The following is a 56,611-nucleotide window of genomic DNA, read 5'->3' on the forward strand; positions in this document are numbered from 1 at the left end:
ATTCCCGTGCGCCGGCCACAACACAATCTGCCGCCATCGATCCGCTGTTTGCGAGCAGCCAGATTACCAACGAGGCTGGCGAGGCGGACTATCCCTATTACTGGACCGGCACGACCCATGCCTCGTGGAACGACCGTCGGGCCGGGATGAGCGCCGTCTATATCTCGTTTGGAACGGCCCCGGGCTATGTCCGCAACGCTTGGATCGACATTCACGGCGCAGGTGCGCAACGCAGCGATCCAAAGATTGGGGACCCTGACGACTATCCAGAAGGGTTCGGGCCCCAGGGCGATGCGATCCGCATTTTGAACTACGTCCGGCTTGTACGCGACGCAGGTTGATTTCGGCAGGCGCGCGACCTTCTCTTTCGCGCGCCTCATTCGCTATCACCCCGACGATGAATCCCAATGTCGACAGGAATCCAAATCCAGCACTGAAAACACGCCTCGCCTCATTGACCATTTTCCAGCTTGTTTTTGAAGGGCAGCAGCCAATCGCAGATGGCGGGATAGTCATCAATTTTCACGCGGTTCGCCCACACAGGGACATCAATATTGTTAAATACCCGTCACCCTAGCTAAGCGCCACCAAGCACCCCCAGCGCCTATTTGCGCGCCTACATGGAATCTTCCCGTCAAGGCACGCCCCATTTTTCTAAGAAAATTCCAGACCATCCGTAACCATAACGCTGCCCAAGCTTTAGCCTGGGCGGCCCATCGGGTTGGAATGCCGGAGGCATCCAGCGAATTTAGGAAAACCACAGGGGCCCCGCTCAAGCGGGGATGCGTAGCATCGAGGGGATACCCTCGCTCCATCGTTGACAACAAATCATCGCAGCTAGCATGGGCTCACCCCCCTTAGCCCCGCTCGTGCTGCCACTGATTGACATGAATGACCCGTCGAAATATTTGATTTCGGCGGCATACGTATACACACCCTTGTTCCTGTATACATTTAGTGACAGGCCCAAAACTGAAACATTTACCGCGCAAACTGATCAATTTACCTGTCAAGATACTTTTTCCGCCGTCAATTTATTTGTGGGCGTTCCGGCCTTGTGAGGAGAACAAAGCACGTTCATTTGAATACATGTACTGACAGCCTTAAAATTGAAACATTTCGAAATACCAGCTTTCGTTTGTCAGGGAATCCACCTCTGGAGTACCATTGATCCAAGTTAGATTGCATGGGCGCTAGTGCACATTCAGCCGAATGGATGCGCAAGCGAACTTGGACAAAGGACCCCGTAAGGTAAACCCAGATGGCACAGACGACGATTGAAGCAAAAGCACTACGTTTATTGACCGCATTTGAGCGTGCGGGAAAATCAGTTGGGCGTGTCACTATCGACGGGAAGAGAATCGAATTGGTGTTGGTTGATGCCCCTACGGCAGATGAATTTGAGAGGTTAAATATGCGCCATGACAAAACGTGAACTCCCCAAGCACGTATACCGCCAACGCAACGGGTTGTACTTTCAACGCCGGGGGTGGAAATCCCAAAAATTCTTAGCCGAATTCGGCACGCCAGATTTCTGGACCGAATACGCAGCTATTCTTTCCGGCGACCTACCCACCTCAAAAGTCACCGCGCGTTCATTTAAGGCGCTTGTAAAAAGCTACCACCGATCCAGCAGATACACCCAGCTCAAGCCGCGCACTGCGTTGGATTATGACAAATATCTGCGGTTTTTCGAAGAGGTCATGGGCGATGCCAATCCGACCAACATGAAGCGCAAAGACGTTATTCGTCTTCGCGATTCAAATGCCGACAAGCCTTACTTCGCCAACTATTCTCTACGGGTGCTCCGCGTCCTACTGGAGCACTGTGTAGATTTAGGATGGTGCGAAACCAATCCGGCGCGCGGCGTATCTGAAATCAAGACTGTCAAGAAAGCACGCGCACCTTGGCCCCAAGAGCTTCTAGATCAGTATCGCGCTACCTGCCCTCTTGGGACGCGCGAGCGACTGGCTATGGAGCTCTGCGTCGGCACGGGGCAGCGCATTGGCGATGTCATTGAAATGCGCTGGTCAGATATTCAAGACGGCGGGTTCGCTGTGCGCCAGAACAAAACTGGCAAACAGCTCTGGATACCGATCCTCCCCGAACTGCAAGCCGCACTGGATGCGGCAAGTCGGCATTCGATCTTTATCCTCACCAATGAACGCGGAACCAATCGTTGGTCCTATCGCGGCGTTGCGCAAGCGGTGAAGAACGTCCGGCAACAGATAAATGCGCTCGGTTTTGATATTCACAGCTGGCGATACAATGCAGCGTGCGAATTAGTCGAAGCAGGATGCGGAGACGATCTTGTCGCAGCCGTAACAGGCCAAAGCGCTGCCATGGTTCAACACTACACAAAGCAAGTTCGCCAACGCGTCAGAGCGATTCAGGCGCAGCAAATGCGAACAGAACAAAAACAGAATGTTTAGACGTTTGTTTAGACTTCAATACGCCGAAAATCTTAAATCGGGCTAAGTCATTGAAATTAAATGGAGGCGAGTACCGGAATCGAACCGGTGTACACGGATTTGCAATCCGCTGCATAACCACTCTACCAACTCGCCTACCTGAGGCGGTTCACTAAGGATCGCGGGTGGCGGCGTCAAGCGGATAACGGGGTTTGTGTTGAAATCCTGTATTTTTCTGGTGAGGCCGCTCTCGCTACCTTGGCCGTTTCCTTTCAGCCTTTGCACCGATAGTCTGCAAGTCAGGCTTAGATTGATTTGGAATGATACATGTCGCGCTCGCTATTATTTGTTACAGGAACCCGCGCTGATTTTGGCAAGCTCGAACCGCTAGCGATTGCCGCGCGTGACGCTGGTTTCGCAGTATCGTTTTTTGTGACGGGCATGCACATGCTCGACCGCTACGGGCTGACCAAGGTTGAGGTGCACCGCACCCCCGGCGTGCAGGTGCATGAATTTTTGAACCAACGCGCGGGCGACCCCCAAGATATGATCCTTGCCAAAACCGTCATCGGCTTTTCGGATTTCGTCAAAGAACACGCGCCTGATCTGGTTGTGATCCATGGTGACAGGGTTGAGGCCTTGGCCTGCGCCTTGGTTTGCGCCACCAACTACGTGCGCTGCGCCCATATCGAAGGCGGCGAAGTGTCTGGCACCATTGATGAAATCTACCGTCACTGCAATAGCAAGCTTGCGAGCAGCCATTTTGTTTCCTCAGATGATGCGGCCCGTCGCGTGATGTCACTCGGCGAAGCTGCGGCGGATATTCACGCCATCGGATCGCCAGAGTTGGATTTTCATGCAGCTCCCTCTGGCGTCACAATCGCCGAGGTCAAATCGCGCTATGGCCTGCCCTTTGATGATTTCGGAATCTGTGTGTTCCACCCGGTCACGTCCGAGGCCGCCACCATGGGTGCGCAGGCGGATGCGCTGTTTGGCGCGCTGGACGCATCTGGAAAGAATTTCGTTGTGATCGCCCCCAACAACGACCCCGGCTCTGCCGCGATTTTTGCTGCGATTGATCGGCTTCCTGCGGACCGGTTTCGAGTTCTACCTTCTATGCGCTTTGCACATTTTTCGGAGCTGATGAAAAACGCCAGTGCGATGGTTGGCAATTCGTCAGCCGGGGTGCGCGAGGCGCCATTTATCGGTATCCCCTCGCTTGATATCGGCACCCGTCAGACCAATCGCGCAAAATCGCCGTCGGTGTTTTTTGCCGATGCCGCCGAGACCGATAAGATCGCTGATTTTCTGACAACCGCCTGGGGTACATCCTACCAGCGCCATGATGCATTTGGGGGTGGCAGTGCCGCTGATCGCTTTGCAGCGGTGCTAAACGATGACGCCTTTTGGACCAGCGACCTGCAAAAGACATTCCATGAGTAAGATGCGGCGCGGCGGGCTATTGCGGGCATATCTTGCGGCCAGCTATTTGCTTGCTCCGCTGAGCACGCGCGTTTTACGCAAACGTCTGGCACGCGGCAAAGAACACGCCAGCCGCTGGGTTGAAAAGCAGGCACGTGGCTTGGCGCCCCGCCCCGATGGGACCTTGATTTGGTTGCACGCTGTCGGCTTGGGCGAGGTCCTATCCTTGCGCGGCTTGATTGCGCAGATGGCCGCACAGGAACCAGAGGCGCATTTTTTGGTCACCTCTAGCACCCGTGCATCAGCAGAAGTGTTTGCCCGCAATCTGCCCCCGCGTACGATCCATCAGTTTTTGCCGCTCGACGCGCCCCGATACCGCCGAACGTTTTTGGATCATTTTCGACCCGATCTGTGCATCTGGGCGGAACAGGATATTTGGCCAGGCTTTGTCAGCGACATGCAAAGGCGGGACATTCCACAAGCAATAATTGCGGCCCGGATGGGCGCGGCATCTTATCAATCGCACCGCAAAGCGAGGGGACTTTACAGGGATTTGTATCGCGTCATGGGGCTGATCACGGCGCAAGACGACATCACCGCCGCACATTTGCGCCGCCTTGGCGCTAAGGTCCGCGTGACCGGGTCGCTGAAACCCAGCGCCCCTGCCCTGATCTGCGATGCAGGCGCGCTTGAAACATTGCGCGCAACACTTGCCGGACGGTTGATTTGGGCCGTCGCCCCGTCTCACCCCACCGATGAAGCCATGGCGATGGCAGCACATGAAATCGTGCGCAAATCGCACCCAAATGCGCTGCTGATTGTCGCGCCACGTTTTCCAGACCGGCGCGATGCTTTCCCTGCGCATATCCCACGGAAATCATTGAAACAATCGCCCCGCCAAAATGATGCAATCTGGCTTTGCGACACTTTTGGTGATCTCGGCCTTATCTACCGTCTAACCGCTTCAGTCATGATCGGCGGCACACATGACGCAACCCAGGGCCACAGCCCGTGGGAAGCGCTGATACTGCATACCGCAGTTTGCCATGGATCGCAGGTCGCCAATTTCGCACCGGATTACGCGCAACTGGCTGAGGCAAGAGCCGCGACACAGGTTGCAAATGCCGCGCAGCTGGCTGATTTTGTTCTGAGCGACGAATTGACTGCGCAAACACAGCGTGCCGATACCTGCGTGCAAGCCGCAAATCTGCAGACCGCGCAACTGGCCATTGATTTGCTGAACCTGCAAGGGGCGTCTCATGTCTGAATTCCCGTCACCCAAACTGCGCATTGCGCTCATCCTATACGAAATACTTTGGTGGTTGGTACTGCCGTTCGCATTGCTGTACCTGCGCAGGCGCGGCGCCAAAGACCCCGACTATGCGCGCCATATCAGTGAACGGTTCGGTCGCTATCAACAGGGCGCCAAACATCCGGTCTGGGTGCATGCCGTATCATTGGGCGAAATGCGATCAGCGACCCCGTTGATCCGGGCGTTGCTTGCGCGTGGCGAAGTGGTTTTGACGACCCATTTCACCCCCGCCGGGCGGCGCGAAGCCTTGCGCGAATTTGGCCCTGAGATCGCATCGGGTCAAGTCCAAACCGTCTGGGTCCCGTTCGAGCTTGGCTTTACTTACCGCCGTTTCATCCGCCATTTTGCCCCCAAGTATGGGCTCGTGATGGAGATCGAATTATGGCCGCGTATGATCATGGCCTGCCGCAATCTGGGCGTGCCGCTCTTCATGTGCAATGCGCAATATCCGCAAAAAAGCTTTGATAAAGACACCAAAGGGCTTGGGCTGCGCGCCGCGCTGTTGGCGGGGTTCGCGGGTGGATTTGTGAAGTCTGACGATCAGCGATCCCGCTTTGCTGCAGCGGGCATGACCAACATTCACATCACCGGTGAATTGCGGTTTGATCAACCTATCCCGCAAGCGCACCTTAACGCGGGGAATGCCGCGCGTGCCGCGCTTACCAAAGGGCGGCCCAGCTTTACGCTGACATCGGTGGTTGAAGGCGAAGATGCGATTTACATCGACATGATCCAGCAGACCCCCGGTGTGTTTTTCACATATGTCCCGCGCGCGCCCGAACGGTTTGATGAAGTCGCGCAGATGTTGGATGATGCGGGAATTCGCTTTGCGCGCCGATCCGATATATTGGATGCCGATCTGAACCTGAAAGCCGGCACCTCTGAAATTGACGTGCTTTTGGGCGATAGCATGGGCGAGATGTATTTTTATCTTTCTCTCGCAGATCGCGCCATCGTCGGCGGTGGTTTTGTGACCAAAGGCGCGCATAATATTATTGAGCCGCTCGCGCTGAAAAAGCCTGTCATCGTCGGCCCGCATATCTGGACCATCGCCTATCCCGCGCAAGAGGCGATTGCCGCAGGGGTCTGCGATAACGTTCAGACAGCCGACGATTTGCACAAAGCCGTGCAGCACCCTGTTCCCGTCAGCGACGCGCAAATAACCCGGTTCTATGAAGATCATGCGGGCGGTGTCGACCGCACGATTGCCGCAATCGGGCGCGCGCTTTAGCTGCCAATGTCTTTGGGGCCTACTGCCGTGGCCTTAATGATCGCGAAAATCTGCATCCCCACCGCCAGTTCCATGCGTCCTGCACTGCGTCTGGTGACCCGTGCCAACAGTTGATCATCGCCCGCACGCAACCCTACGGCCGTCCCCGGCCCCCGACCGGACACAATATCGGTGATGGTCACAGGCAAGACATTTAACGCACTGATCCCCTTGGGTGCTTCACGCGATAAGATCACGTCTTGGGCTGGTATGCGCAGGCGCAGCGCCTGCCCCAATGCACCCAAATGGCCCGGCATCAGCAACCGCCCTCCAGAAAATTTCAATTCAGTTAAATCATCATCAAGCAGCCGCCCCGCCACGCGTGTCTCAATCACCGCCCCCGCCGCGCGGGTCCCCAAAAGTGGCACCAAATCAGGGCGCGAAAGCACCTGCCCGACCGGCCCTGCGACAGCCACGCGCCCTGCATCCAGCACGACAACCGTCGTGGCCAAGCGCGCGACCTCTGACACGTCGTGACTGACGTAGATGATCGGCACGCGTGTTTCATCACGCAACCGGGCAATATAGGGTAAAATTTCTGCTTTGCGCGCTGCATCAAGTGCCGCAAGCGGTTCATCCATAAGTAAGATTTGCGGATCACACATCAACGCCCGCCCAAGTGCGACCCGCTGGCGCTCCCCACCGGACAGCCCTGCCGGACGCCGATCCAACAACGCACCAAGCCCCAGCATATCAATGATCCGCGCCGCATCGTGATCGCCGCCATAGGACAAATTGCGTTGCACAGACATGTGCGGAAACAAGCGCGCGTCTTGGAACACGTATCCGACGCGCCGCTTGGCCACCGGGATGTTGATCCGCGCAGCATGATCAAAAAGCACCTGACCATGCACTGCAATGCGCCCCGCGTCTGGGCGCGTCAGCCCTGCAATCGCATTAACCAATGTCGTCTTACCTGACCCCGATTTGCCAAATACCGCGGTCACGCCATCAGGGGCTTCGAACATCACATCGAGATCGAAATCCTCCATCCGCTTTTGCACCGCAATCTCTAGCATCAGCGCCCTACCTTCCGGGCCATCCGCTGTGCCAGCCATTCTGACAGCAGCAAAGCCCCCATCGCGAGAATGATCGACACAGTCACCAAGCTTACCACCGCAGGACCACTATTTGGCACCTGCAATAGACCGTAGATCGCCGATGGGATGGTTTGCGTTTGACCGGGGATCGCCGCGACAAACGTGATGGTCGCACCGAATTCGCCCAGCGCTTTGGCAAAACCAAGCACCACGCCAGCAAGAATACTGGGAAGCGCAAGCGGCAGCGTTACCGTGCCAAAGACCCGCCAGCGCGACGCGCCCAAGGTCGCCGCGGCGTCTTCTAATCCCGGATCAATGGCTTCAAGCCCCAGTCGGATCGCCCGTACCATCAGCGGAAACGCCATAATCGCCGCGGCCAGCGCCGCCCCGGTCCACCGAAATGCAAGGCTGAGGCCCAAAACCTGTTCCAGCGCCCGACCAACAGGCCCTTGGGAACCGAAGACCACAAGCAAGAGATACCCGGTCACAACAGGGGGCATGACCAATGGCAGATGCACCGCAACGTTCAACAATTGCCTCCCGAAAAACTGTTTGCGCGCCAATAGATAGGCCACACTAATCGCGAACGGCAGCGCGCAGATGACAGCGACCAAAGCGACCCGCAACGACAGAAATATCGCCGCCCATTCATTGGGTCCCAAAGCGCCCATTAGTGGGGCACCGGGGGCAGAAAACCGGCCTCTGAAAAGACCATTTGCCCTTGCGCTGCGGCAATCATGTTCAAGAATGCGGCACCACTGTCACCGCCTTGCGCCGTCAGCGCGCCCGTATATCGAATGGGTGCATGGCTATTGGTGGGAAATGTGGCGATGATTTGGACCGCATCTGACACCCGCGCATCTGTAGCATAGACGATGCCGATAGGGGCCTGCCCCCGCGCGACCAAGGCCAGTGCAGCGCGCACGTTATCCACCTCTGCCAAGTGGTCCGCAAACGTGTCCCATAACCCCAGATGGATCAGCGCCTCTTTGGCATAGATACCTGCGGGCACCGCACTGGTAAGGCCTGTTGCGATGCGCCCTTGTCCCAATACATCCGCGATTGCAGATCCGGTCAGTGCAATATCATCGCCCCCTGACGGACTGATCATCACCAAAGAATTACTTGCAAAATCAGCCACCGTTTGGGGTTGCACAAAACCGCCGTCGCGCAAGTAATTCATCCAATCTATATGCGCGAGCAAAATCACATCAGCGGGTGCACCTTGGGTCACCTGCCGTGCGAGCGTGCCGCTGGCCGCATAGGACACGGTGACATCGGGAAACTCAGCCGCGATACGGTCCACCGGTTCTTTGAGACTAGCGGATGCAAAAACCACGACCTGCGCTGACGCAGTCGTCGAAAGCAAAAACCATACCAGAAATACCCGTATCATCATACGCCCAGTTATCAACGCGTTCGCAAGGCGGCGCAAGCGTCAGACCCAATGACGCGCGCGTTGTGTCAGGCTTTGGACCCCACTGCGCGCGTCTTCGCTGATCGGCCCATCGCGCGGGGCGTCACGCAAGGTCGTTATCCAATGAGGCTCTGGGAGGCGCGCCTTTTGCGGGGTCTCCCACCTAAGCGCGCGCAAAACATCCTGACCGGCCTTGGGCAAGTCGTCAGGGATTTCTGCGCCTTGCAACGTCGCCCAAACGCCTGTCCACAAGCGACCCACCGACCACGGATTATACCCGCCCCCGCCCAGCACCAAATAACGCGGTGCAAGATCCCGCAGTGCCGCAACAATTGCCCAATGCGCATTATTTGACAGACACAGCCGTGATTGCGGGTCTTCGGTGACGGCGTCGGCACCACATTGCAACACAACTGCGTCAGGGCGAAAATCCGCAACCACCGGCAAGATCAGCGCATCCCGGATCAGCGCCATATCACCATCATGCAACCCTGCTGACACAGGTAGGTTATAGACTTGCCCGACACCGCAATCCGTCAGCGCCCCGGTGCGTGGCCATCGGTTCGCCTCGTGCACGGAAATCAACAATGTGTCGGGATCATCGGCGAAGGCATGTTCAACCCCGTCCGCATGATGCGCATCAATATCGACATAGGCGATGCGCTGCGCACCTGCGCGCCGCAAAGATTGGATCGCCAGCACCGGATCATTGAGATAGCAAAACCCACTCGCGCGGTCGGGCATTCCGTGATGGGTGCCGCCTGCCGGGGAATAGATGACGCCACCCCTTGCCAAAAGCTCTCCCGCCAGCAGCGACGCACCCGCACTGGTCGCGGGGCGGCGGTACATCTCTGCGAAAATTGGGTTAGACGGGGTGCCAAGCCCATGCATTTTTCGCACCCCCTCCGACGCTGCTTGGGCGGTTTCAGCAGCCTGTAGCGCGGCAATATAGCGAGGCGTGTGAAATCCGATCAACGCCGCAGGTTTGGCGCGTGGGCTGGTGATATACTGCGCGCTTGGCAACCAGCCGAGCGCACGTGACAAATCCATAACGGTTGAAACACGCGGTACTCGCAGCGGATGCGACGGCCCATAGCTTGAATGCCGATATATCTCGGATCCAATAAAGCGCGGGAAAGCGCTTGCCTGTGCATCTGCAGCATGGGTATCGTCGGCCATACACAAGGGGTTACCCCCATTTTTAGACCGGAACCATGACAAAAATCGCATTTCAGCAACTGCCTATCCGTCTGCACGCAGGGAACAAAACCGATGTTCGGGTCCAATTCGCAGCGCTCTGCTGGCGCATGCGCAAAGGCAAGGTAGAAATTTGCATTGTGACAACCCGCACGACGGGCCGTTGGATTTTGCCCAGAGGTTGGCCCATGCACAAACATACCCCGGCCCAATCCGCGGCCACCGAAGCCTATGAAGAAGCCGGAATCAGGGGCGATGCGATTGATCGCTGTCTTGGCGCCTATAGCTATGTCAAACCGCTCAAATCTGGCGACGCCCCGATCATCGTCATGGTCTACCCCGTGCGCGTGCGCAAAAAACTGCGCAAATGGCCAGAGCAAGGCCAACGCAAACGCAAATGGCTGAGCCCGAAGAAAGCAGCGAAAAAACTGCAAGAACCGGAGCTCAAGCAAATCGTCGCGACCTTCAAGCCAAAGGCGCTCCTGCACTAACCGCTACTTGCAAGCGGCTGGAATTCGCCTATTTACAGCGCATGATCCGTTTTCATCTCAAATGTGACCAAGGCCATGCTTTTGAAAGCTGGTTTCAGTCCGGCGAAGCCTTTGACAAGCTAAGCCGCACGGGGCTGATCACCTGCGAAACATGTGGATCAACTGCGGTGAGCAAATCAATCATGGCCCCTGCCGTCAGCACGTCAGCCGAGATCACAGCCCCCAAAGCCGCCGAAAACCCGATCGAAAAACTGCGCGACGAGGTCGAAAGCAAATCTGATTATGTGGGTGACAAATTCGTCAAAGAAGCCCGCGACATGCATGATGGCATCACACCAGAGCGTCCAATTTACGGTGAGGCAAAACTGGATGAGGCCAAGAAACTGGTCGATGATGGCATTCCAGTAATGCCTTTGCCGTTTATTCCGCGCAAAAAGGCCAATTAACGCGGGCCAATCATGTCGGTTGCGCATTGCCCTTGGGCGCGCGCGCCTTTAAGACACCTGCGGAATTGCTACAGGGGTGTGACACCCTAAGGGATACGACCATGCCAACGTTAGTTATGAAATTTGGCGGCACATCAGTTGCCAATCTGGACCGGATCGCGCGCGCGGCTAAACGCGTCGCCGTGGAAGTCGCCAACGGTTACGACGTCATCGTCATCGTTTCGGCGATGTCAGGCAAGACCAATGAATTGGTCGGCTGGGTGAATGAAACGTCACCGCTTTATGACGCGCGCGAATATGATGCGATCGTTTCGTCCGGTGAAAACGTCACCGCCGGGTTGATGGCTTTGCGCTTGCAAGAAATGGAAATCCCTGCGCGCAGTTGGCAAGGCTGGCAGGTTCCTGTCAAAACCACCTCTGCACATTCGAATGCGCGTATCGAAGAAATTCCCACCGACAATATCAACGCCAAGTTTGGCGAAGGTATGAAAGTGGCCGTCGTGGCAGGTTTCCAAGGGGTCAGCCCCGAAGGCCGGATTGCCACATTGGGGCGCGGCGGGTCGGATACAACGGCTGTTGCTTTTGCTGCCGCATTTGGCGCGGAACGCTGTGACATTTATACCGATGTTGATGGGGTCTATACCACCGACCCGCGCATCACTGATAAGGCCCGCAAGCTCGACAAAATTTCGTTTGAAGAAATGCTGGAATTAGCATCGCTTGGCGCAAAGGTTTTGCAAACCCGCTCTGTAGAATTGGCGATGCGCTACAAGGTGCGCCTGCGCGTGCTATCATCTTTTGAAGAACCATCAGACGCGGCTGGAACGCTTGTCTGCGATGAGGAAGAAATCATGGAATCCAATGTTGTGGCCGGTGTGGCCTATTCGCGCGATGAAGCAAAAATGACCCTAATCTCTGTCGCGGACCGCCCCGGCATTGCCGCAGCGATCTTTGGACCATTGTCCGAGGCCGGTGTGAATGTCGATATGATCGTGCAAAACATCTCTGAGGAAGGGCGTACTGATATGACTTTCTCTTGCCCGGTAGATCAGGTCGCGCGCGCTGAAAAGGCGATGCAGGACGCCAAAGATAACGGTGACATCAACTACCACGATCTGGTCGCGGACGAAGGTGTCGCAAAAGTCTCTGTGGTTGGAATCGGGATGCGGAGCCATACGGGTGTTGCAGCTAAAATGTTTGCCGTGTTATCCGCCGAAGGTGTAAATATTAAGGTCATTACAACCTCAGAGATAAAAATTTCCGTGCTGGTTGACCGAAAATACATGGAACTTGCCGTGCAAGCCTTGCATGATGCATTCGAATTGGAAAAGGCAGGCTGATCAATTTTGATCGGTCCGTCATTTTGGGGGACCAATGCCAGAACGGATTGAAACTGAAAGCCGCAAGCTGCTTGGCCGCCTGCGCGAAGCCTTAGCGGAAGATAGCGAAGGCCAAGAGCGGCTTGATGAGGTCGTAGACCTGATCGCCACCTCAATGATGACCGAGGTGTGTTCAATCTATCTGTTCCGTGATGCCGAGACCTTAGAACTTTGCGCGACCAAAGGTTTGCAACCCGAAGCCGTCCACCAAACCCGGATGCGCTTGGGCGAAGGTCTGGTCGGGCGAACCGCCAAAAGCCGTGACGTGATCAATACCGCGGATGCCCCCGCCGCCAAAGGGTTCCGCTATATGCCGGAAACCGGCGAAGAACGGTATTCGTCATTTTGTGGTGTGCCCATCCAACGCCTTGGTGACGCGATGGGCGTGCTTGTTGTGCAGTCAAAAGCCGCGCGCGAATTCACCGCAGACGAAGTTTACGCCCTAGAAATTGTCGCCATGGTACTGGCCGAAATGACCGAGCTTGGCGCATTTGTCGGCGAGGGTGCAGCCCTGTCTGCCCGGCACCAGCAGCATGTGTTGCTGCGAGGCTCTGTTGCCCAAGAAGGCGCGAGCGAGGGGCTCGTATTCCTGCACGAACCACGCGTGGTGGTGACTAACCCAATCTCAGACGACCCGGACGTCGAACTTGCGCGTCTGCGCGATGGCGTCGAAAACCTGCGTATTTCAGTCGATACCATGCTGTCTGGCGCCCGCTCCAATGACGCCGATCAGGTTGAGGTTCTTGAGGCTTACCGCATGTTCGCGAATTCCACGAGCTGGATGCGCCGGATGGAAGCAGATGTGACCAACGGCCTCTCGGCGGAAGCCGCCGTTGAAAAAGAACAATCGCTTGCCCGGACCCGCATGAATCAAGCGGGCGATCCGTATTTGCGTGAACGATTGCACGATCTAGACGATCTTTCGAATCGTTTACTTCGGATCCTTACCGGCCAAGGTGCCGCCGCACGTGCCGATATGCCCGAAAACCCGATCCTTGTGGCCCGTAATATTGGGCCCGGCGAATTGCTGGAATACGGCAAGGTTCTTAAGGGGATCGTGCTAGAAGAAGGCTCTGTCGGGAGCCACGCCGCGATTGTCGCGCGCGCATGGGCGATTCCGCTGGTGATCAACGCCAAAGGCGTCACGACTGAGGCCCTGAACGGCGACCCGATCCTTGTAGACGGCGACCAAGGGATCGCGCATTTGCGCCCTGATGAAACCGTGCACAGCGCATTTCGCGATAAGCTTGCGATGCAAACCCGTGCGCAAGAACGCTACGCCTCTATCCGCGACCTGCCCGCGACCACAAAGTGCGGTACCACGATATCGCTGCAAATGAATGCCGGTTTGATCGCGGATCTGCCATCTCTCGAAGGATCAGGCGCCGAAGGCGTGGGGCTGTTCCGGACTGAATTGCAGTTTTTGGTGCGTAATAAAATGCCGCGTCGTGCCGAATTATCTGCGCTCTATTCACGCGTTGTGAAATCGGCAAATGGCAAACGTGTCGCGTTTCGCACGCTTGATATCGGGTCAGACAAAGTCCTGCCCTATATGAAGCCCAACGATGAACCCAACCCTGCGATGGGTTGGCGTGCGATCCGGGTTGGATTGGATAAACCCGGCGTGCTGCGAATGCAGTTGCAGGCGCTGATACGTGCTGCGGATGGCGGGCCATTATCCGTCATGTTCCCTTTTATCGCCCAGCATGACGAATTCCGCACCGCCAAATCCGAGATGGACAAAGCGATGGCGCGCGAAAAGAAGCTTGGGCATAAATTGCCATCGGGCCTTGAAGTCGGCGCAATGCTTGAAACCCCATCGCTTGCCTATGCGCCCGATGCGTTTTTCCAAGAGGTCGATTTCATCTCTATTGGTGGCAACGACCTAAAACAGTTTTTCTTTGCGGCTGACCGCGAAAATGAACGCGTGCGCAAACGGTATGATACGCTCAACGTGAGCTTTCTAGCATTCTTGCGCCAAGTTATTGACCGCTGCGACGCATCAGGCACGCCCGTGTCGTTTTGTGGCGAAGATGCTGGTCGCCCCGTCGAAGCTTTGTGTTTTGCAGCACTTGGCTTGCGCAGCTTGTCGATGCGCCCGGCCTCAGTTGGGCCCGTCAAACATTTGTTGCGCCGTGTCGATCTCAACGAAGTGCGCGCAATTATGGACGAATCCATTGCACGCGGTGATCAATCCGTACGCCGGGCCGTGGCCGATTGGTTGGTCTATCAGGTCTGATCTGCAAGCGCTGCGTGAAACGCCTCTGTCACCTCTGCCTCACCGTGATCACGCGCAAGTTTACGCAGCCCAAAATGCACATGGGCAAGCGCCACGTAATAGTCAACGAACGCGTAATTTGTTCCTGCCCCGGCTGCGGCCCCTAAAATTGGCACGGTTTGCGTGGCCAGCTTCTGCGTCATCACGGCCGCAAATTTTGGCGCGACCTTGCTGATAAGCCCATGCACTGCAGCCCCTGACAGCCCCAAACGCGCACCGATAAATGCGGTATCAACCCCGTCGTCTTCGCTGCCCGGACCACCAGCCCCAAAGACCGCCAGACATGCCATGCGGGTTTCAACCGATTGCGGGTTTTCGCCATAGTCTTCGGCGACATGTAAAACGGCGCGAAAGATAACGGTCGTCGCAACCGGTAATTCGGCCAATGCCGTCGGCAGCCCCCCAACCCCGCCCAGCGCCCCAGAAACCGTGCCCAACGCCTTGTGGGCGCGATCAGATCCGATGGATTTTCCTAGCCCACCGCGCGACTTCGCGGCCAGATCAAAACTCCGCTCAAGCGCTTTGCGCGCGATATCGTCGATCTGTCCACGGATAGATTCGGGTAATAATTTCAAGCCGTCGTCGACCTGCCCACCGACAAAGGTGATTGCGGTCATTAAGACGCCGCGCGCCCGTTTTTGCTTGCGTGCCAAGGCCAGCACTTCGGCGCTGGCCGCCGCATCCAAGGGAAGCAACGTTTCGGCGGGCAAAGGCGCAAGCAACGGGTCATCAGATGTGGTCATAGGCCTAAGATGGGGGTTCGGGGGGCTATTTACAATCCGAGGCCTTGGTCACAGCGCCTGCAATACCATTCCAATCCCCCAGCCCAAGCACACGATCGGGGTTCGTGGGCGGCGGCATTTCAACGCCCGTCAGCTTTTCAAATCCAAAGCGCCCGTAGTAAGGCGCATCGCCGACGAGCATCATGCGCTCCCAGCCATGTTGCTTAGCCAGTGCAAGGCACTCACGCATCAGTAGCGCAGCAACGCCTTCACCTTGACGGGTTGGGTGTACCGCAATCGGCCCCAAAAGCACTGCCATTTGCCCGCCAACACAAACAGGCCAGTTGCGCACGGCCCCAGCTAAAATCCCATCAACATCGCGCGCCGTGATACAAAGTTCCGCAATGGGCGACACCCCGTCGCGCAAACGATAAGACGACAAGGCAGATCGCCCCGGCGCAAAGCACAGATCGTAAAGTGCTTCGACCTCCCACCAGTCGTGGGCCGTTTCCTCGGCCATTGTTAGTGCGGCTTGTTGCATCGTTCTTTCGTCTGGCCAAGTTGGTCCGCGCAAGTTACCCCTAAGCAAACCTAAGGAAAAGGTAACACGATGTTTTATGCGCCAGAAAATGGGCACGGCCTGCCACATAACCCGTTTAACGCCGTGGTATCCCCGCGCCCGATCGGTTGGATATCAACGCGTGGTGCTGATGGGCATGATAACCTCGCGCCATATTCATTTTTCAACGCTGTCGCATATGAACCGCCACAAGTGATGTTCTCATCCACCAGCAGCAAGCCAGACCGCGATGGTACCAAGGATTCAGTCACGCATATCCGCGAAACGGGTGTTTTTGCAGTGAATATCGTTGATTACGCATCCAAAGACGTGATGAACCAGACCTCTGGACCATGGGACAAAGAGACCGATGAGTTTGAACTCGCGCAGATCGCCAAGGCAGAATGCAAAACCATTGCCTGCGCCCGAGTCGCGACAGCACCTGCGACATTGGAATGCAAGCTAACCCAAATCGTGCAGCTGCCCGGCGCCGCCAATTTCGCAGTATTTGGTGAGGTCACCGGCGTGCATCTGCGTGACGATTGTCTTGTTGACGGCAAATTTGACGTGACGCAGTTTGGGATGCTCGCGCGGATGGGCTATCAGGACTACGCGGTGGTGCACGATGTCTTTACGATCAAACGCCCCGGCTAAACCCCAATTAGAAAATATCTGCCGATCCCGTAGATATAAAGTGCCGTGAACAGCATGTTGATGTATTTTAACTGCGGCTCCCGGCGCAACCATGCGCAATACATCCAGATTAGGCAAAACGGCAGGCTGAACAGCATCGCCCCCAGATGATAGCCCTGCACAACGCAAACCGTACTGGCAACGCCCAGCACAAATGCGACCCACTTCAATTGCTGCTCATAAGCGGCAAATGTCATCAATGTCATTTAGATTGTTTTCTCGGTGATGTCCGCCGTGGACCCGGCGTGTGACATCGCATGTCTATCGCAAAAGCGCTGCGCGCGCAAACGATAGGATGCAGGGACCGGGCCCGACAAATTCGGGCCCGGTCATCATGTTAGTGACCGCCAAGAATGCCGGTTTTGACGCTGTAGTTCACAGCCAATGCATAATCAGGATCATCGTCGCTATCCACGATCAGGTGACCCGCTTTAGACAAAAGCTGATGGCAATCATGGCTGATATGACGCAGTTGGATACGTTTGCCTGCGGCTTCGTATTTACCCGCAATGGCTTCGATGGCTTGCAGCGCCGATTGATCGACCACACGGCTGTCCGCAAAATCGATGATGACCAGCGATGGGTCATTTTCAATGGTGAACAGCTCGGTGAACCCGTCGGATGAGCCAAAGAACAGCGGCCCTTGAACTTGGTACACTTTGGCACCTTCAGGGGTTTCATGGGTCTTGGCATGAATGCGGCTGGCGTTGTTCCAAGCATAAGCCAAAGCTGACACAATCACACCAACAACCACCGCCGTGGCAAGATCAGTGGCCACTGTCACAACAGTCACTAGGATGGTCACAAAGGCATCCGTACGCGGCACCTTGCGCAGGATCGTGAGCGAGTTCCAAGCAAAGGTCCCAATCACCACCATGAACATCACACCGACCAAGGCCGCCAGCGGGATTTGTTCGATCAAACCGCTCGCGAACAAGATAAACGCCAGCAAAAACAGCGCCGCCGCGATACCTGCAACGCGGGTCCGTCCGCCAGATTTCACGTTAATCATGGATTGCCCGATCATTGCACAACCACCCATGCCGCCAAAGAAACCTGTCACGGTATTGGCCGCGCCTTGTGCGATGCATTCTTGGCTTGCGCCGCCGCGGTTGCCGGTCATTTCACCCACAAGGTTCAACGTCAGCAGGCTTTCAATCAACCCAATCGCGGCAAGGATCACCGCATATGGTAAAATGATTTCAATCGTTTCCCAATTCAGCGGCACCATCGGGATATGGAATGGGGGCAAGCCACCTTCGATGCTCGCCAAATCGCCAACAACTGGCACATCCAGCCCAAAGCCAATCACGATCGCCGCAACGATCCCGATCCCGGCCAAAGGTGCAGGGATCGCGTTGGTCAGGCGCGGTATAAAATAGATGATCGCCATCGTCAGCGCCACCAACCCCAACATCAATGCCATTGGCCCACCAGACAGCCATTCGCCGCCACCAACGCCGTGACCAGAGGCTTCTGCGGTGCCCGGCACTTTGAATTGGCCCAATTGCGCCAAGAAAATCACGATCGCCAGCCCGTTCACAAAGCCGAGCATCACAGGATGCGGCACAAGCCGGATGAATTTCCCCCAACGCATGATGCCAACGAAAATTTGGATCAGCCCCATTAAAACGACGGTCGCAAACAGGTATTCAACGCCGTGCATCGCAACAAGGCTGACCATCACAACGGCCAAAGCGCCGGTCGCCCCGGAAATCATCCCCGGACGCCCACCAAAAATCGCTGTGATCAAGCCGACGATAAATGCCGCATAAAGCCCCACCAATGGCTGCACCCCAGCGACAAAGGCAAAAGCCACCGCTTCGGGCACCAACGCCAAGGCAACGGTTAGTCCAGAGAGCACGTCAATACGCAGCTGCTTTGGGGTCAACGGGGCGTTTGGATCGCTGATCGAAAGACTATCTGCGAAACTCGCTAAAAGAGCGCGGGGCATGGAGATTCCTGTCAAGATTGGGATGTTGCGCCTGCCCTACCCGACCTGCGTGCAATTGTCACCCCTTGGGGCGCAAGTGCCTTTTATTGATGCGGTACGGGCACTGACGCGGGGTTCACTTTTGCGTTATTCCCGGCCAGTGTGAAGCGAACGGATTCGACGCAGGTGGCACATATGCAAACGAAAATCGGAATTATTGGCGGCTCAGGTATCTATGATATGGAGGGGCTGGAAAATGCAAAATGGGTCACAGTCGACAGCCCATGGGGCACACCCTCAGATGCAATTCTGACTGGCACGCTCAATGGGGTCGATATGGCCTTTCTACCGCGTCACGGACGCGGGCATGTGCATTCACCAACAACCGTGCCCTACCGTGCGAATATCGACGCGCTCAAGCGGCTTAGCGTGACTGATATTATCAGCGTCAGCGCCTGCGGGTCATTTCGTGAAGACCGCGCACCCGGTGATTTTGTCATCGTCGACCAATTCATCGACCGGACTTTCGCGCGTGAAAAATCATTCTTTGGCACAGGCTGTGTGGCACATGTCAGCGTTGCCCACCCAACCTGTGACCGGCTGTCCGACGCATGCGAAGCTGCCGGCCGCGATGCGGGTATCACCATTCACCGCGGCGGCACCTATCTCGCGATGGAAGGGCCGCAATTTTCCTCTGTCGCCGAAAGCAAAATGTACCGCTCTTGGGGCTGTGACGTGATCGGCATGACCAATATGCCCGAAGCCAAGCTCGCCCGCGAGGCCGAGATTTGCTATGCATCCGTCGCGATGATCACTGATTACGACAGCTGGCACCCGGATCATGGGGCCGTTGATATCACCGAAATTATCGCGACATTGCAGGGAAATGGCACCAAGGCACGCGATCTTGTCGCGCGACTGCCCGCCCTGCTCGGCGCAACACGTGACGCATGTCCGCACGGCTGTGATCGGGCGCTTGAATATGCGGTCATGACCGCCCCCGACAAACGCGACCCTGCGCTGGTTGCCAAATTAGACGCCATCGCTGGCCGTATCCTTTAGAAAGCCCCCCATGAAAACCGTCCAAGACTACATCCGCACGATCCCTGATTTTCCACACGAAGGGATCATGTTTCGCGATGTCACCACATTGTTCAGCGACCCTCGCGGATTTCGCATCGCCATTGACCAACTGCTTCACCCCTATGCAGGGCTTGATATTGACCGGATTGTCGGGCTTGAGGCGCGCGGGTTTATTCTTGGCGGGGCCATCGCGCACCAATTGACCAAAGGCTTTGTGCCTATCCGCAAGAAAGGCAAACTGCCCGGCAAAACAATCGAGCAATCCTATACGCTCGAATACGGCGAGGCCGTGATGGAAGTCCACGACGACGCGCTACAACCGGGCGAAAAAGTCTTGATCGTCGATGATCTGCTGGCCACAGGCGGCACCGCCGAAGCAGGGATCAAACTGGTCGAACGCATGGGCGCCCAAGTCATCGGCTGCGCCTTTGTCATCGACCTGCCTGATCTGGGCGGCCGTAAAAAATTGGAAGATATGGGGATGGACGTACACGCGCTGTGTGAATTCGCAGGCGACTGACCCTTCGGGGAGAGTATTTTAGGAAAAAAGAAGAGACGCGCCCGCTACCATTGCCTGATCTCGGCTGACCCGTTTCTGGGGTCTGGCGGCGGGCGGCTTCTCATTTCACGGCCATCGGCTCTCCAGCCTGTGCCGCAATCCGAGCCTAGCGGCATATCATTAATATTTTCTTTTTTCCCGTAAATACTCCCGCCGGAGGCAGCGCTAACGCGGCGGCGCGAGCACGGCTCCTGGGTTCATGATCCCTTTGGGATCTAGCGCATCTTTCACGGCGCGCAGCATCGCGAGCTTGGCGGGGTCGCCATATTTCTCAAGGTCAACGACCTTGAGCCGCCCAATCCCATGTTCCGCGCTCACAGAGCCTTCCATCTGTGCCACAAGATCATGCACCGTCCGCTTCACATCTGTTGCTTGGCCATCGTAATCTGCACGGCTTCGCCCGCTTGCGGGGAATACGTTGTAATGCAGGTTGCCGTCGCCAAGGTGCCCGAAACAATTGACCCGAAAATCGCCCAAGGCGGCCAGTGCCGCGCCTGCCTTTTCGATAAACTCGGGGATCATGCTCAGCGGCAGCGCCACATCATGTGAGCTGACAGAGCCGATCCGACGGTTGGCTTCGGGGATATTCTCGCGGATATCCCAAAGTTCCTGACGCTGTGCGCGGCTTTGCGCGATGACGCCGTCGGTGACAAGTTCTTGTTCAAACCCAGCCTCAAACAGCCCTTCTAGCGCGGCCTCAGGGCTCAGCCCTTCAGGCAGGCCAACATCGATCAACACCGACCATTCAGGGATCTCATCAAGTGGCTCGCGCTGTTGCGGGCCGACTTCGGCGAGAAAATCCATGCCTTGCCTGTGCATAATCTCAAAAGCGGAAATGCCGTCCCCGATCCGCGCACCCGCGAACGCCAATAGGTCAAGCGCGGCCTGCGGTGACGGCACAGCCATCAATGCTGCACCGATCCCCACCGGGCGCGGCGAAAGTTTGAGCGCGGCCCCCGTAATGATCCCCAGTGTCCCCTCTGCCCCGATCATAAGATCACGCAGATCATAGCCAGTGTTATCTTTGCGCAGCCGGGTGAGCCCGTGCCAAATGGTGCCATCGGGGCGCACGACCTCTAGCCCCAGACAAAGCGCGCGCGCATTGCCATAGCGCAGCACATTCACACCGCCTGCGTTTGTAGATAACACCCCACCGATCCGCGCCGAGCCTTCAGAGGCCAATGACAGCGGAAACAAGCGATCCACATCTTCTGCCGCCTTTTGCACATCTGCAAGAATCACGCCTGCATCACAGACGAGAACATTCTCGGTGGGATAGACCGCGCGGATTTTATTCATCCGCTCGAGCGAAAGCACAACGGGTTTCGGTCCTTCGTCGCTGAGCTGCCCACCGACAAGACCGGTACCGCCACCGTAAGGAATGATCCCGACAGATGCCTCGGCACAGGCTTTGACCAGCGCTGCGACCTCCTCGGTCGTGGCGGGAGCAACGACGATACCGTGGCCTGAGCGACGCCCACGCGGTTCGGACATATAGGGTGCGATATCTTCTTTGAACGCTGCGGCTGGCAACAGGTTGCGTAGCCTATCTTCGAATATGGCGGTGACAGGGTTCAGCATAGTTTGGTCCTTTGACGTTAACCGACGTCTGTTTTCCCACGCCGATCATGGCGCAGGTTGGCGTACAGCACATGATTGCGCCAACGTCCGTTGATCTGCAAATAGCTTTGCGCGACGCCTTCATATTTATAACCACATTGTTCTAGCAGTCGGCGCGATGGGTTGTTTTCGGGCAGGCAGCCTGCCTCAACGCGGCTTAGGTCCATCGCAGTGAATGCATGGTTTACGACGGCCTGCAGCGCCTCGCGCATATAGCCTTGGCGCGCGAAAGGTTCGCCGATCCAATAACCCGTCGTGCCAGCCTGTGCAGGTCCGCGCCGAATATTGTCGAGCGTGATCGCCCCAACCAGCCCCTGGTCATTGCGGCGTACCAAAAACAGCGGCAAGGCAGATCCATTCGCAATGGACCGCTGCGCCCAATAGACCCGGTTGGTAAAAGCCTTACGTGTCAAATGATCTGTCGCCCAAGTCGGTTCCCACGCAGTTAGAAACGCGGCACTATCATAACGCAGCGTCGACCACGCCCGGTAATCACCATGCGTCGGCGGGCGCAGGATTAACCGTTCGGTTTCGATCCGGACCTTGCGTTTGGCCCCAAGCATCACGCGGCCAGCCGTTCTTTCAACGCGTCCAAGGTCGGTGCGGCATCCGTCGGACCATAGAGCGCCAGCCCCATCCCGGTTTGCCCCGCCATTTGCCCCGCAAAGGATTTGACATCGCCCGTGGTCACCGCATCAATTTGCGCGATGGTTTCATCAAGGCTTGGGATACGTCCCCAGATTTGCAGCAAACGCGCCAAACGTTCCGCCCGGTTTGACGGGCTTTCTAATCCCATCAAAAGCCCAGCCTTCATTTGCGCGCGCGCACGCGCCACTTCTGACGCGGTCATATCATCTGCGGCGCGTTTCATTTCATCGATGGTGACAGTCGCCAGTTCTGCGATTTGTTCCGCACTGGTACCTGCGTAAATCGTGGTCATCCCAGTGTCTTCATAGGCGCCTGTTTGCGCAAAGATCGAATAGCATAGCCCACGGTTTTCGCGGATTTCTTGGAATAGGCGCGAGGACACGCCGCCGCCCATGACCGAACTATAGATTTGTGCGGTGTAAATCTGTGGATCACGGTAATTCGGCCCTTCCAGGCCGAGCGCAAAATGCACCTGTTCAAGATCTTTAACGTTGCGGATTTCACCGCCGCCAAACTGGGCGGGCTGGATCAAATCAGCGCCACGATCCAACGCGGGCAGATGGCCAAACAACGCCTCAGCTTGTGCAACAATCGCGTCATGATCCACCGCGCCTGCGGCGGCCAAGATCATCTGGTTGGGGCCATAGTGTTGGCCAACAAACTGCTGCAAATCATCACGGTTAAATGCGCTAACCCGCTCTGCCGGGCCCAAAATCGTACGGCCAAGCGCCTGATCGGGAAAGGACACTTCTTGCAGCCAATCAAACACCATTTCATCAGGGGTATCGATGGTCATGCCAATTTCTTGCAAGATCACACCGCGTTCAATTTCGATATCTTCGGGCGTGAACACCGGATTCAGCAGAATATCCGCGATCACATCAAGCCCAAGTGGCACATCATTTTCTAGAAGGCGCACATAGTAGGCGGTCGCCTCGCGACTGGTATAGGCGTTGATATAGCCGCCAACATCTTCGATGCATTCCGCGATCTGTAAGGCGGTCCGCTTTTGCGTGCCCTTGAACGCCATATGTTCAAGAAAATGCGCGATACCGTTTTGCGCGGGCTTTTCGTGCCGCCCGCCCGCTTCGACCCAGATGCCAATACTGGCAGATTTCAGCGTCGGCATATGTTCTGTCACGATCCGAAAACCGTTCGACAGGGTGTGCAGTTGAATTGTCAAAGTCAGATCCGTTCTTTGATGACGGCTTGCAATGCCGCCAAATCATTGGCCACGCGTGTGACCCGTTCGGGGCGCTCATATAGGTCGGCCATCCGGGGGGGAAGTGGTGCCGCGACGCCAGAGGCTTCTTTTACCGCATCAGGGAATTTTGCAGGGTGCGCGGTGGCCAAGGTGACCATCGGTGTTGCCCCCAAGTGTGCGTGCGCAACATGCACGCCGACTGCACTATGTGGACACAGTAATTCGCCGCTATCCGCACGACACGATTTGATCATCGCTTTTGTGTCATCCTCGGAAGCGCGCCCCGACTTAAACGTGTCTTGCAACATCTCGAAGGCCCCTTGCGAAATATCAAAGCCGCCGTTTTTCAGATCATCCATCTGTGCAGCAACTGTCGCGCCGTCACCGCCGTAAGCATAAAACAAAGCGCGTTCAAAGTTAGAACTCACCTGAATATCCATCGACGGGCTGATGGTCGGGGTGACGCCTTCTTTGGTGTAAGCGCCGGTTTCCAAAGTGCGGTGCAAGATATCATTACGGTTTGTCGCAACGACCAAATCGGCAATCGGCAGCCCCATTTTCTTGGCGATGTAGCCTGCAAAGATGTCGCCGAAATTGCCTGTCGGGACGGTAAAGCTCACCTCGCGGTGCGGCGCGCCAAGACTGACAGCGGCAGTGAAATAGTAAACCACCTGCGCCAAAACGCGGCCCCAGTTGATCGAATTCACGCCCGCCAATTTCACATCTTCGCGGAAGGTGAAATCGTTGAACATGTCTTTTACAGCCGCCTGACAATCGTCAAAATCGCCGTCCACTGCCAATGCATGCACATTGGATTCGCTTGGCGTGGTCATTTGGCGGCGTTGTACTTCGGAGACACGCCCATGTGGGAACAAGATGAACACATCGACGTTCGACAGGCCGCGAAAAGCTTCGATCGCGGCGGACCCTGTGTCACCCGAAGTCGCACCAACGATGGTCACCCGGTCGCCTGAACGTGACAATGCAGCTTGGAACATCTGCCCGATCAACTGCATTGCGAAATCTTTGAACGCCAGTGTTGGGCCGTGGAACAACTCCAACAAGAAATGATTTGGTGCCAGCTGCACCAAAGGCGCACGCGCCGCATGCCCAAAACCAGCATACGCCTTGGCAATCAATTCGCGAAATTGCGCATCACTAAAGGTATCGCCAATAAAGGGGCGCATCACGTCGAACGCCACCTCTTCGTAAGATTTGCCCGCCATTGCAGCGATCTGCGTTGGGGTCAGCGTCGGAATTTCTTCGGGCACATAAAGCCCACCATCACGGGCAAGACCCGTGAGCATGGCTTCTTCGAAGGTCAGCGCGGGGGCGGTGCCCCGGGTGGAGATATAGCGCATTTTAGACGTCCTTTTGGCGGGTCGTGCGGAAGATAAGAAAGAGTGTCATAACGGCCCAAACAAAGGCCAGCGAAAACCACGTGATCGCATATTCAAGGTGGTCATTTTTGATACCCGATGTTGCCACCGGCAAGGGGGTCAGGCGCGGATCGACCGGGGTCGCGGTGCTCACCACGACCATAAAGGCTTCGGTCGAAAGCTCTGCGGCCATGATCTGCGTATTGCGCGCAAACCAAATGTTTTTGGCAAGATCAGGATCAGGGGTGCTGTCGTTTTGATCATCAGGCCACAGCAACGTGCCCGTGATCTGCATCGGCGCGATCAGCGGGGCTGCGTCTCTGTTGTTCAGGGGCAGAAGCCCAAGATCGACAAGAATCGCGGTGCCATCATCCAGAACGAACTTTGAAATCACGCGGTATCCTGTCCCGGCAGCGGTGCCAGATGTCAGCACGTGCAGTTCGTCACCTGTCGGAGTGCCTGCGAGGGTCACCCGCGTATATTCATCCGCCACCTCAGTCGCTGCTGTTGTGAATGGTGCGGGTGCCCCGGTAAGGCGCTCATCAAGCTCGGTCAGAATATTTTCTTTCCAGGCCAGCCGCTGCACTTGCCAAACCCCAAGGCTTACCAGAACCCCGCAGCCCGCAATTCCCAAAAGCAGTGGAAAGATCAGTTTACGCAGCATTTTGCGCCCTTAATTAGAAAAGCGCGCGAGTGATCCCCGCGCGCCTAGATCAGCGGTGGTGGATCAAGATCCACCCTACGTTTGGCTTAGCCGCCCCAGACGTAAACGGCAGCAAACAAGAACAACCAAACCACGTCCACAAAGTGCCAGTACCATGCGGCGGCTTCGAACCCGATGTGCTTTTCAGGGGTAAAGTCGCCCTTTTGCAGACGGATCAGGCAGACCAGCAAGAAGATCGTCCCGATAAAGACGTGCGCGCCGTGGAAACCTGTCGCCATAAAGAAGTTCGCGCCATAGATGTTGCCGCCGAACCCAAATGCCGCGTGGCTATATTCGTAAAGCTGAAACACGGTGAAAATTCCGCCCAACACAACAGCAAGGATCAGCCCCCATTTCATGTCTTCACGGTTATTTTCATGAACCAGTGCGTGGTGCGCCCATGTCGCGGCGGCCCCAGAGCACAGCAGGATCAAGGTGTTGATCAACGGCAGGTGCCAAGGGTCAAATGTTTCGATCCCGGCAGGTGGCCAAACGCCGTCTTGCGCCGGGCTCAGCGGGCCCATTGGGTACATCGCGTGCTTAAAGAATGACCAGAACCATGCTGCAAAGAACATGACTTCGGACATGATGAACATGATGAAACCGTAGCGCAGGCCGATCCGCACGACCGGGGTGTGATCGCCAACCCGGCTTTCTGCGACAACGTCCGCCCACCACGCGTACATGACATAAAGCACCATCGCCAACCCGATGAGGAACACATAGGGCTTACCGCCTTGGGCTGGCATCCACATAACCGCGCCGTACAGCATTATAAATGCGCCCAGGCTTCCCAAAAAAGGCCAGATCGAAGGTGGCAAAATGTGATAATCGTGATTTTTTTCATGCGCCATGTGGTGCGTCCCTATCGGCTGATCGTTAGTTCAATTCTATGGCGTCTTGTGACGCCGTTGTCAAAGTCGAGGGCGCAAGCGCGGCTTGCACCACGTCCTCTGGTAGGTCGATTTGGTAGAAAGTATAGCTGAGCGTGATTGTGTGCACGTGTTTCCCTTCGCGGTCGTCAACAATCGCGGGGTCAACAAAAAAGCTCACCGGCATCATCACGGTTTCGCCCGGTTGCAAAACCTGTTCGGTGAAACAAAAACACTCAATCTTGTCGAAAAACGCACCGGCCTCGTAGGGGGTGACATTATAGGCGGCTTGACCCGCAATCGGCACATCAAGCGGGTTATGCGCCTCGTAGTAGGCAAGACCGGTTTCCCCGATCCGCAACTCCATCTCGCGGACTTCGGGCTTGAAGGTCCAAGGCATGTCCCGATCAAGCGAGGCATCAAAGCGCACGGTAATCGTTTGGTCCAAAACCACATCGCTACCAGCCTCGGCAACATTTGTGATCCCGCCAAATCCGGTGACCCGGCAAAACCAGTCGTAAAACGGCACCGACGCATAAGCCAAACCGCCCATCGTCACCACAACCGCACTTGTCATCAGCGCAGTCCGGTGCGGGCCTGAAAGGTTTGCGAAAAGCTTCATTCTGTGCCTTCCTCCGGAATGATTTGAGGACGTGCAACATGATCAGTGGCTTCGAACTTGCGCGCATCACCAAGCTGGATAACCTTTACAACGGTCAACCCTAAGACGATTCCAACAAAACACAGCAACAAGATCAAGACACCGTAGTTGCGGTTTTTGCGGCGGCCGTGCACCTCATGCTCAACTTTCATTGTCATCACCAGCCCCCCAGCCCGTATTGGCGCAGCGCGGCCTCAAACAAAAGTGCGAGGAAATGGGCAAAGAGGTAGTAGAGTGACACCTTAAAGACGTTGATTTCGACTTTATGTTTATCAGCCTCGCAGGCGGCATCATCACGGCGCGAAATATCGATGGCCCCCTTGAGAAACCAAAGGTTCATCACCACGGCAACAGCCATGTAGAAAGGGCCGCCAATGGATGTCAGCCCAAGCCCAAGCGCGACTGGCACCAGCGCAATCGTGTAGATCAACACGTGCCGTCGGGTTGTGTCGCGCCCATGTGTTTCGGTGAGCATTGGCACCCCGGCGCGACCGTAGTCAGATTTCACAAACAGCGCCAGCGCCCAAAAATGCGGAGGTGTCCACATAAAGATCAATGCGAACATCAGCACGCTTTCAATGCTCACGCCACCTGTCGCAACGGCCCAACCGATCATCGGAGGAAACGCGCCCGCAGCCCCACCGATCACGATGTTATGTGGTGTCGAACGCTTGAGGTACATCGAATAGACGACCGCATAGAAAAAGATCGTGAAGGCCAGTAAGGATGCTGCCAGAAAATTCGTCGCAAGCGCCAAAAGCACAACTGCAAAACCTGAAAGCGCTAGCCCGATGCCCAATGCTTCACCTGGCTCTACCCGGCCCGAAGGGATTGGCCGTGTCGCCGTGCGCTTCATCAACCGGTCGATATCCGCGTCCCACCACATGTTCAGCGCACCAGAGGCCCCAGCCCCAACAGCGATACACAAAATGCCCACGAACCCGATGAATGGATGAACAGGCACGGGCGCAACCAACAGCCCAACCAAGGCGGTAAACACCACCAATGACATGACGCGCGGCTTCAGCAAGGCGAAATAATCGCCCATGTTTGCCTCATAGCTGCTGTCTTGCATGCTGATGTCACTCATATAGGGTCTTTCCACGACGGGTGGATCAAGATCCACCCTACAGGGTTAATTTAGCGTAGGGTGGATCCTGATCCACCTCCCCGCTTAGGACTTCGCCGCTGCCAGCCATTCGTCGTATGTTTCTTGGCTTACGACTTTTACAGTGATCGGCATATAGGCATGGTCTTTTCCGCAAAGCTCTGAACATTGCCCAAAGAAGATACCTTCGCGCTCAGCCGAAAACCAAAGCTGTGACAAACGGCCCGGAACCGCATCTTGTTTCACGCCGAACGCTGGCACGGTCCATGAGTGGATCACATCCGCACCAGTCAGCTGCATCACAACGGTTGTATTCACGGGCACAACAACGGACGTGTTGGTCGCCAGCAGATATTCGTCTTGGCTATAGCCAAATTCTTCCAGCTCTTCACGGCCAAGCATAAAGCTGTCAAAGCTTACGTCTTCGTCGACATACTCATAGCCCCAATACCACTGGTACCCGGTGACCTTGATATTGATTTCGCCTTCTGGGATCACTTGCTGCTTGAACAGCACCGGCAGCGAAAACGAACCGATGAACACGAGAATGACGATCGGCAGCACAGTCCAGGCCACTTCGAGCGGCGAGTTATGCGTAAATCCTGCGGGTGTCGGCTGGCGCTTTTGGTTATAGCGGATCAAAACCCAAGCAAGCAGCGCCGTCACAAACAAAGTAATGACGGTGATGATCACAAGCAAAAGCTGATCAAGCCCCTGCACATCGCGTGCCAATTCGGTGGCCGCAGGTTGAAAGCCGGTTTGGCCGTCAACGGGTCTCCCGATTATTTCCAGCTCTTGGCTGACTTCTTGCGCTGTGGCAACCGCCCCGGCCATGATCAGGCCGGCACCGGACAAAAGTGAGGTCGCAAAGGTTTTCAGTCGCATATTCTACCCTAACATCGTTGCGCCTCAGGCGCGTCTGGAACGGTACCCAAGAAGGAATCCCGTTGTATCTGACCGTCCATGTCCCATATCTTGATGAACAACTCAAGAACTGCTGTTGCGGCAAAGAGCCGCTTTTGCCGATAAATTTGCGCAGACCTAAGGAATTCCACATGTCCACCGACCCATTTCGCCCGTTTGACACCAACCTTGATCAGGACCGCGCGCTTACCTTGCTGCGCGAAGCCACCCAAGGGGCCGACGACGGCGAGCTGTTTTTAGAGCGCCGCAAATCCGAAGTTCTTTCGTTTGATGACGGGCGCGTAAAAACCGCTAGCTATGATGCCTCCGAAGGGTTTGGTCTGCGTGCGGTCCGCGGAGAAACGGCAGGCTACGCGCATGCGACCACGATTGACGAACATGCGCTCAAGCGTGCTGTGGCGACCGCCAGGTTGGCCGTGGGTGACGGCGGTGGCACGATGGCCCCCGGCCCGATGGGCACCAATCAAAAGCTCTATTCGGATGCCGATCCGATGCTGCAGGCGACGTTCCCCGCCAAAATCGACGTCCTGCGTGAGATCGACGCCTTTGCCCGCGCGCTTGATTCGCGGGTGGTGCAGGTGTCAGCAACCCTTGCCGCATCGCATCAAGAGGTGCTGATCCTGCGCCCAGAAGGCACACTTGTGACCGATAACCGCCCGATGTCGCGGCTGAACATCAGCGTCATTGTCGAAGAAAACGGCAAGCGCGAAAGCGGATCAATGGGCGGCGGCGGGCGCGCTGGGTTGATCGGCTTGATCGGGCGCGATCATTGGGAGCCCGTCGTTCGCGAGGCCTTGCGTATCGCCCTTGTAAATCTTGACGCCGAACCTGCGCCCGCGGGCATGATGGATGTGGTGCTTGGCCCCGGATGGCCCGGTATTCTGCTGCATGAGGCCATTGGCCACGGGCTTGAGGGTGATTTCAACCGAAAAGGATCATCCGCATTTGCGGGGCTCATGGGCCAACAGATCGCCGCGAAAGGCGTGACAGTATTAGACGACGGCACGATCCCCGATCGGCGTGGCTCTATCACCGTCGATGACGAAGGCACGCCCAGCGCCCAGAACACATTGATCGAAGACGGGGTGCTGGTCGGCTATATGCAAGACCGCCAAAACGCGCGGCTGATGGGGGTCGCCCCGACAGGCAACGGGCGGCGTGAAAGCTATGCCCATACACCAATGCCGCGCATGACCAACACCTATATGTTGGGCGGGGACGCGGACCCTGAAAGCCTCGTCGCCGATCTGAAAGACGGGATTTATGCGGTTGGGTTTGGCGGCGGGCAGGTTGATATTACCAACGGCAAATTTGTGTTCTCATGCACCGAGGCCTACCGCGTCAAAAACGGTATCGTTGGGGCGCCTGTCAAAGGGGCCACCCTGATCGGAGACGGCGCAACTGCGTTGAAACAGATTCGCGGGATCGGCAATGACATGCAACTTGATCCCGGGATCGGCAATTGCGGCAAGGCTGGGCAATGGGTGCCCGTCGGCGTCGGACAGCCCAGCCTGCTGATTGGCGGCCTAACGATTGGCGGGGCTGCGGCGTAGTATGTTTCGCTCCGCGCCAGTCCGATTGCGTGATGCGCTCAAGATGATTGGGATTGCGATACTCATCGTTGAGCTCATTCTTCCGGCACTGTTGCTCGCCGTTTGGGCCGCAGTAACGTATACGCCAACGCTGACCGATAGCTTTGGGTATTTTTGGCATACAGGTGCATTTATTTTTAATCTGTTTATTTTTGCGTTTGTAACAACCTTGCTGATTGTGCCGGTCGCTGTGGCTCTGCTTATGGCTGGGATTGGCGGATGGGCCGTTGCCTTTGTATTGGGCGGGATTGTGAGCCACGCGGCGTTTCTTGTGCTTTCGGGCCTAAAGGAAGCCGCGTATGACTTCGGCTTCGTCGCAATGACTTCACTGCCCGGCGTTGGCTTTGCCGGGGCGCTTTGGTTCTGCGCACAACTTGCGCGGCCAAAGCAAAACCTTTGAACGACAAAACATGCAAAGATTCACATCTCGTTAACTGCGTAGGCCTAAAACTGACCGCGCAATAGGCGGAGAATCAGGATGACCGGAAAACGCAAAACTTCCAATCCCCCCCCACTCCTACCCACCACGGAAGGTGATCTGGTTGATCGGCTTCGCCTATTGCGATCGCGTCGGGTTGGCATTGTGACCTACCGGCGATTGATGGCTGAACATGGCAACGCGCAAAATGCGTTGGATGCCTTGCCAGACGTTGCCCGTGAAGCGGGTGTAAAAGGGTATGAAACATGCCCCATTGGCGTGGCGCGCGCAGAACTTGACGCGGGTCACGCCGCTGGCGCGGTATTGATGACGGATGACGACCCCCGCTATCCGGCCAATCTGCGCGATATTGCGGACGCCCCGCCCCTATTGTGGGCCTTGGGCGATTTCGCTCTTTTGGCCCGTCCGATGATTGCATTGGTTGGCGCGCGCAATGCGTCATCGCTTGGCACCCGGATGGCGAAAAAGCTTGCTGCGGATTTGACAGATTCGGGGTTTGTCGTTGTGTCTGGGCTTGCACGCGGGATCGATACCGCTGCGCATCTCGCAGCACTTCCCGGTGGGACAGCCGCCGTACAGGCCGGCGGGGTCGATACGATCTATCCTGTCGAAAACACCCAGCTAGCGTATGACATTGCCAAACAGGGCGTGCGCCTGTCCGAGATGCCGGTGGGGATGCAACCACAAGCCCGGCATTTTCCGGCGCGCAACCGTATTATATCCGGCATGGCACAGGCAGTGATCGTGGTCGAAGCGGCCGCAAAATCAGGCAGCCTGATTACCGCGCGAAATGCATTGGATCAGGCCCGCGACGTTTTCGCAGTTCCCGGCCACCCGTTCGATGCGCGCGCGGCTGGTTGCAATATGCTGCTGCGCGATGGGGCCACACTGATCCGCAACGCGTCTGATGTGATCGAAGCTATTTCTCCGGTCCTTCCCGAAGCGCCCGAACTGGACCTAACACCGCCCCCTGCACCGCGCCCGTTACAGCAAACCGCAGCGCTGCACGATAAAATCTTGGCGCGGCTTGGCCCAAACCCCATTGCCGAAGACCAATTGTTGCGCGATGTGGACTCGCCCGCCGCAACGGTGGCTCCGGTTTTGGTCGATTTGGAACTTGACGGCAGGATCGCACGCCAGCCCGGCGGGTTATGGGCCGCGGTCGTCAACTAGCGGCACCTTTACGCGCAACAATTGGACGAAAATGACCCTGTCGTAATGGGCGCATTGACAATCCGTCGCGACACACCACATCTTGCGCACCTAAACCGCTCCCCATCCGCCCAAAGGATTCTCATGCCAGTTGTCGTCGTCGAATCACCGGCCAAAGCCAAGAAAATTGAAGGTTATCTTGGAAAAGGTTATACCGTTTTGGCATCTTACGGCCACGTCCGCGACCTGCCGCCCAAGAACGGCTCGGTCCTCCCCGACGAAGATTTCGACATGAAATGGGAGGTCGCAAGCGACAGTAAAAAGCACCTCAAGGCAATTATCGACGCGTTGAAAAACGACAACGAACTGATCCTCGCGACCGACCCCGACCGTGAAGGCGAAGCGATTAGTTGGCACCTGACCGAGGCCTTAACTGCCCGCAAAGCGATCAAGAAAGACACGCCCGTCAGCCGCGTTGTGTTCAACGCCATCACCAAAACCGCAATTCTTGATGCGATGAAAAATCCGCGCCAAGTCGATGCGCCCCTGGTCGAGGCGTATCTTGCGCGTCGCGCACTCGATTATTTGGTTGGCTTCAACCTGTCGCCCGTCCTTTGGCGTAAACTGCCCGGCGCGAAATCCGCAGGCCGGGTGCAGTCGGTGACACTACGTTTGATTTGCGAACGCGAAATGGAAATCGAAGCTTTCCGCAATCAAGAATACTGGACAATCAAGGCACTTTTGACATCCGCGCGGGGTCAAACATTTGAAGCACGGCTAACGACGCTGGCGGGCAAGAAGCTCGATAAATTTGATCTGGGCAATGAAACGCAAGCCGAAATGGCCGTGCAGGCGATTAATTCGCGCGATTTAACCATCAAATCGGTCGAAGCAAAGCCCGGCACCCGCAACCCATCGCCGCCATTCATGACGTCAACCCTGCAGCAAGAGGCCAGCCGCAAATTCGGTATGGGCGCGCGCCAAACCATGAGCGTGGCCCAGCGTTTGTACGAGGCCGGATTGATCACCTATATGCGGACCGACGGCATCGACATGGCGCCAGAGGCGGTGACCAGCGCGCGCGACGCGATCAAAGCGAAATTCGGCGAGAAATATATGCCCGAATCGCCGCGCGTCTACAAAAACAAGGCAAAGAACGCCCAAGAGGCCCACGAATGTGTGCGGCCAACGGATTTGATGTTGGGTGCAGATGAGGCGAATATTAAAGACGCCGACCAACGCAAACTCTATGAGTTGATCTACAAACGTACCCTTGCTAGCCAGATGTCCGCTGCGCGTTTTGAACGCACGACCGTTGATATCGCCAGCGCTGACGAACAGGTGATCATGCGCGCCAATGGGCAGGTTATGGTCTTTGACGGCTTCATCGCGATCTACGAAGAAGGCAAGGATGACACTGTCGTTGACGATGACGACAAGCGCCTGCCGCAGCTAGCTGAGGGCGAAGACGCCGCCAAGCAATCGGTAACGCCAGAGCAGCACTTTACCCAACCGCCCCCCCGCTACACCGAAGCCACGCTCGTCAAGCGCATGGAAGAATTAGGCATTGGCCGCCCATCGACCTATGCGTCGATCGTGACCACGATTCAGGATCGCGGCTATGTTGAAAAAGACAAGAACCGTCTGATTCCGCAGGATAAGGGCCGTTTGGTTACCGCATTCTTGACCAACTACTTTCGCAAATACATCGGTTACGATTTCACTGCTGATCTGGAAAACCAGCTTGATGAGGTCAGCGCAGGCGACGCTGAATACAAAAAAGTACTTGAACGGTTTTGGCGCGATTTTTCAGCTGCGATTGCGGAAACGGCAGATCTGCGGATCACCGAAGTGCTTGAAAAAATTAACGAAGTGCTTGAGCCGCATCTTTTCCCAGCTACGGAAGATGGCAGCGATCCACGCCTGTGCCCCAACTGCGGCAAAGGGCGGTTGTCCATGCGTACCGCCCGCTCTGGCGGGGCCTTTATTGGCTGTTCGAACTATCCAGAATGCCGCTACACGCGCCCCTTTGGTCCGCCAAACCCAGAGGCCGAAGCATCCGCCATCCCCCCCGAAGGCAAGCTGCTTGGCGAGGACGCAGGCGATCCCATCCGCGTGTTCAAGGGGCGCTTTGGCCCCTATGTGCAGCGTGGCGAAGTGACCGAAGATAATAAGAAGCCCCCTCGTCAAGGTGTGCCCGAAGGTTGGAATCCCGAAGAAATCGGGCTTCCCGACGCGCTGCGTTTGCTTGAGCTACCGCGTTTGATCGGCACCCATCCCGAAGACGGTGTAAATGTATGGGCCAATCTTGGACGCTATGGTCCCTATCTTAAGCACGCTGAAAACACGTCGTTTAAGGGCGGCACAAACGCCAATCTTGAAGGCATCGAAGACGTCTGGACCGTGGGCATGAACCACGCCGTACAATTGCTTGCGGAAAAAGTCGCGAGCCGTGGGCAACGTGGCAAGGCTGCCGTGCCGATCCACGAATTGGGCGAACACCCTGAAGCAGGCGGGCCGGTGAACGTCTTCGACGGCAAATACGGCCCCTACGTCAAATGGGAAAAGATCAACGCGACGATCCCCGAAGACATTCCACCAGCCGAGCTGACGATGGCACAGGCTGTGCATCTGATTGATGAGCGTGCCGCAAAGTCTGGTAAGAAAAAACCGGCGCCTAAGAAAAAGGCCCCGGCAAAAAAACCTGCCGCGAAGAAGCCCGCAGCAAAAAAGAAACCTGCTATCAAGAAATAGCATGTGCTGCATCGCAGCATGCACGTTGACTTTCCCTGTTTCGCGGGTCAGGCTTTGGCCGATTGCGAAACGGGGGAACACCATAAATGCAGAAAATATATCCGAATGCCGCCGCGGCCCTTGATGGGTTGTTGTTTGACGGCATGTTCATTGCCGCCGGGGGTTTTGGTCTATGCGGCATCCCTGAATTGCTGCTTGATGCGATCAAAGACGCAGGCACCAAGGATCTTACTTTTGCCTCCAACAACGCAGGCGTAGATGACTTTGGCATCGGTATTTTGCTTCAGACGCGCCAAGTCAAAAAAATGATCAGCTCTTATGTTGGTGAAAACGCAGAATTCATGCGCCAATACTTGTCCGGCGAACTTGAGCTGGAATTCAACCCACAGGGCACATTGGCCGAACGCATGCGCGCTGGCGGCTGCGGCATCCCCGGGTTTTACACCAAAACCGGCGTCGGCACAGTGATTGCCGAAGGCAAAGACCACAAAGATTTCAACGGCGAAACCTACATTATGGAAGAGGGCATCTTTGCTGATCTGGCCATCGTCAAGGCGTGGAAAGCCGATGAAACAGGCAACCTGATTTTCCGGAAAACTGCCCGTAACTTTAATCCGCCAGCCGCAATGTGTGGCAAGGTTTGTATTGTTGAGGTGGAAGAAATCGTTCCAACTGGCAGCCTTGATCCAGACCATATCCACCTGCCCGGCATTTATGTGCATCGCATTATTCAAGGCGACCACGAAAAACGCATTGAGCAGCGTACAACGCGCCCTGCAGCCTAGGGGAAAAGCATGTCAGATCATAACGCCTCTAAGGCCGAACAAGATCGAGAAATATTGCGCGATTTCCATCATTGGATCGTTATTGCCCGCGCAATGGTTCACGATACCTTTGTTGGTGATGACACCGAATTACAGCGCATGACGCTGAGCACCGCACATAGTCTCATGTTGGAACACCAATTGAGCGAAATCAAAACAAGTCTTGCCGAGATCAAGACCTCTCTTAACTCTGGGAAGGATTAAACCATGGCTTGGGATCGCAACCAAATGGCCGCGCGCGCGGCGCAAGAACTGCAAGATGGCACCTATGTAAACCTCGGCATCGGTATCCCGACGCTGGTTTCCAACTATATCCCCGAGGGCGTCGAAGTCACGTTGCAGTCAGAAAATGGCATGCTTGGCATGGGGCCGTTTCCGACCGAAGAGGACATCGACGCGGACCTGATCAACGCAGGCAAGCAAACCATCACCGAATTGCCCCAAACCGCGTATTTCGACAGCGCGCAGTCTTTCGGCATGATTCGCGGTGGCAAGATCGCGATGGCGATTTTGGGCGCGATGGAAGTCGCCGAAAACGGCGATCTCGCCAATTGGATGATTCCCGGCAAGCTTGTCAAAGGGATGGGCGGCGCGATGGATCTTGTGGCTGGCGTCGGCCGTGTCGTTGTCGTGATGGATCACACATCCAAACACGGCGACAGCAAATTGCTAAAATCCTGTACCCTACCACTTACTGGGAAAGGCGTCGTCGACCGCATCATCACCAATCTTGGTGTGCTTGATGTTGTTGAAGGCGGGCTGCACATTGTCGAATGCGCTGACGGCGTAACCGAAGATGAACTACGCGCCGCCACCGAAGCGACAATCGTCTAATCAAATCGGGCGACACGATATAATAGAGTGTCGCCCAGTACTTAAATTCCGTTCACGTTGAACACGCAGCCATCAGTGATCAATTCGGGTGGCGTATTGCAAAGCCCCTTCGCAACCTGCCAAGCCGCCAATACTTTTGGTACATAGGCCCGTGTTTCCGCGAACGGCGGCACGCCTGCGTGACGCATGACATTGCCTTCGCCCGCATTATACCCTGCAAGCGCCAAAACCGGATCATTTCCGAATTCATTGAGCAACCAACCAAGGTAGGCAACGCCGCCCTTAATGTTTTGGGCCCCATCTGTACTGTCAGTCACGCCAAAGCGCGCGGCAGTTGCAGGCATCAATTGCATCAAACCTGTTGCGCCCGCACTGCTTACTGCATCAGTGCGCCCCGCGCTTTCCACCGAAATCACGGCCAGTACCAATGCCGGTGACACATCCGTGCCAACAGTTTCGGTCAAAATCGCCAGACCATGTGCATTGGCAATATCTTGGAGACTTTGCAGACGCGGTGCGGAAACCCTTTCACCTGCTGGTGGGTTATTGATTTGCTTAAGCGCGCTTTCGAGCCGCGCCGGAGAAGAATCGTTAATCCCGAAAGATACGTTGTTCCAAAACCAGTCAGTTCCCGCAGATTGCGGCACGGCAATCGCCGCAGATGCTTCTTCCACTTCAGGCTCATCTGAATAGACAGGACCAAGCCGCGGCGCATTCGGATCAATCTGCACGTTGATCCGCCCCGTAGAGCCTGCAGTCGGTACCGAAACCATCCGGAATGTAAAATCCGGCTGTAGTCGCTCTACCTCTGCGCTGGCGTTAGAACTGCTGACCGATAGGGCCAAAGCCACTAAAAAAGGAATCTTACGATTCATGATCTGTCCTGCTCGTCATTTTTATTACCCTAATCATGGCAGAAAACCGCCAAAACTCCAGATTCCCGAAAACAATTATGTCATTTAGGCCCTATTGCCGACCTTTTAGCAACGGACACTAAAACACCGCAGCACAAAATTCATTAATTAGTACAATAAATACAATTGCTTAAATGATTTTTTCGCAAAAAATTTACCCGTCCAAAAAAAATATGAAAGGCGTCAAACTCCCGCCCCATTCTACAGGCTATATAAGGACATCCAAGACAGGGGCTTTGCTAAACACCTAGTAACGCTGACCTGGCGAGGAACGAAATAAACCCTAATGATACCCTGAGGAGGGAATTCAATGCTTAACTTTATCAAAAACTTCCGCAACGACGAAGACGGCGCTGTAACAGTTGACTTCGTAGTTCTGACTGCTGCGATCGTTGTTCTTGGTCTGGCTGTTGGTGGCGCTGTGTCACGTGGCGCAGAAGGTCTTGCCAACGAAATCGAAGACTCACTTGACAACATGGACGCTGAATAAGCGCTTCTTGGCTAGTTGAGTATTGCGCTAGCGCTACTCAGCACATGTCTAAAAGTTTGAGGGCGCGGCACATTTTGTGGCGCGCCCTTTTTTTAAAACTATTGCGAACGCTGACACAGATAGGACACAGGATGAAGCAGATTTTTAAACGTCTCGCCGCCGAAGAGGACGGGGCAGTTACCGTAGATTTCGTGGTCCTTACCGCCGCCATTACTGTGCTCGGTTTAGTCGTGGTTACCGCGTTTTCTCCCGGCGCGACCGGCCTTGCAAACGAAATAGAAGATGCTCTTGATAATATGGATGCCGAATAGGTGTCAGGGTAAACCCCGACACCTTTAGCATGCACCTCGTCGCTAGACATAAGCTGGGGAAAGTCAGCACCCGTTTGTGTCTCCGTTCGGCGACAGTAAGCCGCTCAATACTGTGTTAAATGCACACTCCCAAATTGGCGTGTTCGCTGCGCACGCACCTCGCGCATTGAAATCCCCTTTCTAAATGGTCTAAAACGCGGCAAAGCTAATAGCTTGTCAGGGTTTGGGGCTACAGTGCCAGTCTCAACGCTCGATGGCGGCTCAAAAAATCGAAGGATGCGATAATGCGTGGAGTTTTTGGACTGGTTTTATTGGTCGGCATGGGCCTAGCGGGCTTTGCCGTATATATGGTGAACCAACAAATCGAACAAACGGCAAGTCAACTCGCGCGTGCCGAAGCGCAGCGCGATGGTGCCGTTCAGACAGTTGACGTTTACACGGTGAACAAGGCGTTTTCATACGGCGATGTCCTAACGGCCGACGATGTCGTACTAATAAAATACGCCCGCGATTCGCTGCCAGAAGGTATCTTGCGGGAAGAAGAAGCCCTGTTCCCTCCAGAATATGCCGCGAAATCACGCGTGGTAATCCTGCCGATCATTCCGAACGAGCCTTTGACGCAGAGTCGCCTCGCTGCTCCTGGAGCGACGCGTGGCCTTACTGCACTCCTTGATCCAGGCATGCGCGCATTTCCCATTCAAGGTCGGGTAACCGGTAGTTTTGGCACTTTGCGCCCGGACGATCGCATCGACTTGTATTGGAGCGGCCAACTGCAGTCTGGGCGCCGCGTAACAAATCTTTTGAAATCGGGGTTGGAGATTATCGCAGCGCCTGACGAGGAGCGCTCAAACGGGATTGATCAAGTCATCGTCCAAATTACCCCACAAGAAGTCGCCGAGCTAACGCAAGCACAGTCCAGCGGTACGCTCACGATCTCGCTTGTTGGTTCTGGAGATTCGGTTTCGATCACCGAAAGCATTTCTGCGGACAACTTATCGGTGACCGGTGAGATCATCGAAGAAGAAGAGGAAGAAGAGGTCGTCGAAGAGGATGCGAAATGCTACGGCTACGAACGGCGTGGCACAGAGCGTGTCGAAGTCGAGATCCCTTGCAATTAGTCTGCAAGCCCTAAACCGCACCATTAATTCACTAAAAACGCCCGGAGAGCCCCGGGCGTTTTTGCATTCCGAGACATAGTGTTGCGCGATGTCCACATTTGCTTCGTCTTCCAACCTATTGATTATTGCAATAAATGCGCGACTGACGCATGGTCACTACATCATGGGCATTAAGACCCTAGCAACGAGGCGTGATCGGAGAGGCAGGTCACTTATGAAGTATGACAGATTTATCAAAGCCGCACTTACAGGCTTAACGTTGTCGCTTACCGCGACGGCACCAACAATGGCACCGGCTGAAACGTTGCGCGTCTTGCGCGGCGCGGCATCCAGTGCACTCAGCGTCCCAATGAACCGGGCCATCGTGGTTGAGAGCGACGTTCCTTATTCGGACGTTTCAATCGCCAACCCTGGCATCGCAGATATTTCTTCGCTTTCAGAACGCACATTGTACGTTTTGGGCAAAGAGCCGGGCCGCACCACCCTAACCCTATTGGGCGCTGATGGGCGTCTGATTACCAACGTTGAGATCCATGTCTCACCTGATATGGGCGAGTTCAAAGAACGCTTGGCCCAGATCCTTCCAGGTGAGAACATCGAAGTACGCACGGCCAATGATGGTATCGTACTTTCTGGACAGGTCAGCTCAATCGCGCGCCTTGAACGTGCCCTTCAACTCGCGAACCGCTACGCACCAGATCGGGTGTCAAACCTGATGGTCGTCGGTGGCACGCAGCAAGTTATGTTGCAGGTACGGTTCTCAGAAATGCAGCGTTCTGTAAGCAAATCATTTGGCACCAACTTCTCCGTACTCGGAACATCGAATGGCCTAAGCGTCGACGGTGGGACTACTACCGCCGCAGGAGCCGGGTCTAACGGTGCGGTTACCTTTGGTTTCGGCGCTGGTGCAATGGATGTGAGTCTCACGCTTGAGGCGCTGGAATCGCGCGGCCTTGTACGGACTTTAGCCGAACCAAACCTTACTGCGCTGAGCGGTCAGGAGGCATCGTTCTTAGCCGGTGGTGAATATCCGGTACCAATCGCTCAAGACGAAGATACAATAACGGTAGAGTTTAAGCCTTTTGGTGTTGAACTCAACTTCATCCCGACTGTCGTCGACGATGATATCATCAACCTTGAACTGGAAGCTGCGGTATCTGCGATCGACACGACCAACTCGTTTACGTCGGGTGAGTTCACAATTAATGCGTTTTCACGCCGTGAAACCAGCACAACCGTGGAAATGCGCGACGGTGAAAGCTTTGCAATTGCTGGACTGTTGCAGGACGACTTTAATGATCTGACCGAGTCGGTGCCATGGATCGGCGATGTGCCAGTCTTGGGCGCTCTGTTCCGGAGTGCGGCCTATGAGCGCGAACAAACTGAGCTTGTGATCATTGTGACGCCGCATTTGGTCTCGCCAACACGCGGCGCTGCTTTGTCGCTTCCAACCGATCGTGTGCAGCTGCCAAGCGAAGCCGATCTGTTCTTGCTCGGCAAAACATCCGCCGGCACTCAAATCCCCGGCGCAGCCGGTGAAGTAGCCCGTCAGGACTTTAGTGGTTCTTACGGCTACGTCATGGACGAATGAATAGGAGCACAGGTCAATGAAGAAACTTATGACAACAGCAACGGCCGCTGCGCTCCTTGCGGGCTGCTCGGCAACGACGGATGACTTCCCACAGCTTCAATACGAAGCAGGGGCTGTCGTTGACGGCGGTGGTTTTGGCAACGCGACGATGAACAACGTGATGGTTCAATCAGCGCAAGAAGACTACCGCGTCAATCTAGCGCGTCGTTTCGCGTCCGAGATTGATTCAACAGTCACATTCGAGTTCAACTCGACTGTACTTGATGCAGATGCCCAGCGTATTCTTTCACGCCAAGCAGATTGGATCCGTCAGTTCCCAGAAGTCCGCTTCCGGGTCTACGGGCACACCGACCTTGTCGGTAGCCAATCATACAACCGCAGTCTCGGCCTTCGTCGTGCACAAGCAGTTGTTGCCTATCTGACGTCGCAAGGTATTGGACGGGATCGCCTCGAAGCGGTTGCTTCATTTGGCGAAACTCAGCCTTTGATCGCGACAAATGATCGTGAGCGTCGCAACCGCCGGACAGTTACAGAGGTATCAGGATTCGTTGAAACCGATCCTATGGTGCTCGACGGAATATACGCGCAAGTTATCTACCGTGGGTATATTGAACGCGCTGTATCACCGCCCGCATTGGGTGGCACAGAAATCGCCGCTGGCGAATAACAGCCTACCAATTATGTCCACGCCGAACACAGTTTGGCGTGGACGTTCTCTTTTTAGTTACATTTTTTGCAACACTGACCTGAAATATGGGTCTTTGGTCCAAAATTCGACACGATTGCCCCCAATATTATCCCAACCACAGTGCGCCACGGCAACGCGGCCGCGCCTTATATTCTATCGCTCTAGCGCTTACACTTGCTGGTGGACTAAGATGGAATCACAACATCGATGAGGACGACAAAGAATGACTGATACTACGGCCGTACAGCACGATGCGCCCCCGATTGTAGCGTGCACGATCAGCCGCGATGTACAGATTTTTGATCTGTTAATCGAAGACATGGAAGCCGCACTTGGCGACGCTTGGGGCGACCTGAGCTTTGAAGACGCTGTCGCATTTTTGGGGCAAAAAGAGGCGCGTAGCCTCCAGTTTGTCACAATCGCGATGGATGTGAATGACGAAGACAACTTGCCATTGGTGTCCGAAGTGATCGCTGTTGCCAAAGCCGCCAAAATCAAAGTTATTCTTATTGCAGAAGATGTCAGCCCAACCGCGTTGCACCAATTGCTCCGCGAAGGCGGTGATGAATTTGTGCCCTACCCGCTCCCCGAAAACGAACTTGCGCGCGCGATCGAACGTGTCCTGACCGCCGAAGAACCTGAAGAACCCGCAGAAGGCACCAAAGGCTTTAACGCGACGGGGAATCATTCTGGCGTTGTTGTGCCAATCCACGGCATTGCTGGCGGTACCGGTGCAACGATGTTTGCCGTCAATCTTGCTTGGGAACTTGCCAACATAGACAAGGAAGACCCACCCAAGGTTTGCTTGCTTGATCTCGATTTTCAGTTCGGATCGGTGTCGACCTATCTTGATCTTCCCCGCCGCGAGGCCGTGTTGGAAATGCTAACCGACACAGAATCGATGGATTCCGAAGCTTTTTTACAATCAATGCTGACCTACGAAGACAAGCTGCACGTGCTGACGTCGCCAACAGATATGATTCCGTTGGACATGATTACACCCGAAGATATCGCGCGAGTGATCGAAGTCGCGCGGGTCAATTTCGACTATGTCATCATCGACATGCCAACGACGATGATCGAATGGTCGCAAACTGTCCTTGAAACCGCACATATCTATCTCGCGATGATCGAACTGGATATGCGGTCCGCGCAGAACACATTGCGCCTGAAACGCGCGTTGCAGTCAGAAGACCTGCCGTTCGACAAAATTCGGTTCATTCTCAACCGCGCACCTGGGTTTACCGATATGAACGGCAAAAGCCGGGTCAAACGCCTTGCGGATAGTCTCGGAATTTCAATTGACGTGCTGATGCCTGACGGCGGCAAGCCCGTCATGCAAAGCTCTGACCACGGATCGCCAATGGCTGTTGGTATCCCTAAGAACCCATTGCGCAAAGAAATTACTAAATTTGCGAAGTCACTGCATGAAGTCAACCAAGCTGAAGCTGACGCGAGAGCTTAAGAGGCAACAATATGTTTTCGAAATATAAAAAACCCAACGCACCCAAAGATACCCCTGCCGCAGCGGGCCGTCCAAAGGTGAATGTCGCCCCAGCGGCTGCCCCAAAAGTGGATGAGGCACGTAAATCGCTGATGAAGGCGATGCCCGAAAAGCGGGCCGCTGAAGCGGGCCCTGTCGATAAAGACAAGCGTCGCAAGGAACGTCTGGGCGAGATCAAGCTCGAATTGCACAAGTCGCTGCTCGACAATTTGAACCTCGCCGCGTTGGAATCCGCGTCAGAGGCCGAGCTGCGTAACGAGATCAACTCAATCGCGAATGAATCGCTTGAGGAAATGGGCATCGTCTTGAACCGTGACGAACGGCAAGCGCTGAGTCAGGATCTGTTCTTTGAGGTTACTGGACTTGGCCCACTTGAGACATTGCTTAAAGACGAATCTGTAAACGATATTTTGGTCAACGGCCCGCAGCAGATTTTTGTGGAACGTGACGGTAAGCTTCAGCTCACTGATATTACGTTTAAAGATGAAAAGCACCTGCTGCGGATCATCGATAAAATCGTTTCCGCCGTTGGTCGCCGGGTTGATGAAAGTAACCCTTACGTCGATGCGCGTCTTGCTGATGGTTCTCGTTTTAACGCCATGGTGCCACCTATTGCGGTCGACGGGTCACTGGTTTCCATTCGTAAGTTTAAGAAAGATAAGCTTGGGATCGAAGAACTGGTCAAATTTGGCGCATTTACCGAAGAAATGGCCGCCTATCTTCAGGCCGCCGTGTCAACCCGCCTAAATGTCATCGTATCTGGCGGTACGGGTTCTGGTAAAACGACCACATTGAACGCGCTTTCGGGCTTTATTGATGACGCCGAACGTATCCTGACAATCGAGGATACGGCCGAACTTCAACTGCAACAAACGCACGTTGGTCGGATGGAAAGCCGTCCACCAAACGTCGAAGGCAAGGGCGGCGTATCCCAGCGCGACTGTCTGAAAAACGCCCTGCGGATGCGTCCTGATCGCATCATCGTGGGGGAGACGCGTGGCGAAGAAGTTATCGACATGCTGCAAGCCATGAACACTGGCCACGATGGGTCAATGACCACAATTCACGCCAACTCTGCACGCGATGGCGTGTCGCGTTTGGAAAACATGATCGCGATGGCCGGGATCGAAATGCCGCTGAAAGCGATGCGGAGCCAGATTTCATCGGCGGTAAACCTCATCGTGCAGGCATCGCGTTTGCAAGATGGTTCCCGCCGCATGACGTCCATCACAGAGATCACCGGGATGGAAGGCGACGTTATTTCGATGCAAGAAATCTTTCGATATCAACGTGTCGGTCTAACACCCGACAACAAGATTATCGGGCACTTTACAGCGACAGGCGTGCGCAGCCACTATTCTGACCGCTTCAAGCTGTGGGGATACGATTTGCCACCTGCTATCTTTGAACCAATGGTTGCGGAGTAACGACGCATGATTTCGGCTGCCCCAGTAATTTATATCCTGATCTTTGTCGCCGTTGTCGCGATGGTTCAGGGTGTCTACCTTGTGATTTTTGGCAAATCGATCAGCATGGACGGGAAGGTTAACCGCCGTCTTGAGATGCTTGATAAAGGCGGGAACCGCGAACAGGTTCTTGATCAGTTGCGCAAAGAGATGTCGCAGCATATGCGCTCGCAAAGTATTCCGATCTATTCCATCTTGGCGAACAAAGCGCAGATGGCGAACATCGTGTTTACCCCGCCACAAATCATCATGCTGATGGGCGTCATCAGCTTTGTCGCCTTTATGATGCTGACAGTCCTGACCCAGCTTGGCGTGCCTGTGCGTGCTGCTGTCGCAGTTTTGATGGGCGTTGGCGGCGTATACGTTTGGATCAGCCGCAAGGCTAACAAACGGATGTCAATGATTGCTGAGCAGCTTCCCGAAGCCGTTGAACTTATGGTCCGTTCGCTTCGCGTGGGTCACCCGTTCTCAAACTCGCTACAGATTGTTTCGACCGAAATCGCTGACCCGCTCGGCACTGAATTTGGGATGATCTCGGATGAGGCTGCATATGGGCGTGATATGGGGGAAACACTTAAAGCTATGGCGGAACGCTTGGATAACCAAGATATGCGCTTCTTGGCCGTTGCCGTCAGTATTCAACAGACATCCGGTGGTAACTTGGCGGAAATTCTGGATGGTCTTGCCAAAGTTATCCGCGCACGGTTCCGCCTGTTCCGCCGCGTTAGTGCGATTACTGCAGAAGCAAAATGGTCTGGCAACCTTCTGTCCGTTTTCCCAGTTTTGGCACTTATCCTCATCACATTGGTCAAACCCGACTATTTCGATGAAGTCATGGAAAGCTCTGCCTTCATTCCGGCCTGTTTCGTTATCAGCGCCTTTCTTGTGTTGAACGTGGTCGTCATGCGTTCGCTTGTAAACATTAAGGTCTAAGGGGCCCATCATGGAAAACATTCAAGCACAGCTTACCGAACTTCTTGGACCAAACGCACTGATCATCCTTGTCGGTCTTATTGGCTTCTTTTTGGTGTTGGTGACCCTGCCAGTTCTGCTCAAGAAAGACGACGATCCGCTTAACCGCCTAAAGGCAAGTGGACACAGCACAGATAAGAAAACCGCTAAGGGCGAAAAACTGCGTACGGCCTCTAGCAAAGATAAGCTCGAGAAATATTCGAGCTTCCTCGAGCCGCAAAACGAAGATGAATATTCAGCCGTCAAGCTAAAGCTATTGCAAGCGGGCTACCGTGGCAAAACAGCTGTGCGCACATATAACTTCTTACAACTCACACTGGGTATCTTTGGGCTGGTGCTTGGTGGCATGTATGCTGTTTTCAAAATGTCGCAAGGCGATGTTTCATCGCAAGATCTTGCGCTTATGATCTTGGGGCCTGCTGGCGCCGGCTACTTTCTACCCAAGTATTGGGTCACACGCCGACAAGCCGTACGCCAAGAAGCCATCACAAACGGCTTTCCCGACGCGCTCGACTTGATGCTGGTCTGTGTCGAAGCTGGGCAATCACTTGATCAATCGATCATGCGCGTATCCAAAGAGCTGCGTTCTGGCTTTCCCGACATTTCAGATGAGTTTGAAATGGTTGGTCAAGAAACTAAAGCGGGTAAAGACAAGACAACCGTGCTGAAAGATATGGCCGAACGCTGCGGTGTGCAGGACATCACCAGCTTTGTTACAGTGCTGGTCCAATCGCAGCAATTTGGTACATCGATTTCGGACGCGTTGCGTGTCTATTCACTTGAAATGCGTGACAAGCGCGTCATGCGCGCCGAAGAAAAAGCCAACAAACTGCCAACAAAAATGACATTAGCCACCATGATGTTGACTGTGCCGCCACTTATGGCAATTTTGATTGGTCCATCGATCTACGCGATCGCCCAAAACTTGGGCTGATCAAAAAATGAAACCTCGGCTCGCCCTTCTGGGGATCGCTTTCACCACGTTGATCGCCTGTGCCAACGACGGGTTGGATAATTCGGGCGACGGGGTATTTGCCCCCGGTGTGTCTGGTGAAGGCAGTGTTGACGGGTTGATTGTGGGTCATCGGCTGATGGCCGCGGGCGAATACGAACTGGCGCTCAAAGCTTATAGGCGAGCGGCCATTCAGCACGGGCTCAATGTCGACACACTCTCGGCAATTGGGTCTGCAAACCTGCATATTGGGCGCCTTGGACAGGCTGAACGTTGGTTGCGTGATGCTGTTGAATTAGATGCTAGCTTTCCACCCGCGTGGAACAATCTTGGCGTCGTTTTGATGGAACGTGGCAAAGTTGCCGAAGCAAGTGAGGTTTTCCGCCGCGCATATGCCGCAGACAACGGAAATTCGGATGAAATCCGCGACAATTTACGGTTAGCGCTCGCAATGTTGGAAAACAACGACAATACTGTGGTACAAGATTACCAGAACTTCAATTTGATCCGACGCGGTGCAGGTGATTTCGTGCTAATGTCAGATCTCTGAGTATGAGCAGCAAAAGGACGCTAAAATGCGCCACCCAATTATTCTTTCGCTTTGCCTAGCAACGCTTACCCTGTCGGCCTGTGCAAAATCGACAGAAGAGCAAATTCAAGAAGCCATCAACGACATCAACGCCAGCGATGCGCAAAACGTCAACGAGCTCATGATGACAATGGGCGACCCCAACGAAGCGGTCCAGCATTTCTCAGCCTCGCTTGCCGCCGACCCGGACAATATCGATCTTCAGCGTGGCCTTGCGACATCACTGATCCGTGCGACCCGTGTGACAGAAGGGATTGCAGCATGGAATACAGTTGTTGCACATCCTGAAGCCACGAGTGAAGACCGCGTAGAACTTGCAGGCGCGCATATCCGGGCAAGCGCCTGGGACGATGCTGCCGCCACGCTCAACACAGTGCCGCCAACCTTTGAAACGTTCAAACGCTACCGGTTTGAGGCCATGGTCGCCGATAGCCGCCAACAATGGGACAAGGCGGACAGTTTCTATCAAACTGCTGCGGGTCTCACGACGCGCCCGGCCTCGGTCTATAACAACTGGGGGTATTCCAAGCTAACCCGCGGTGATTACCGTGGTGCTGAACGACTGTTCCTCGACGCTTTGCGCCATGACGCGACCCTGTTTACTGCCAAAAACAACCTCGTTCTTGCACGCGGCGCACAGCGCAACTATGCGCTGCCCGTCGTTGACATGAACCAAATCGAGCGCGCGCAGCTGCTTTACACCCTCGCGCTTGCTGCAATTAAACAAAATGACGTCTCGATCGGCAAATCGCTTTTGGCGGATGCGATCGAAACCCACCCGCGTCACTTTGAAGAAGCCGTGCGCGCATTGCAGGCGCTTGAAAACAACGCGACAAACTAGCTATGGGACTGACGGCATACGCAGCATGCTGGTTCCTGCCGGCAGTTATCCCAATCGCAGTTTTCGTGGCGTGGAACGACATGCGAGTCATGAAGATCCCCAATCTTGCGGCAGGTGCGCTTTTGCTCAGCTTTGCCGTACTTGGGATCTTTGCACTGCCCTTTGTCACCTACCTGTGGCACTGGACCCATTTTGCCGTGGTGCTTGCGGTAGGAATCCTGTTTTGGATGTCTGGGGTCATTGGCGGTGGCGATGTGAAGTTTATGGCGGCGGCCGCCCCGATGGTTGCTGTTGCCGACCTGCGCATGTTTTTGTTGATCTACGCGTCCTGCCTTTTGGCCGCCTTGGTCACGCACCGCTTGGCAAAACATAGCCCGCTGCGTAAAATTGCGCCTGATTGGCTTAGCTGGGACAACGACCGTTTTCCAAAGGGGCTCGCGCTAAGCGGGACGATTTTGTTTTATCTACTAGTTGTTGCGATTACGCGTTAAACAAAGACAACATAGGCCGTGCCCCTTACAGGCACTTGTTTGTTCACTATTTCGCCACAATAGGCTGTAATCTTAGTTAAAACCGCCGCAGATTCTGCGGAATTCGAATCTTTTTACGATAGGCAAGAATGTCATGAACGTGCAATCCTCTGGTGTAATGGCCCCCCCGGCGCCGCGTAGTCTTGAAGGCATGCTCCTGCCTATGTCGATGATGCGCGATATTTTAATCAAAACAATGTTCCGGATGAACCTTGATCAGGTCTCGCTGATCAGCCGTGCCATTTGTCTGCCCATTCCCGTCACACAAGAATTGGTCGATATGGCCCGCAGTCAGCTCCTGCTTGAGGCGCGCGGAACGCTGAACGCCAACAGCGGCAATGAGATGGGTTATCAATTGACCGACGCCGGACGCGCGCGCGCGCTGGATGCGCTTAGCCAGTCTGAATATTACGGTGCGATGCCCGTCCCGCTTGATATCTACCGCGAACAGATTGAACGCCAGTCGATCCGGAATATCCAGATCACACGTGAACAGCTATCGACCGCGATGGGGCACCTTGTGTTGCCGCCAGACCTGTTATCAAATCTTGGCCCCGCGATTAGTGCGGGCCGCTCGATCTTGATGTATGGTCCACCGGGCAATGGGAAGTCATCCATCTCGAACGGTATTCGCGATGCGTTAGGCGATAAAATCTATGTGCCTCGTGCAATTGAATATTCGGGTCAGGTGATCACCGTTTACGATCCGATTGTGCACTCCGCCGCCGAAGATGACGTCGATGATCCCAATAGCCTGCGCCGGACCTCTGGTCGGTTTGACACGCGCTATGTGCGCTGTGAACGCCCAACCGTGATTACGGGTGGTGAATTGTCACTGTCGATGCTTGACCTTGTTTATAACCCCACCGCGCGGACTTATCAGGCGCCCTTGCAGTTGAAATCAACTGGCGGCATCTTTATCGTGGACGACCTTGGCCGTCAGGCTGAACCACCGCAGACGCTGGTCAACCGTTGGATTGTTCCGCTCGAAGAAAACAAAGATATTCTTGCGCTGCAATCGGGTGAGAAATTCGAGGTTCCCTTTGACACGCTTGTCATTTTCTCAACCAACTTCCACCCGAACGCGATCTTCGATAAGGCGGCTTTGCGCCGGATTTTCTATAAGATTAAGATCGACGGCCCACACCAAGAAGACTTCCTAAAGATTTTCGCGATGGTGGCCCGCAAACGTAAAATGCCACTTGATGAGGATACGCTCGTTCACCTGTTGAACACGCGTTACCCCGAGATCGACAATGTCTATGCCAACTACCAGCCGATTTTCTTGATCGATCAGATGATCTCAATCTGTGAATTCGAAGGCATCCCCTATCAAATGACACCGGATCTGATTGATCGGGCATGGGCCAACATGTTCGTGAAAGAAGAAGAAATCATTCACTAGTGACATTTTAAATTCCCAAGCAACTGACTTCCCTTTACCCAAAGGGAAGTCTTTTTCTTTTGGGGGGTACGATATGACGGAAATTATTGGTGTGGCTGGATGCGGCCGCATGGGCAGGCCAATGTTGGCCAATCTACAATCGGCTGGATTTGATGCGCGTGGCTATGATCTGCGTGCCTCTGCCGGGGTTGGCACAGATGTTGATACCTTTTGCGACGGGCTGACAACGCTGATCACCGTCGTCCGCGACGCGGCAGAGACCGATGCGTTGCTCTTCGATGATCAAAATGTCGTCGCCAACGCGCGCGCCTTGCAGACAATTGTGATCAGCTCGACCCTATCGCCCAATTACGTCAAATCCCTGCGCGCACGTATCCCTGCGCATATCACCATCATTGATGCGCCTATGTCTGGCGCGCAAGTGCGTGCCCGCGCAGGCACGTTGACCTTTATGGTCGGTGGCGATCCAGCACCCATTATGCCGCTCTTGCAGGCAATGGGCGACGCGATCCACCCGATGGGCGACTTCGGTGCTGGGATGACCGGCAAGGTGCTGAATAATATGCTGGCGGCGTCGCATACGGCAATGACCCGGCTGGTGCTTGATTGGGGTGATGCACAGGGCGTGGGTGAGGCAAAATTACTGGCCTTGATCGCAAGCGCCTCAGGCCAAAACTGGTTGGCCTCAGGCTTTGACGATATTGAATTCGCACGCGACGGGTTCGGCGACGACAATAGTATTGGGATTTTGGCCAAAGATGTCGGCGCAGCACTCGATATCGCGCCAGATGGTAACACCGCTCTGCCCGAGGCCGTGCAAACGGCAATCAGGCAGCTTAAGCCGCGCGCCAAATCGTAGGGTGGATCTTGATCCACCCCACCTAAACTAGGCAGTCAGCCCTTCGGGCTCTTTCAACCCGTTGGCGCGGCAACAGGCGGTGACTGTATTCGCCAGAAGGCAAGCAATCGTCATCGGTCCAACACCGCCCGGCACCGGGGTTATCGCCCCCGCCACAGCGGCGCAACTGTCGTAATCTGCGTCACCCACCAGCCGGGTGCCACCCTCTGGCTTATCAATGCGGTTGATGCCCACATCAATCACCGTCGCACCTGGTTTGATCCAATCGCCGGGGATCATCTGCGGGCGGCCCACGGCTGCGACCACGATATCAGCTTGGCGCACCACGGCGGGCAAGTCTTTCGTACGGCTATGCGCGATGGTCACGGTGCAGCTATCGCCGAGCAGCAATTGCGCCATCGGTTTGCCAACAATATTCGAACGACCAACAACGACAGCATTCATGCCAGAAAGCGATCCATGATGGTCACGCAACATCATCAGACAACCAAGCGGGGTGCAGGGCACCATGCTTTTTTGTCCCGTTCCCAGAAGTCCAACATTTGAGATATGAAACCCATCCACATCCTTGGCCGGGTCGATGCTATTGATGACCAAGTCACTGTCCAAATGTCCGGGAAGTGGTAGTTGCACCAGAATGCCGTGGACATCCTGATCCGCATTCAACTTAGCAATCAAAGCAAGCAAATCCTCTTCGGAGGTTTGCGCATCCAACTTGTGTTCAAAGCTGTTCATGCCAACTTCGACGGTCATTTTGCCCTTGGAACGCACGTAAACTTGGCTGGCCGGGTCTTCGCCCAACAGTACCACGGCAAGTCCCGGCGTAATCCCGTGCACTTCTTTAAGGCGCGTGACATGTTCGGCGACTTTCGTGCGCACTGTCGCGGCAAAGGCTTTTCCGTCAATTACTGTTGCTTTCATTGTATATCCCCGGCGTTGGTTACGTATGAAGGCTCCGCTGCCCTACCGCAATTCCAACGGTGAGCAATTACACAGCCTCTTTGGCGTCAATTTATCCACGCAATACGGGATGTAATCCCCTAATCCGACATAATTTCGCGGTTTTTCGGCACCGGGTATGTCCCGCGTTTCTGATCAGAAACCTATGGCTGCCATGCGCGTTGGTCGGGCACATGCAAGCGCACAGCGTCACCCACCTTGACCTTGCCCTCACGCTCCACCCAGGCTGTCACACCGCGTTTATCCTTAGCCGCTGCCTTAAACTTGCGCCCGGCCTCTGGGTTATCTTCTGCGATGACCTTTGCCGGCAGATGGCAGGGCCGATTTTCCATATCCACCACGATGGCAGAGCCATCTGGGAATTGCAGCCGCGATGATGGTGGCAGGTGCGTGAAATCAGGAATGCCCTTGATCACCATAGATGCGCCAACATCCGCTGGGTCTAGCTGGTCAAGCCCGCACGCGGTAGCGATCATTGCCAGTTCTTCGGCAGAGAGAACCGTCAACTGCCGCACATTCCGGATCGGCGTGTCACGGGGGTACTGGCTGGCCACACGCACACATGCAGGGCGTATCTCTCCCCCGTGCGCCTCACCCGGAATACCCGCGAATGTCAGCACGGCCTCTGCTTGGTTTGCTGCGCGTAAAGACGCGTCGCGATCTGGCACATGGCCGATCCAAATAACTTCGCCAGTAATTTCGGTTGGTTTGAGAGCGGGCAAGGCGCGTTCCTTTTGTCAGGTTGGTGGTTGCGCCGAATGCACCACGGGTAGCCAATCGGTTCAAGCAAAAACGCCGCCCCAAGTGGGACGGCGTTTTCTTGCATTAAGCAGATGGTTCGGGTTCTAACCCGGCATCCGGTGTTTTGGGCTTTTTCGGCTTGGTCTTGGGGATTGCCGTGACCGATGGGGTTTCAGATTTTGCGGCATCGCCGTCATCATCTTCGCCCGGATGCGGTGGTTCACCCGCCATCACGCGCTTAATCTCAGCACCTGTCAGCGTTTCATATTCGAGCAAGCCCTGTGCAAGACGTTCAAACTCATCGTTTTTCTCGATCAAGATTTCACGCGCGCGCTCATAGCCATTTTGGATAAACTCGCGCACTTCTTCTTCGATCAGCTCTTTGGTATTTGCCGAAACGGACAAGCCTGCGGTATTGCCCTGATAGCCTTCGTGGGCTTCGGAATAGTCGATATTGCCGACTTTATCCGACATCCCCCAGCGCAGGATCATCGCGCGCGCCAATTGGCTGGCTTGCTGAATATCGCCCGCAGGGCCATTGGATACCTGATCTTCACCATATTTGATGATTTCAGCGGCCTTACCGGCCATCGTCATCGCAAGCCGCTGATGGCATTCATCCTTGAACATGTTCAAGCGGTCCATCTCAGGCAGGCTCATCACCATACCCAATGCCCCGCCGCGCGGAATGATCGTTGCCTTATAAACCGGGTCACATTTTGGCAAGCTGATGCCCACGATCGCATGGCCCGCTTCGTGATAAGCGGTCATTTCCTTTTGTTCGGCTGTCATCACCATTGACCGACGCTCTGCGCCCATCATGACCTTGTCTTTGGCGCTTTCGAAGTCGACCATTGTGACAAAGCGGCGACCTATACGGGCTGCCATCAATGCGGCCTCATTCACAAGGTTCGCAAGATCAGCACCGGAAAATCCGGGGGAACCACGCGCGATGATGCGCAGATCGACATCTGGGCCCAACGGAATTTTACGCGCATGCACGCCCAAAATTTTCTCTCGGCCTTTGATATCTGGGTTTGGCACGGTGACCTGACGGTCAAAACGACCCGGGCGCAGCAACGCGGGGTCAAGCACGTCGCGGCGGTTGGTCGCCGCCACGATAATCACGCCTTCATTGGCTTCGAACCCATCCATTTCAACCAGCAACTGGTTCAATGTCTGTTCGCGTTCGTCGTTGCCACCGCCATGGCCCGCACCACGGGCACGGCCAACCGCATCGATTTCATCGATAAAGACAATACAAGGCGCGTTCTTTTTCGCCTGTTCAAACATGTCACGCACACGCGACGCACCAACACCCACGAACATTTCAACAAAATCAGATCCTGAAATTGTGAAAAATGGCACGCCCGCCTCGCCCGCAATCGCGCGTGCAAGCAAGGTTTTCCCCGTACCGGGCGGACCAACAAGCAGCGCACCCTTTGGAATTTTCCCGCCAAGGCGGCTAAATTTTTGCGGGTTGCGCAAAAACTCGACGATTTCTTCAAGCTCTTCTTTGGCTTCATCGATGCCAGCAACATCGTCAAAAGTGACGCGCCCATTCTTTTCGGTCAGCAGCTTAGCCTTTGATTTACCAAAGCCCATCGCCCCACCTTTACCGCCACCTTGCATCCGGTTCATGAAATAGACCCAAACGCCGATCAGCAATGCGAAAGGAAGCAAGCTAATCAAGAATGATTGCAGCAGCGAAGTTTCTTGACCAATAGCTGTAACCGGCACATCTGCTTCGACTAAAAGTTCTGTGATTTCAGCGTCTTCCGGCTTGATAGTCGTAAAGTTTGCACCGCCCGCGGTGTAACGCACGTTCTCACCATCGATCGTCACATCGGTCACTTGACCAGCTTCGACCGCCTCAACGAATTGGGTGTAACTTTGGCTGTTGCCGCGTGTCGCAGCTGGTGCGCCGCTAAAGATTTGGAAAAGTCCAAGAACCATCAAAAACAAGACGATCCAAAAGACCATATTTCGCGCGTTGCCCAAGGGGAGCTCCTTTGAAGTCGGGGAATGAAAGCGACAGAGTCGTTTCAAGCGTTTCATCTAAAATAGAGGCTATTACTCAATCTTCAATGCCAAACGCCCCAGAATGAAAATCCGCGACAATCTGCGCCGACCAGCCATTCGACAGGCCAGCCAGCGGCGCCGCAATCAGTGTGTCGCCCGACCAGACCGACGGTGACGCCAAAAGCGACACTTGCGGCATCGATGCCTGCCGCCAATCGGGACAGTCGCGCAGCCCTTCACCCAAGGCCTGCACCCGCAACCCATCCCGCACGGGCCCATCCAGATGCCAGCGTCGATCCCAGCGCAGCCCGGTCGCTGCAATGTCCAATCCTTCGGGTCGTGTATATGGGGCCGTTGCCGAGGCCTCGCGTAGGATGCGCGCGCCACCACCGGGCAGCGGCAGCAGGACACACCCGGCCAATGTCACCTTGTGCCCTTTGCGCAGCTGGTCGACACGTGCGAGCAGGCTCTCAAACCTCGGTCTATAGGTGCGGCTCGCCACCCATGAAATCGCTGCGGCCATCACCCGACGCGGCGCATCGTCATTGCTGAGGTCGAGAGCAACAGGATCAAAAATCAAATCTCCGGCGTCTTGGCGCACATGTAGTTTCGCAAAATCACGCGCGGCCCGCCGCAAGGATCGCTGCGCGGCCTGCATGTGATCGACCGTTTGCAAAAGACGTTTGCGGGTAAGCCCAAGGGTTTCGAGCTGCGCATACATTTTGCGCGCCCGTACCCGGTCATAGCGCGTGTCATCGTTGCTCGGGTCATCGCACCACGCAATCTGTTCAGCGCGTAACCAGTCCCGCAAAGCATCGCGTGATATCCCCAACAGCGGGCGCCCGACCCGCAGCCCATCACGCAAATCGACACGGCTCATCGCGGTCAGCCCATCAATGCCAGACCCACGCGCGAGCCGCATCAACACGGTTTCAAGCTGGTCATCTTCAGTATGACCAAGCAAAAGCGCGACAATGCCCGCCTGCCCGGCCCATGCATGCATCGCCGCCCAGCGTCCTTGGCGCGCAGCCCCTTGCAAATTGCCTTTGCGGTCCCAATCCCAACCAAGAGCGACATGCGCGATCCCGAGGTCTTTGGCTTGGTTCGCGACCAATGCGATTTCGTCGCGCGCTTCGGGGCGCAGCCCATGATCAACAGTGACAGCTCGCAATCGTTTTGGGTCAACCGCCCGCGCGGCCATATGCATCATCGCGATTGAATCACCGCCACCCGACACCGCAAGCCCAATTACCGCCTGAGGCGTGACGACCCCAAGCTCGTGCAATGCGCGGGTAAACTGGTCGGAAAGGTCAGAATGGGGTGCCGCTACTGGCATCCCAGATTCTGCATCGCAAGCTGCGCGTCATTGACCGCCGGGTTGCCCGGAAAGCGCACATTGACTTCTGCAAGCGTCAAACACGCGTCTTGGGTCTGCCCGATCGCACCCAAGGATGCCCCCAATTTATACAGTGATGCAGGGGCATGTGCGCCCGTCGCATCGGCGGAAAACGCTTCCAAATAGGCGCGTGCAGCGTCGGTTGGCTGACCAAGCCCTTCAAGCGCCTCACCGCGCATATAATTGACTTGCGCCTCTAACGGGCTTCCGGGGTAGGTCGTGCCAAAGGTCTCAAGCTGGTCCAAGGCGCCGCGAAAGTCACGGTTCGCGAGCGCCTCCCGCGCCCGCTCAAAATCGGTCTGTTCACCGATGGCCAATGCTGGGCCATCTGTCGCA

Annotated in this window: 58 protein-coding genes and 1 tRNA gene (2 of these 59 cut by a window edge); 34 read left to right on the forward strand and 25 right to left on the reverse strand. The window is 55.4% G+C overall.

Annotation, left to right across the window (positions count from 1 at the left end; all coding sequences use genetic code 11):
- The 3 genes from Yoon_RS09385 to Yoon_RS09395 all read left to right on the forward strand — a co-directional run.
- A protein-coding gene (locus tag Yoon_RS09385) for a DUF1566 domain-containing protein (protein WP_238111923.1) crosses the window boundary here: on the forward strand, positions 1-341 show its 3' portion. It extends 907 nt beyond the left edge of the window; 341 of the gene's 1,248 nt are visible here — the last part of the coding sequence; its start codon lies off the left edge, out of view; the stop codon is at positions 339-341.
- Positions 342-1,261: 920 nt separating this feature from the next.
- Positions 1,262-1,435 carry a hypothetical protein gene (locus Yoon_RS09390; protein ID WP_238111924.1) on the forward strand — a complete coding sequence of 58 codons (174 nt, stop codon included), beginning with the start codon at positions 1,262-1,264 and terminating at the stop codon, positions 1,433-1,435.
- Positions 1,422-2,432 (forward strand): tyrosine-type recombinase/integrase, encoded by a 1,011-nt coding sequence (locus Yoon_RS09395; RefSeq protein ID WP_238111925.1) that lies wholly within the window; start codon positions 1,422-1,424, stop codon positions 2,430-2,432. Before Yoon_RS09390 ends, Yoon_RS09395 begins: the two co-directional genes overlap by 14 nt.
- Positions 2,433-2,493: 61 nt before the next feature.
- On the opposite strand, the gene Yoon_RS09400 is transcribed toward Yoon_RS09395, so the two are convergent.
- Positions 2,494-2,567, reverse strand: a tRNA-Cys gene (locus Yoon_RS09400).
- 171 nt (positions 2,568-2,738) lie between these two features.
- Here Yoon_RS09400 and neuC point away from each other — a divergent pair.
- From neuC to Yoon_RS09415, 3 genes are read left to right on the forward strand one after another with little or no spacing between them, the layout of a single operon-like run.
- Entirely contained in the window at positions 2,739-3,854 is a 1,116-nt protein-coding gene (neuC, locus tag Yoon_RS09405) for a UDP-N-acetylglucosamine 2-epimerase (RefSeq protein WP_238111927.1), read from the forward strand.
- Positions 3,847-5,100: a 3-deoxy-D-manno-octulosonic acid transferase gene (locus Yoon_RS09410; RefSeq protein WP_238111928.1), complete on the forward strand. Its 1,254-nt coding sequence runs from the start codon at positions 3,847-3,849 to the stop codon at positions 5,098-5,100. Before neuC ends, Yoon_RS09410 begins: the two co-directional genes overlap by 8 nt.
- Positions 5,093-6,376, forward strand: a complete 1,284-nt coding sequence (locus Yoon_RS09415) for a 3-deoxy-D-manno-octulosonic acid transferase (protein WP_238111929.1) — start codon at positions 5,093-5,095, stop codon at positions 6,374-6,376. The genes Yoon_RS09410 and Yoon_RS09415 overlap by 8 nt, the downstream gene beginning before the upstream one ends.
- Here Yoon_RS09415 and modC read toward each other — a convergent pair.
- Genes modC through Yoon_RS09435 form a run of 4 tightly spaced genes read right to left on the reverse strand, consistent with a single transcriptional unit; the run spans position 6,373 to position 10,051 of the window.
- Positions 6,373-7,434, reverse strand: coding sequence for a molybdenum ABC transporter ATP-binding protein (gene modC, locus Yoon_RS09420; protein ID WP_238111930.1), 1,062 nt, complete (start codon positions 7,432-7,434; stop codon positions 6,373-6,375). The two genes, Yoon_RS09415 and modC, sit on opposite strands and share 4 nt — an antisense overlap.
- Positions 7,434-8,126, reverse strand: coding sequence for a molybdate ABC transporter permease subunit (modB, locus tag Yoon_RS09425; RefSeq protein WP_238111931.1), 693 nt, complete (start codon positions 8,124-8,126; stop codon positions 7,434-7,436). Before modB ends, modC begins: the two co-directional genes overlap by 1 nt.
- Positions 8,126-8,890, reverse strand: coding sequence for a molybdate ABC transporter substrate-binding protein (modA, locus tag Yoon_RS09430; protein ID WP_238111932.1), 765 nt, complete (start codon positions 8,888-8,890; stop codon positions 8,126-8,128). Before modA ends, modB begins: the two co-directional genes overlap by 1 nt.
- Positions 8,891-8,893: 3 nt before the next feature.
- Positions 8,894-10,051: an acetoin utilization protein AcuC gene (locus Yoon_RS09435; RefSeq protein WP_238111933.1), complete on the reverse strand. Its 1,158-nt coding sequence runs from the start codon at positions 10,049-10,051 to the stop codon at positions 8,894-8,896.
- A 35-nt stretch (positions 10,052-10,086) separates the two neighbouring features.
- On the opposite strand from Yoon_RS09435, the gene Yoon_RS09440 reads away from it, so the two are divergent.
- The 4 genes from Yoon_RS09440 (at position 10,087) to ptsP (ending at position 14,624) form a co-directional block, all read left to right on the forward strand.
- Positions 10,087-10,560 (forward strand): NUDIX hydrolase, encoded by a 474-nt coding sequence (locus Yoon_RS09440; RefSeq protein WP_238111934.1) that lies wholly within the window; start codon positions 10,087-10,089, stop codon positions 10,558-10,560.
- Between the two features lie 41 nt (positions 10,561-10,601).
- Positions 10,602-11,006 carry a DUF1178 family protein gene (locus tag Yoon_RS09445; RefSeq protein ID WP_238111936.1) on the forward strand — a complete coding sequence of 135 codons (405 nt, stop codon included), beginning with the start codon at positions 10,602-10,604 and terminating at the stop codon, positions 11,004-11,006.
- Between the two features lie 101 nt (positions 11,007-11,107).
- Positions 11,108-12,346 carry an aspartate kinase gene (locus Yoon_RS09450; protein WP_238111938.1) on the forward strand — a complete coding sequence of 413 codons (1,239 nt, stop codon included), beginning with the start codon at positions 11,108-11,110 and terminating at the stop codon, positions 12,344-12,346.
- Between the two features lie 34 nt (positions 12,347-12,380).
- A complete protein-coding gene (ptsP, locus tag Yoon_RS09455) occupies positions 12,381-14,624 on the forward strand; it encodes a phosphoenolpyruvate--protein phosphotransferase (protein WP_238111939.1) in 2,244 nt (747 codons plus the stop codon).
- Here the strand turns inward: ptsP and Yoon_RS09460 are convergent.
- Positions 14,615-15,406 (reverse strand): EcsC family protein, encoded by a 792-nt coding sequence (locus Yoon_RS09460; RefSeq protein WP_238111940.1) that lies wholly within the window; start codon positions 15,404-15,406, stop codon positions 14,615-14,617. The two genes, ptsP and Yoon_RS09460, sit on opposite strands and share 10 nt — an antisense overlap.
- Positions 15,407-15,431: 25 nt before the next feature.
- A complete protein-coding gene (locus Yoon_RS09465) occupies positions 15,432-15,926 on the reverse strand; it encodes a GNAT family N-acetyltransferase (RefSeq protein WP_238111941.1) in 495 nt (164 codons plus the stop codon).
- 69 nt (positions 15,927-15,995) lie between these two features.
- On the opposite strand from Yoon_RS09465, the gene Yoon_RS09470 reads away from it, so the two are divergent.
- On the forward strand, positions 15,996-16,598 hold the full coding sequence (locus Yoon_RS09470) for a flavin reductase family protein (protein ID WP_238111942.1): 603 nt from the start codon (positions 15,996-15,998) through the stop codon (positions 16,596-16,598).
- On the opposite strand, the gene Yoon_RS09475 is transcribed toward Yoon_RS09470, so the two are convergent.
- Both Yoon_RS09475 and Yoon_RS09480 read right to left on the reverse strand, forming a co-directional pair.
- On the reverse strand, positions 16,595-16,843 hold the full coding sequence (locus Yoon_RS09475; RefSeq protein WP_238111943.1) for a peptidase: 249 nt from the start codon (positions 16,841-16,843) through the stop codon (positions 16,595-16,597). The two genes, Yoon_RS09470 and Yoon_RS09475, sit on opposite strands and share 4 nt — an antisense overlap.
- A 131-nt stretch (positions 16,844-16,974) precedes the next feature.
- Entirely contained in the window at positions 16,975-18,591 is a 1,617-nt protein-coding gene (locus tag Yoon_RS09480) for a SulP family inorganic anion transporter (RefSeq protein WP_238111944.1), read from the reverse strand.
- A 174-nt stretch (positions 18,592-18,765) separates the two neighbouring features.
- On the opposite strand from Yoon_RS09480, the gene Yoon_RS09485 reads away from it, so the two are divergent.
- On the forward strand, positions 18,766-19,632 hold the full coding sequence (locus tag Yoon_RS09485; protein ID WP_238111945.1) for an S-methyl-5'-thioadenosine phosphorylase: 867 nt from the start codon (positions 18,766-18,768) through the stop codon (positions 19,630-19,632).
- Positions 19,633-19,642: 10 nt separating this feature from the next.
- The gene (locus Yoon_RS09490) at positions 19,643-20,173 is read left to right on the forward strand and encodes an adenine phosphoribosyltransferase (protein ID WP_238111946.1); all 531 of its coding nucleotides are present in this window, start codon (positions 19,643-19,645) and stop codon (positions 20,171-20,173) included.
- A 204-nt stretch (positions 20,174-20,377) separates the two neighbouring features.
- Here Yoon_RS09490 and Yoon_RS09495 read toward each other — a convergent pair whose 3' ends face one another.
- The 10 genes from Yoon_RS09495 to coxB form a co-directional block, all read right to left on the reverse strand.
- The gene (locus Yoon_RS09495) at positions 20,378-21,793 is read right to left on the reverse strand and encodes an FAD-binding oxidoreductase (protein ID WP_238111948.1); all 1,416 of its coding nucleotides are present in this window, start codon (positions 21,791-21,793) and stop codon (positions 20,378-20,380) included.
- Positions 21,794-21,810: 17 nt separating this feature from the next.
- Positions 21,811-22,395, reverse strand: a complete 585-nt coding sequence (locus tag Yoon_RS09500) for a GNAT family N-acetyltransferase (protein ID WP_238111949.1) — start codon at positions 22,393-22,395, stop codon at positions 21,811-21,813.
- Positions 22,395-23,663: a pitrilysin family protein gene (locus Yoon_RS09505; protein ID WP_238111952.1), complete on the reverse strand. Its 1,269-nt coding sequence runs from the start codon at positions 23,661-23,663 to the stop codon at positions 22,395-22,397. The genes Yoon_RS09500 and Yoon_RS09505 overlap by 1 nt, the downstream gene beginning before the upstream one ends.
- Before the next feature lie 2 nt (positions 23,664-23,665).
- Complete coding sequence (gene thrC / locus Yoon_RS09510; protein ID WP_238111953.1) at positions 23,666-25,045, reverse strand: threonine synthase; 1,380 nt, start codon at positions 25,043-25,045, stop codon at positions 23,666-23,668.
- Between the two features lies 1 nt (position 25,046).
- On the reverse strand, positions 25,047-25,727 hold the full coding sequence (locus Yoon_RS09515; RefSeq protein ID WP_238111954.1) for an SURF1 family protein: 681 nt from the start codon (positions 25,725-25,727) through the stop codon (positions 25,047-25,049).
- An 86-nt stretch (positions 25,728-25,813) separates the two neighbouring features.
- Positions 25,814-26,620, reverse strand: coding sequence for a cytochrome c oxidase subunit 3 (locus Yoon_RS09520; protein ID WP_238111955.1), 807 nt, complete (start codon positions 26,618-26,620; stop codon positions 25,814-25,816).
- Between the two features lie 25 nt (positions 26,621-26,645).
- A complete protein-coding gene (locus tag Yoon_RS09525) occupies positions 26,646-27,260 on the reverse strand; it encodes a cytochrome c oxidase assembly protein (RefSeq protein ID WP_238111956.1) in 615 nt (204 codons plus the stop codon).
- The gene (locus Yoon_RS09530) at positions 27,257-27,457 is read right to left on the reverse strand and encodes a hypothetical protein (RefSeq protein ID WP_238111957.1); all 201 of its coding nucleotides are present in this window, start codon (positions 27,455-27,457) and stop codon (positions 27,257-27,259) included. The genes Yoon_RS09525 and Yoon_RS09530 overlap by 4 nt, the downstream gene beginning before the upstream one ends.
- Positions 27,457-28,389 carry a heme o synthase gene (cyoE, locus tag Yoon_RS09535; RefSeq protein WP_238111958.1) on the reverse strand — a complete coding sequence of 311 codons (933 nt, stop codon included), beginning with the start codon at positions 28,387-28,389 and terminating at the stop codon, positions 27,457-27,459. The genes Yoon_RS09530 and cyoE overlap by 1 nt, the downstream gene beginning before the upstream one ends.
- 84 nt (positions 28,390-28,473) lie before the next feature.
- Entirely contained in the window at positions 28,474-29,292 is an 819-nt protein-coding gene (gene coxB, locus Yoon_RS09540) for a cytochrome c oxidase subunit II (RefSeq protein ID WP_238111959.1), read from the reverse strand.
- Between the two features lie 170 nt (positions 29,293-29,462).
- Here coxB and tldD point away from each other — a divergent pair, with 170 nt between their 5' ends.
- The 7 genes from tldD to Yoon_RS09575 all read left to right on the forward strand — a co-directional run bounded on the left by tldD (position 29,463) and on the right by Yoon_RS09575 (position 36,926).
- Positions 29,463-30,884: a metalloprotease TldD gene (gene tldD, locus Yoon_RS09545; RefSeq protein WP_238111960.1), complete on the forward strand. Its 1,422-nt coding sequence runs from the start codon at positions 29,463-29,465 to the stop codon at positions 30,882-30,884.
- Position 30,885: 1 nt separating this feature from the next.
- Complete coding sequence (locus tag Yoon_RS09550; protein ID WP_238111961.1) at positions 30,886-31,323, forward strand: hypothetical protein; 438 nt, start codon at positions 30,886-30,888, stop codon at positions 31,321-31,323.
- Positions 31,324-31,401: 78 nt separating this feature from the next.
- Positions 31,402-32,535, forward strand: a complete 1,134-nt coding sequence (gene dprA / locus Yoon_RS09555) for a DNA-processing protein DprA (protein ID WP_238111962.1) — start codon at positions 31,402-31,404, stop codon at positions 32,533-32,535.
- A gap of 123 nt (positions 32,536-32,658) precedes the next feature.
- A complete protein-coding gene (gene topA, locus Yoon_RS09560; RefSeq protein WP_238111963.1) occupies positions 32,659-35,268 on the forward strand; it encodes a type I DNA topoisomerase in 2,610 nt (869 codons plus the stop codon).
- Between the two features lie 86 nt (positions 35,269-35,354).
- A complete protein-coding gene (locus Yoon_RS09565; RefSeq protein WP_238111964.1) occupies positions 35,355-36,053 on the forward strand; it encodes a CoA transferase subunit A in 699 nt (232 codons plus the stop codon).
- A gap of 9 nt (positions 36,054-36,062) precedes the next feature.
- Positions 36,063-36,296, forward strand: a complete 234-nt coding sequence (locus Yoon_RS09570) for a hypothetical protein (RefSeq protein ID WP_238111965.1) — start codon at positions 36,063-36,065, stop codon at positions 36,294-36,296.
- Between the two features lie 3 nt (positions 36,297-36,299).
- Positions 36,300-36,926, forward strand: coding sequence for a 3-oxoacid CoA-transferase subunit B (locus tag Yoon_RS09575; protein WP_238111966.1), 627 nt, complete (start codon positions 36,300-36,302; stop codon positions 36,924-36,926).
- Positions 36,927-36,967: 41 nt separating this feature from the next.
- Here the strand turns inward: Yoon_RS09575 and Yoon_RS09580 are convergent, their stop codons facing one another.
- The gene (locus Yoon_RS09580) at positions 36,968-37,801 is read right to left on the reverse strand and encodes a lytic transglycosylase domain-containing protein (protein ID WP_238111968.1); all 834 of its coding nucleotides are present in this window, start codon (positions 37,799-37,801) and stop codon (positions 36,968-36,970) included.
- Between the two features lie 349 nt (positions 37,802-38,150).
- Between Yoon_RS09580 and Yoon_RS09585 the strand changes: the two genes are divergently transcribed.
- The 14 genes from Yoon_RS09585 (at position 38,151) to Yoon_RS09650 (ending at position 51,156) form a co-directional block, all read left to right on the forward strand.
- Complete coding sequence (locus Yoon_RS09585; protein WP_108816426.1) at positions 38,151-38,330, forward strand: Flp family type IVb pilin; 180 nt, start codon at positions 38,151-38,153, stop codon at positions 38,328-38,330.
- A gap of 131 nt (positions 38,331-38,461) precedes the next feature.
- Complete coding sequence (locus tag Yoon_RS09590) at positions 38,462-38,641, forward strand: hypothetical protein (RefSeq protein ID WP_238111970.1); 180 nt, start codon at positions 38,462-38,464, stop codon at positions 38,639-38,641.
- Between the two features lie 284 nt (positions 38,642-38,925).
- On the forward strand, positions 38,926-39,759 hold the full coding sequence (gene cpaB, locus Yoon_RS09595; protein ID WP_238111972.1) for a Flp pilus assembly protein CpaB: 834 nt from the start codon (positions 38,926-38,928) through the stop codon (positions 39,757-39,759).
- Positions 39,760-39,973: 214 nt separating this feature from the next.
- Positions 39,974-41,350 carry a type II and III secretion system protein family protein gene (locus tag Yoon_RS09600; protein ID WP_238111973.1) on the forward strand — a complete coding sequence of 459 codons (1,377 nt, stop codon included), beginning with the start codon at positions 39,974-39,976 and terminating at the stop codon, positions 41,348-41,350.
- A 28-nt stretch (positions 41,351-41,378) separates the two neighbouring features.
- Entirely contained in the window at positions 41,379-42,017 is a 639-nt protein-coding gene (locus Yoon_RS09605) for an OmpA family protein (RefSeq protein WP_238111974.1), read from the forward strand.
- Between the two features lie 244 nt (positions 42,018-42,261).
- On the forward strand, positions 42,262-43,503 hold the full coding sequence (locus tag Yoon_RS09610) for an AAA family ATPase (RefSeq protein WP_238111975.1): 1,242 nt from the start codon (positions 42,262-42,264) through the stop codon (positions 43,501-43,503).
- 11 nt (positions 43,504-43,514) lie between these two features.
- Positions 43,515-44,969 carry a CpaF family protein gene (locus Yoon_RS09615; protein ID WP_238111976.1) on the forward strand — a complete coding sequence of 485 codons (1,455 nt, stop codon included), beginning with the start codon at positions 43,515-43,517 and terminating at the stop codon, positions 44,967-44,969.
- Positions 44,970-44,975: 6 nt separating this feature from the next.
- Positions 44,976-45,941, forward strand: a complete 966-nt coding sequence (locus tag Yoon_RS09620) for a type II secretion system F family protein (protein WP_238111977.1) — start codon at positions 44,976-44,978, stop codon at positions 45,939-45,941.
- Between the two features lie 10 nt (positions 45,942-45,951).
- Positions 45,952-46,914 carry a type II secretion system F family protein gene (locus Yoon_RS09625; protein WP_238111978.1) on the forward strand — a complete coding sequence of 321 codons (963 nt, stop codon included), beginning with the start codon at positions 45,952-45,954 and terminating at the stop codon, positions 46,912-46,914.
- A 7-nt stretch (positions 46,915-46,921) separates the two neighbouring features.
- Positions 46,922-47,482 (forward strand): tetratricopeptide repeat protein, encoded by a 561-nt coding sequence (locus tag Yoon_RS09630; protein ID WP_238111979.1) that lies wholly within the window; start codon positions 46,922-46,924, stop codon positions 47,480-47,482.
- A 25-nt stretch (positions 47,483-47,507) separates the two neighbouring features.
- Positions 47,508-48,362 (forward strand): lipopolysaccharide assembly protein LapB, encoded by an 855-nt coding sequence (locus Yoon_RS09635; protein WP_238111980.1) that lies wholly within the window; start codon positions 47,508-47,510, stop codon positions 48,360-48,362.
- Positions 48,363-48,364: 2 nt separating this feature from the next.
- The gene (locus Yoon_RS09640) at positions 48,365-48,853 is read left to right on the forward strand and encodes a prepilin peptidase (RefSeq protein WP_255698758.1); all 489 of its coding nucleotides are present in this window, start codon (positions 48,365-48,367) and stop codon (positions 48,851-48,853) included.
- Between the two features lie 133 nt (positions 48,854-48,986).
- Positions 48,987-50,297, forward strand: a complete 1,311-nt coding sequence (locus tag Yoon_RS09645; protein ID WP_238111982.1) for an ATPase — start codon at positions 48,987-48,989, stop codon at positions 50,295-50,297.
- A gap of 73 nt (positions 50,298-50,370) precedes the next feature.
- Positions 50,371-51,156 (forward strand): NAD(P)-dependent oxidoreductase, encoded by a 786-nt coding sequence (locus tag Yoon_RS09650; protein ID WP_238111983.1) that lies wholly within the window; start codon positions 50,371-50,373, stop codon positions 51,154-51,156.
- A gap of 27 nt (positions 51,157-51,183) precedes the next feature.
- On the opposite strand, the gene folD is transcribed toward Yoon_RS09650, so the two are convergent.
- The 5 genes from folD to ybgF form a co-directional block, all read right to left on the reverse strand.
- Positions 51,184-52,077, reverse strand: a complete 894-nt coding sequence (folD, locus tag Yoon_RS09655; RefSeq protein WP_238111984.1) for a bifunctional methylenetetrahydrofolate dehydrogenase/methenyltetrahydrofolate cyclohydrolase FolD — start codon at positions 52,075-52,077, stop codon at positions 51,184-51,186.
- Positions 52,078-52,259: 182 nt separating this feature from the next.
- Positions 52,260-52,838, reverse strand: coding sequence for an MOSC domain-containing protein (locus tag Yoon_RS09660; RefSeq protein ID WP_238111985.1), 579 nt, complete (start codon positions 52,836-52,838; stop codon positions 52,260-52,262).
- A 103-nt stretch (positions 52,839-52,941) separates the two neighbouring features.
- On the reverse strand, positions 52,942-54,840 hold the full coding sequence (gene ftsH, locus Yoon_RS09665) for an ATP-dependent zinc metalloprotease FtsH (RefSeq protein ID WP_238112221.1): 1,899 nt from the start codon (positions 54,838-54,840) through the stop codon (positions 52,942-52,944).
- A 94-nt stretch (positions 54,841-54,934) separates the two neighbouring features.
- On the reverse strand, positions 54,935-56,215 hold the full coding sequence (tilS, locus tag Yoon_RS09670) for a tRNA lysidine(34) synthetase TilS (protein ID WP_238111986.1): 1,281 nt from the start codon (positions 56,213-56,215) through the stop codon (positions 54,935-54,937).
- Positions 56,206-56,611 carry the final stretch of a tol-pal system protein YbgF gene (gene ybgF / locus Yoon_RS09675; RefSeq protein WP_238111987.1) on the reverse strand. The gene runs 413 nt beyond the window's last position, so 406 of the gene's 819 nt are visible here — the last part of the coding sequence; its start codon lies beyond the right edge, outside the window; its stop codon occupies positions 56,206-56,208. The genes tilS and ybgF overlap by 10 nt, the downstream gene beginning before the upstream one ends.

Source organism: Yoonia sp. I 8.24 (assembly GCF_022096995.1).
Taxonomy (GTDB): domain Bacteria; phylum Pseudomonadota; class Alphaproteobacteria; order Rhodobacterales; family Rhodobacteraceae; genus Yoonia.

Coding starts and splice junctions, on each gene's coding strand:
- Yoon_RS09390 (WP_238111924.1), top strand. CDS start 1,262: ATGGCACAGACGACGATTGAAGCAAAAGCACTACGTTTATTGACCGCA.
- Yoon_RS09395 (WP_238111925.1), top strand. CDS start 1,422: ATGACAAAACGTGAACTCCCCAAGCACGTATACCGCCAACGCAACGGG.
- neuC (WP_238111927.1), top strand. CDS start 2,739: ATGTCGCGCTCGCTATTATTTGTTACAGGAACCCGCGCTGATTTTGGC.
- Yoon_RS09410 (WP_238111928.1), top strand. CDS start 3,847: ATGAGTAAGATGCGGCGCGGCGGGCTATTGCGGGCATATCTTGCGGCC.
- Yoon_RS09415 (WP_238111929.1), top strand. CDS start 5,093: ATGTCTGAATTCCCGTCACCCAAACTGCGCATTGCGCTCATCCTATAC.
- modC (WP_238111930.1), bottom strand. CDS start 7,434: ATGCTAGAGATTGCGGTGCAAAAGCGGATGGAGGATTTCGATCTCGAT.
- modB (WP_238111931.1), bottom strand. CDS start 8,126: ATGGGCGCTTTGGGACCCAATGAATGGGCGGCGATATTTCTGTCGTTG.
- Yoon_RS09435 (WP_238111933.1), bottom strand. CDS start 10,051: ATGGCCGACGATACCCATGCTGCAGATGCACAGGCAAGCGCTTTCCCG.
- Yoon_RS09440 (WP_238111934.1), top strand. CDS start 10,087: ATGACAAAAATCGCATTTCAGCAACTGCCTATCCGTCTGCACGCAGGG.
- Yoon_RS09445 (WP_238111936.1), top strand. CDS start 10,602: ATGATCCGTTTTCATCTCAAATGTGACCAAGGCCATGCTTTTGAAAGC.
- Yoon_RS09450 (WP_238111938.1), top strand. CDS start 11,108: ATGCCAACGTTAGTTATGAAATTTGGCGGCACATCAGTTGCCAATCTG.
- ptsP (WP_238111939.1), top strand. CDS start 12,381: ATGCCAGAACGGATTGAAACTGAAAGCCGCAAGCTGCTTGGCCGCCTG.
- Yoon_RS09460 (WP_238111940.1), bottom strand. CDS start 15,406: ATGACCACATCTGATGACCCGTTGCTTGCGCCTTTGCCCGCCGAAACG.
- Yoon_RS09465 (WP_238111941.1), bottom strand. CDS start 15,926: ATGCAACAAGCCGCACTAACAATGGCCGAGGAAACGGCCCACGACTGG.
- Yoon_RS09470 (WP_238111942.1), top strand. CDS start 15,996: ATGTTTTATGCGCCAGAAAATGGGCACGGCCTGCCACATAACCCGTTT.
- Yoon_RS09475 (WP_238111943.1), bottom strand. CDS start 16,843: ATGACATTGATGACATTTGCCGCTTATGAGCAGCAATTGAAGTGGGTC.
- Yoon_RS09480 (WP_238111944.1), bottom strand. CDS start 18,591: ATGCCCCGCGCTCTTTTAGCGAGTTTCGCAGATAGTCTTTCGATCAGC.
- Yoon_RS09485 (WP_238111945.1), top strand. CDS start 18,766: ATGCAAACGAAAATCGGAATTATTGGCGGCTCAGGTATCTATGATATG.
- Yoon_RS09490 (WP_238111946.1), top strand. CDS start 19,643: ATGAAAACCGTCCAAGACTACATCCGCACGATCCCTGATTTTCCACAC.
- Yoon_RS09495 (WP_238111948.1), bottom strand. CDS start 21,793: ATGCTGAACCCTGTCACCGCCATATTCGAAGATAGGCTACGCAACCTG.
- Yoon_RS09500 (WP_238111949.1), bottom strand. CDS start 22,395: ATGCTTGGGGCCAAACGCAAGGTCCGGATCGAAACCGAACGGTTAATC.
- thrC (WP_238111953.1), bottom strand. CDS start 25,045: ATGCGCTATATCTCCACCCGGGGCACCGCCCCCGCGCTGACCTTCGAA.
- Yoon_RS09515 (WP_238111954.1), bottom strand. CDS start 25,727: ATGCTGCGTAAACTGATCTTTCCACTGCTTTTGGGAATTGCGGGCTGC.
- Yoon_RS09520 (WP_238111955.1), bottom strand. CDS start 26,620: ATGGCGCATGAAAAAAATCACGATTATCACATTTTGCCACCTTCGATC.
- Yoon_RS09525 (WP_238111956.1), bottom strand. CDS start 27,260: ATGAAGCTTTTCGCAAACCTTTCAGGCCCGCACCGGACTGCGCTGATG.
- Yoon_RS09530 (WP_238111957.1), bottom strand. CDS start 27,457: ATGACAATGAAAGTTGAGCATGAGGTGCACGGCCGCCGCAAAAACCGC.
- cyoE (WP_238111958.1), bottom strand. CDS start 28,389: ATGAGTGACATCAGCATGCAAGACAGCAGCTATGAGGCAAACATGGGC.
- coxB (WP_238111959.1), bottom strand. CDS start 29,292: ATGCGACTGAAAACCTTTGCGACCTCACTTTTGTCCGGTGCCGGCCTG.
- tldD (WP_238111960.1), top strand. CDS start 29,463: ATGTCCACCGACCCATTTCGCCCGTTTGACACCAACCTTGATCAGGAC.
- Yoon_RS09550 (WP_238111961.1), top strand. CDS start 30,886: ATGTTTCGCTCCGCGCCAGTCCGATTGCGTGATGCGCTCAAGATGATT.
- dprA (WP_238111962.1), top strand. CDS start 31,402: ATGACCGGAAAACGCAAAACTTCCAATCCCCCCCCACTCCTACCCACC.
- topA (WP_238111963.1), top strand. CDS start 32,659: ATGCCAGTTGTCGTCGTCGAATCACCGGCCAAAGCCAAGAAAATTGAA.
- Yoon_RS09565 (WP_238111964.1), top strand. CDS start 35,355: ATGCAGAAAATATATCCGAATGCCGCCGCGGCCCTTGATGGGTTGTTG.
- Yoon_RS09570 (WP_238111965.1), top strand. CDS start 36,063: ATGTCAGATCATAACGCCTCTAAGGCCGAACAAGATCGAGAAATATTG.
- Yoon_RS09575 (WP_238111966.1), top strand. CDS start 36,300: ATGGCTTGGGATCGCAACCAAATGGCCGCGCGCGCGGCGCAAGAACTG.
- Yoon_RS09580 (WP_238111968.1), bottom strand. CDS start 37,801: ATGAATCGTAAGATTCCTTTTTTAGTGGCTTTGGCCCTATCGGTCAGC.
- Yoon_RS09585 (WP_108816426.1), top strand. CDS start 38,151: ATGCTTAACTTTATCAAAAACTTCCGCAACGACGAAGACGGCGCTGTA.
- Yoon_RS09590 (WP_238111970.1), top strand. CDS start 38,462: ATGAAGCAGATTTTTAAACGTCTCGCCGCCGAAGAGGACGGGGCAGTT.
- cpaB (WP_238111972.1), top strand. CDS start 38,926: ATGCGTGGAGTTTTTGGACTGGTTTTATTGGTCGGCATGGGCCTAGCG.
- Yoon_RS09600 (WP_238111973.1), top strand. CDS start 39,974: ATGAAGTATGACAGATTTATCAAAGCCGCACTTACAGGCTTAACGTTG.
- Yoon_RS09605 (WP_238111974.1), top strand. CDS start 41,379: ATGACAACAGCAACGGCCGCTGCGCTCCTTGCGGGCTGCTCGGCAACG.
- Yoon_RS09610 (WP_238111975.1), top strand. CDS start 42,262: ATGACTGATACTACGGCCGTACAGCACGATGCGCCCCCGATTGTAGCG.
- Yoon_RS09615 (WP_238111976.1), top strand. CDS start 43,515: ATGTTTTCGAAATATAAAAAACCCAACGCACCCAAAGATACCCCTGCC.
- Yoon_RS09620 (WP_238111977.1), top strand. CDS start 44,976: ATGATTTCGGCTGCCCCAGTAATTTATATCCTGATCTTTGTCGCCGTT.
- Yoon_RS09625 (WP_238111978.1), top strand. CDS start 45,952: ATGGAAAACATTCAAGCACAGCTTACCGAACTTCTTGGACCAAACGCA.
- Yoon_RS09630 (WP_238111979.1), top strand. CDS start 46,922: ATGAAACCTCGGCTCGCCCTTCTGGGGATCGCTTTCACCACGTTGATC.
- Yoon_RS09635 (WP_238111980.1), top strand. CDS start 47,508: ATGCGCCACCCAATTATTCTTTCGCTTTGCCTAGCAACGCTTACCCTG.
- Yoon_RS09640 (WP_255698758.1), top strand. CDS start 48,365: ATGGGACTGACGGCATACGCAGCATGCTGGTTCCTGCCGGCAGTTATC.
- Yoon_RS09645 (WP_238111982.1), top strand. CDS start 48,987: ATGAACGTGCAATCCTCTGGTGTAATGGCCCCCCCGGCGCCGCGTAGT.
- Yoon_RS09650 (WP_238111983.1), top strand. CDS start 50,371: ATGACGGAAATTATTGGTGTGGCTGGATGCGGCCGCATGGGCAGGCCA.
- folD (WP_238111984.1), bottom strand. CDS start 52,077: ATGAAAGCAACAGTAATTGACGGAAAAGCCTTTGCCGCGACAGTGCGC.
- ftsH (WP_238112221.1), bottom strand. CDS start 54,840: ATGGTCTTTTGGATCGTCTTGTTTTTGATGGTTCTTGGACTTTTCCAA.
- tilS (WP_238111986.1), bottom strand. CDS start 56,215: ATGCCAGTAGCGGCACCCCATTCTGACCTTTCCGACCAGTTTACCCGC.